The 57,671-nt window shown below is 43.2% G+C and carries 47 protein-coding genes and 10 pseudogenes (1 of these 57 running past the window's edge); 2 read left to right on the top strand and 55 right to left on the bottom strand.

Annotated elements, in window-relative coordinates:
- The coding region (tnpA, locus tag FU659_RS15315; protein ID WP_147948393.1) for an IS200/IS605 family transposase at positions 1-311 on the bottom strand (311 nt) is incomplete at its 3' end.
- A gap of 165 nt (positions 312-476) precedes the next feature.
- Here tnpA and FU659_RS15320 point away from each other — a divergent pair.
- Both FU659_RS15320 and FU659_RS15325 read left to right on the top strand, forming a co-directional pair.
- On the top strand, positions 477-773 hold the full coding sequence (locus FU659_RS15320; protein WP_147948394.1) for an ATP-binding protein: 297 nt from the start codon (positions 477-479) through the stop codon (positions 771-773).
- A gap of 89 nt (positions 774-862) precedes the next feature.
- The gene (locus tag FU659_RS15325; protein WP_147948395.1) at positions 863-1,261 is read left to right on the top strand and encodes a hypothetical protein; all 399 of its coding nucleotides are present in this window, start codon (positions 863-865) and stop codon (positions 1,259-1,261) included.
- A 73-nt stretch (positions 1,262-1,334) separates the two neighbouring features.
- On the opposite strand, the pseudogene FU659_RS15330 reads toward FU659_RS15325, so the two are convergent.
- The 54 genes and pseudogenes from FU659_RS15330 to rseP all read right to left on the bottom strand — a co-directional run.
- Positions 1,335-1,816, bottom strand: a pseudogene (locus tag FU659_RS15330) (low molecular weight protein-tyrosine-phosphatase).
- Complete coding sequence (locus FU659_RS38305; protein WP_315971323.1) at positions 1,813-2,214, bottom strand: ATP-binding cassette domain-containing protein; 402 nt, start codon at positions 2,212-2,214, stop codon at positions 1,813-1,815. Before FU659_RS38305 ends, FU659_RS15330 begins: the two are co-directional and overlap by 4 nt.
- A gap of 32 nt (positions 2,215-2,246) precedes the next feature.
- Complete coding sequence (locus tag FU659_RS38310) at positions 2,247-2,546, bottom strand: ATP-binding cassette domain-containing protein (protein ID WP_315971324.1); 300 nt, start codon at positions 2,544-2,546, stop codon at positions 2,247-2,249.
- A gap of 127 nt (positions 2,547-2,673) precedes the next feature.
- Entirely contained in the window at positions 2,674-3,138 is a 465-nt protein-coding gene (locus FU659_RS15340) for a YlbF/YmcA family competence regulator (RefSeq protein ID WP_147948396.1), read from the bottom strand.
- Between the two features lie 34 nt (positions 3,139-3,172).
- Positions 3,173-4,643 (bottom strand): annotated as a pseudogene (miaB, locus tag FU659_RS15345) (tRNA (N6-isopentenyl adenosine(37)-C2)-methylthiotransferase MiaB).
- 201 nt (positions 4,644-4,844) lie between these two features.
- Positions 4,845-5,414: a phosphate propanoyltransferase gene (pduL, locus tag FU659_RS15350; RefSeq protein WP_147948397.1), complete on the bottom strand. Its 570-nt coding sequence runs from the start codon at positions 5,412-5,414 to the stop codon at positions 4,845-4,847.
- Positions 5,415-5,513: 99 nt separating this feature from the next.
- Positions 5,514-6,379: pseudogene (locus FU659_RS15355) on the bottom strand (2-oxoacid:ferredoxin oxidoreductase subunit beta).
- Positions 6,367-8,115, bottom strand: a complete 1,749-nt coding sequence (locus FU659_RS15360) for a 2-oxoacid:acceptor oxidoreductase subunit alpha (protein ID WP_147948398.1) — start codon at positions 8,113-8,115, stop codon at positions 6,367-6,369. Before FU659_RS15360 ends, FU659_RS15355 begins: the two are co-directional and overlap by 13 nt.
- Positions 8,116-8,320: 205 nt before the next feature.
- On the bottom strand, positions 8,321-9,262 hold the full coding sequence (locus FU659_RS15365; RefSeq protein WP_261807835.1) for a dipeptidase: 942 nt from the start codon (positions 9,260-9,262) through the stop codon (positions 8,321-8,323).
- A 217-nt stretch (positions 9,263-9,479) separates the two neighbouring features.
- Positions 9,480-9,740 (bottom strand): stage V sporulation protein S, encoded by a 261-nt coding sequence (locus tag FU659_RS15370; RefSeq protein ID WP_028558349.1) that lies wholly within the window; start codon positions 9,738-9,740, stop codon positions 9,480-9,482.
- Between the two features lie 85 nt (positions 9,741-9,825).
- Complete coding sequence (locus tag FU659_RS15375) at positions 9,826-10,620, bottom strand: TIGR00282 family metallophosphoesterase (RefSeq protein ID WP_147948400.1); 795 nt, start codon at positions 10,618-10,620, stop codon at positions 9,826-9,828.
- Positions 10,621-10,706: 86 nt separating this feature from the next.
- On the bottom strand, positions 10,707-12,248 hold the full coding sequence (rny, locus tag FU659_RS15380; RefSeq protein WP_147948401.1) for a ribonuclease Y: 1,542 nt from the start codon (positions 12,246-12,248) through the stop codon (positions 10,707-10,709).
- A gap of 382 nt (positions 12,249-12,630) precedes the next feature.
- Positions 12,631-13,320, bottom strand: coding sequence for a regulatory protein RecX (locus FU659_RS15385; RefSeq protein WP_261807836.1), 690 nt, complete (start codon positions 13,318-13,320; stop codon positions 12,631-12,633).
- 76 nt (positions 13,321-13,396) lie between these two features.
- Complete coding sequence (recA, locus tag FU659_RS15390; protein WP_147948402.1) at positions 13,397-14,443, bottom strand: recombinase RecA; 1,047 nt, start codon at positions 14,441-14,443, stop codon at positions 13,397-13,399.
- A 173-nt stretch (positions 14,444-14,616) separates the two neighbouring features.
- Complete coding sequence (locus FU659_RS15395) at positions 14,617-15,867, bottom strand: competence/damage-inducible protein A (protein WP_147948403.1); 1,251 nt, start codon at positions 15,865-15,867, stop codon at positions 14,617-14,619.
- Positions 15,868-15,907: 40 nt separating this feature from the next.
- Positions 15,908-16,495 carry a CDP-diacylglycerol--glycerol-3-phosphate 3-phosphatidyltransferase gene (gene pgsA / locus FU659_RS15400; RefSeq protein WP_147948404.1) on the bottom strand — a complete coding sequence of 196 codons (588 nt, stop codon included), beginning with the start codon at positions 16,493-16,495 and terminating at the stop codon, positions 15,908-15,910.
- Positions 16,492-17,820 (bottom strand): 30S ribosomal protein S12 methylthiotransferase RimO, encoded by a 1,329-nt coding sequence (rimO, locus tag FU659_RS15405; protein ID WP_147948405.1) that lies wholly within the window; start codon positions 17,818-17,820, stop codon positions 16,492-16,494. Before rimO ends, pgsA begins: the two co-directional genes overlap by 4 nt.
- A 127-nt stretch (positions 17,821-17,947) precedes the next feature.
- Positions 17,948-18,439, bottom strand: coding sequence for a YajQ family cyclic di-GMP-binding protein (locus FU659_RS15410; protein WP_147948406.1), 492 nt, complete (start codon positions 18,437-18,439; stop codon positions 17,948-17,950).
- A gap of 144 nt (positions 18,440-18,583) precedes the next feature.
- Complete coding sequence (locus tag FU659_RS15415; RefSeq protein WP_147948407.1) at positions 18,584-19,459, bottom strand: helix-turn-helix domain-containing protein; 876 nt, start codon at positions 19,457-19,459, stop codon at positions 18,584-18,586.
- Between the two features lie 49 nt (positions 19,460-19,508).
- A complete protein-coding gene (locus FU659_RS15420) occupies positions 19,509-20,252 on the bottom strand; it encodes a DUF3388 domain-containing protein (protein ID WP_397355831.1) in 744 nt (247 codons plus the stop codon).
- 125 nt (positions 20,253-20,377) lie between these two features.
- Positions 20,378-20,521 carry a hypothetical protein gene (locus FU659_RS35510; protein ID WP_187274175.1) on the bottom strand — a complete coding sequence of 48 codons (144 nt, stop codon included), beginning with the start codon at positions 20,519-20,521 and terminating at the stop codon, positions 20,378-20,380.
- Positions 20,509-21,222, bottom strand: coding sequence for a hypothetical protein (locus FU659_RS15425; RefSeq protein WP_147948409.1), 714 nt, complete (start codon positions 21,220-21,222; stop codon positions 20,509-20,511). The genes FU659_RS35510 and FU659_RS15425 overlap by 13 nt, the downstream gene beginning before the upstream one ends.
- A gap of 94 nt (positions 21,223-21,316) precedes the next feature.
- The gene (locus FU659_RS15430; protein ID WP_147948410.1) at positions 21,317-21,568 is read right to left on the bottom strand and encodes a DUF3243 domain-containing protein; all 252 of its coding nucleotides are present in this window, start codon (positions 21,566-21,568) and stop codon (positions 21,317-21,319) included.
- A 94-nt stretch (positions 21,569-21,662) separates the two neighbouring features.
- Positions 21,663-22,415 (bottom strand): elongation factor P 5-aminopentanone reductase, encoded by a 753-nt coding sequence (gene ymfI / locus FU659_RS15435; protein WP_147948451.1) that lies wholly within the window; start codon positions 22,413-22,415, stop codon positions 21,663-21,665.
- Positions 22,415-23,703: pseudogene (gene yfmH, locus FU659_RS15440) on the bottom strand (EF-P 5-aminopentanol modification-associated protein YfmH). Before yfmH ends, ymfI begins: the two are co-directional and overlap by 1 nt.
- A gap of 3 nt (positions 23,704-23,706) precedes the next feature.
- Positions 23,707-24,986 (bottom strand): annotated as a pseudogene (gene yfmF, locus FU659_RS15445) (EF-P 5-aminopentanol modification-associated protein YfmF).
- 102 nt (positions 24,987-25,088) lie between these two features.
- A complete protein-coding gene (gene sleB / locus FU659_RS15450; RefSeq protein ID WP_147948411.1) occupies positions 25,089-25,895 on the bottom strand; it encodes a spore cortex-lytic enzyme in 807 nt (268 codons plus the stop codon).
- A gap of 122 nt (positions 25,896-26,017) precedes the next feature.
- Positions 26,018-27,437: pseudogene (locus FU659_RS39325) on the bottom strand (DNA translocase FtsK); the annotation flags it as partial.
- Positions 27,438-27,808: 371 nt separating this feature from the next.
- The gene (locus FU659_RS39330) at positions 27,809-28,555 is read right to left on the bottom strand and encodes a hypothetical protein (RefSeq protein ID WP_261807837.1); all 747 of its coding nucleotides are present in this window, start codon (positions 28,553-28,555) and stop codon (positions 27,809-27,811) included.
- A gap of 65 nt (positions 28,556-28,620) precedes the next feature.
- Positions 28,621-28,860, bottom strand: a complete 240-nt coding sequence (locus tag FU659_RS15460) for a YlzJ-like family protein (protein WP_147948412.1) — start codon at positions 28,858-28,860, stop codon at positions 28,621-28,623.
- Positions 28,857-29,591: a ClpP family protease gene (locus FU659_RS15465; RefSeq protein WP_147948413.1), complete on the bottom strand. Its 735-nt coding sequence runs from the start codon at positions 29,589-29,591 to the stop codon at positions 28,857-28,859. The genes FU659_RS15460 and FU659_RS15465 overlap by 4 nt, the downstream gene beginning before the upstream one ends.
- A gap of 233 nt (positions 29,592-29,824) precedes the next feature.
- Positions 29,825-31,501 carry a ribonuclease J gene (locus FU659_RS15470; protein ID WP_147948414.1) on the bottom strand — a complete coding sequence of 559 codons (1,677 nt, stop codon included), beginning with the start codon at positions 31,499-31,501 and terminating at the stop codon, positions 29,825-29,827.
- A 171-nt stretch (positions 31,502-31,672) separates the two neighbouring features.
- Positions 31,673-32,535: pseudogene (gene dapA, locus FU659_RS15475) on the bottom strand (4-hydroxy-tetrahydrodipicolinate synthase).
- 21 nt (positions 32,536-32,556) lie between these two features.
- Entirely contained in the window at positions 32,557-33,774 is a 1,218-nt protein-coding gene (gene dapG / locus FU659_RS15480; protein WP_147948415.1) for an aspartate kinase, read from the bottom strand.
- 50 nt (positions 33,775-33,824) lie between these two features.
- Positions 33,825-34,859 (bottom strand): annotated as a pseudogene (locus FU659_RS15485) (aspartate-semialdehyde dehydrogenase); the annotation flags it as partial.
- 39 nt (positions 34,860-34,898) lie between these two features.
- On the bottom strand, positions 34,899-35,492 hold the full coding sequence (locus tag FU659_RS15490; RefSeq protein WP_147948416.1) for a dipicolinate synthase subunit B: 594 nt from the start codon (positions 35,490-35,492) through the stop codon (positions 34,899-34,901).
- A complete protein-coding gene (dpsA, locus tag FU659_RS15495) occupies positions 35,489-36,388 on the bottom strand; it encodes a dipicolinate synthase subunit DpsA (protein WP_147948417.1) in 900 nt (299 codons plus the stop codon). The genes FU659_RS15490 and dpsA overlap by 4 nt, the downstream gene beginning before the upstream one ends.
- 137 nt (positions 36,389-36,525) lie before the next feature.
- The gene (gene dut, locus FU659_RS15500; protein WP_261807838.1) at positions 36,526-36,996 is read right to left on the bottom strand and encodes a dUTP diphosphatase; all 471 of its coding nucleotides are present in this window, start codon (positions 36,994-36,996) and stop codon (positions 36,526-36,528) included.
- Positions 36,977-38,239, bottom strand: a complete 1,263-nt coding sequence (locus tag FU659_RS15505; RefSeq protein WP_147948418.1) for a M16 family metallopeptidase — start codon at positions 38,237-38,239, stop codon at positions 36,977-36,979. The genes dut and FU659_RS15505 overlap by 20 nt, the downstream gene beginning before the upstream one ends.
- 105 nt (positions 38,240-38,344) lie before the next feature.
- The gene (locus FU659_RS15510; protein WP_261807839.1) at positions 38,345-39,394 is read right to left on the bottom strand and encodes a polysaccharide deacetylase family protein; all 1,050 of its coding nucleotides are present in this window, start codon (positions 39,392-39,394) and stop codon (positions 38,345-38,347) included.
- 154 nt (positions 39,395-39,548) lie between these two features.
- Complete coding sequence (pnp, locus tag FU659_RS15515; protein ID WP_147948419.1) at positions 39,549-41,651, bottom strand: polyribonucleotide nucleotidyltransferase; 2,103 nt, start codon at positions 41,649-41,651, stop codon at positions 39,549-39,551.
- 269 nt (positions 41,652-41,920) lie between these two features.
- Positions 41,921-42,190, bottom strand: coding sequence for a 30S ribosomal protein S15 (gene rpsO, locus FU659_RS15520; protein ID WP_029195252.1), 270 nt, complete (start codon positions 42,188-42,190; stop codon positions 41,921-41,923).
- Positions 42,191-42,357: 167 nt separating this feature from the next.
- On the bottom strand, positions 42,358-43,293 hold the full coding sequence (locus FU659_RS15525) for a bifunctional riboflavin kinase/FAD synthetase (RefSeq protein ID WP_147948420.1): 936 nt from the start codon (positions 43,291-43,293) through the stop codon (positions 42,358-42,360).
- A gap of 48 nt (positions 43,294-43,341) precedes the next feature.
- The gene (gene truB, locus FU659_RS15530) at positions 43,342-44,253 is read right to left on the bottom strand and encodes a tRNA pseudouridine(55) synthase TruB (RefSeq protein WP_147948421.1); all 912 of its coding nucleotides are present in this window, start codon (positions 44,251-44,253) and stop codon (positions 43,342-43,344) included.
- Positions 44,250-45,251 (bottom strand): DHH family phosphoesterase, encoded by a 1,002-nt coding sequence (locus tag FU659_RS15535; RefSeq protein WP_261807840.1) that lies wholly within the window; start codon positions 45,249-45,251, stop codon positions 44,250-44,252. Before FU659_RS15535 ends, truB begins: the two co-directional genes overlap by 4 nt.
- The gene (gene rbfA / locus FU659_RS15540; protein WP_147948422.1) at positions 45,248-45,607 is read right to left on the bottom strand and encodes a 30S ribosome-binding factor RbfA; all 360 of its coding nucleotides are present in this window, start codon (positions 45,605-45,607) and stop codon (positions 45,248-45,250) included. The genes FU659_RS15535 and rbfA overlap by 4 nt, the downstream gene beginning before the upstream one ends.
- Positions 45,608-45,613: 6 nt before the next feature.
- A pseudogene (gene infB / locus FU659_RS38315) lies at positions 45,614-48,561 on the bottom strand (translation initiation factor IF-2).
- Positions 48,551-48,880 carry a L7Ae/L30e/S12e/Gadd45 family ribosomal protein gene (locus FU659_RS15550; RefSeq protein ID WP_261807841.1) on the bottom strand — a complete coding sequence of 110 codons (330 nt, stop codon included), beginning with the start codon at positions 48,878-48,880 and terminating at the stop codon, positions 48,551-48,553. Before FU659_RS15550 ends, infB begins: the two are co-directional and overlap by 11 nt.
- Positions 48,870-49,184 (bottom strand): RNase P modulator RnpM, encoded by a 315-nt coding sequence (gene rnpM, locus FU659_RS15555; protein ID WP_147948424.1) that lies wholly within the window; start codon positions 49,182-49,184, stop codon positions 48,870-48,872. The genes FU659_RS15550 and rnpM overlap by 11 nt, the downstream gene beginning before the upstream one ends.
- A 29-nt stretch (positions 49,185-49,213) precedes the next feature.
- Positions 49,214-50,311 (bottom strand): transcription termination factor NusA, encoded by a 1,098-nt coding sequence (nusA, locus tag FU659_RS15560; protein WP_147948425.1) that lies wholly within the window; start codon positions 50,309-50,311, stop codon positions 49,214-49,216.
- A gap of 36 nt (positions 50,312-50,347) precedes the next feature.
- On the bottom strand, positions 50,348-50,812 hold the full coding sequence (gene rimP, locus FU659_RS15565) for a ribosome maturation factor RimP (protein WP_261807842.1): 465 nt from the start codon (positions 50,810-50,812) through the stop codon (positions 50,348-50,350).
- A gap of 223 nt (positions 50,813-51,035) precedes the next feature.
- Positions 51,036-55,348 (bottom strand): annotated as a pseudogene (locus FU659_RS15570) (PolC-type DNA polymerase III).
- 68 nt (positions 55,349-55,416) lie between these two features.
- A complete protein-coding gene (gene proS / locus FU659_RS15575) occupies positions 55,417-56,865 on the bottom strand; it encodes a proline--tRNA ligase (protein ID WP_147948426.1) in 1,449 nt (482 codons plus the stop codon).
- Between the two features lie 32 nt (positions 56,866-56,897).
- Positions 56,898-57,671, bottom strand: the 3' portion of a protein-coding gene (gene rseP / locus FU659_RS15580; protein ID WP_147948427.1) for an RIP metalloprotease RseP. The gene runs 474 nt beyond the window's last position; 774 of the gene's 1,248 nt are visible here — the last part of the coding sequence; the start codon falls outside the window, past its right edge — the gene reads right to left on this strand; the stop codon is at positions 56,898-56,900.

Consider the following 57,671-nt stretch of genomic DNA (forward strand, 5'->3'; position numbering starts at 1 on the left):
TTTCCTCCCCACAATTTCTTTTTAATCTTAGGAAACTCTTTAAACAAAAGTCTGGCGGAAACACCTTTTAATGCTTTAATCATACTAGGTATTGAATGCTGTGGTGTACAATCCACTAAGAGATGGATGTGATCGGAGTCGCTTTCAATTTCAGATATAGTGAAGTTGTTATCGGATGCAATCTGAATAAGAATTTCTTTTAGTCTTACGTCTAATTCTTCTACAAGAATCTGGTGTCGGTACTTTACACACCATACGATGTGGTACTGAATGGCATAGACGTAACCACGACCATGCTTAATTTCTGACATAAAATCACCTCTGACTACAGAATAGCATATGTCAGTGTTATTTTCCTATAGAAACCTTGACACTAAAAGGATTGTTGTAATAGTTACCTAAACATGTGTCGGATAGGGTGTGGCATAAGCCACACCCTATCCGAAGTTTTCTAACTCACGACTGAAGGCACGAGATTGCGAAAACTTTTCATCAAAAATGCAATAGAGTCCATGCCGAGCGGTGGAGCCATCATTCTAAACACGCGGAAACTTCCGAATGCCGTGCAAATACTTATTACAAATACTGGAGTCGGCATGACCAAAAAGCAGCTGAATTCGCTGGGCATCCCCTTCTATACGACCAAAGAACAGGGTACTGGGCTCGGGCTCGTCGTCGTGATGAGTATTATCAAGATGATGAACGGGAAAATATCATTCTCCAGCAACTTAAACAAAGGAACCAAATGTTCCATTCTCTTTCAACAAAAATAAGTCTCCAGCAACCTCCATTAACATGTCCGATAATATGTGTTATTCTGTTTAGATACGCACGTTCATGCAGATGTGAAGGAGGTTTCACTATGGATTCGAATTTTATTCAGATGAAATTCCATGAAGGCGACTTGAAAATGTCGCATAAAAAGAAGGATTACGGCTTAACCGTTACGACCAAAGAATTAATTCTTCATAAACCTCACATTAATTATTATTTAAAATTGGAACATATTATCACGATTATTCCTTATAAAAATAAGGGAGTTAACACCATCACGTTCATTAACAAGCGATCAGAAAATCAAGAGCTTACACAATTGTCACTTGGAACAGAACACTTTCGAATCTATGTCCAAGCAGCTACGGTACATAACCGAAGCGGGCTCTTCGAATTAGGACCAACCGATGTCATCATCCCTATTCATCCCAGTATGTTGAGAGCAATTTCCGAATCCATTCAGCCCAACGGCTTAACAATATTTTAAAAAGGAATGTACAAAAAGAAGCGATAGTGAAAAGAGGTTCTTTTCATTATCGCTTCTTTTTGTTTTCGTTTGCCTACAGACCCTTCTCCTGCTTGATAAAAGCGAGTAGTTGTCGGCAGCTTTCCTCTACCATCTCATATACTTCTTGAAAATTCCCCGTATAATAAGGGTCTGGAACTTCTTTATTCGGGCGATTCGGATTAAAGTCTAATAATTTATGTATCGAGGCACGCTCCTCACCCTCAACAGAGACGGGAGCAAACGAAGCAAGATTACGAATATTACTATCGTCATTGCAATGATATAAGTAAATTGTACAAAATCATCCGATTTCACTTGCCTTGCTTGTAGCCCTTGATGTTCGATGCCATGCTGCTTCAGGATATCCCTAGTCCCTTGATGCGGCGGATGACCGATATGCCAATCCCCAGTGCCTGCAGAATCGGTATGGATGATGTGCGCAAGCCCGGCTTGTGCTACTTGATACCGGAACACAGCTTCAGCCATCGGAGAACGGCATATATTACCTAAACAAACGAATAGGACCTGGATCATACTTCACCGAAAACAAGCTGTTTTTCACGCATCGTAAGCGATCTTGCTGGAATATCCAGTACAATTCTTCCCTCAGCCAGTCCCCAAATGCGAGTTGCATAGCGCTCTGCCAGTTCCACTTGATGAAGCGTTGCGATAACGCTCATATTGCGGTCTTTACACAGAGATTTCAAATCTTGAATAATATATTCCGTTGATTTGGGATCAAGTCCAGATACAGGCTCGTCCGCCACAAGAACCTTAGGACCGAGGATCAAAGCTTTAGCAATCGCTACACGCTGCTGTTCTCCACCACTTAACTGGCCAACCTTCTTTTCGCCTTTATCCAGTAACCCAACCTTCTCCAAATAATCCATGCCTACGACATGTTCATCACGAGAAGTTGTTCCAGTCAGCAAGCGCAGAGGTGTCTTGTAGAACCGTCCCATCATTACATTTTGATAGCGCTTTTATTTCGATTCAAAGCAGGTTTCTCCTCTAAAAAAGCGAAATCCTTCCCTAGCTTCCACCGCTCCATAGGCCCTGGCTTGGAAATATCATTTGACTTATATATAAGTTGACCTGTGGTCCACTTCTCTTGGTGACTGATACAACGAAGCAAGGTCGTCTTTCCGCTCCCGCTTCCGCCTATGACGGCAATAAATTCGCCTTCATCGACTTGAAAACTAACTTGAGAAAGCACCTCATTGTCCGGAGGATATACTTTACTTAGATTACGCACTGTAAGCATAACAACGTCTCCTTAAAGTTTTGCTTTTGCAAAACGATCTGTAAGATCTACTTGGAAAAAATCGCCGCTCATGTCAAGCAATAAGCCTGATTAGAGGGCGATTGTTTGTGTGCCATACGAGTGTTTCTTAATCGCAAGAGCTCGGACTTTCAGCTGAGCCTGCTTCTACGTTAATTTTTTCGGAGATCGTATCACGAATGACGGACATGACGAGCTGCAGCAAATAGTTGATATCCTCTTGTGTTTGTTTGAATTCATTAACAATAGGAATCCCATCTAATTCATCTTGAAGCACTTCAATTTCATTCTCAATTTTCTCGACCATTTTAGCATTTTTAAAGGTCTCGAACGCTACGATTTCCTTCTGCTTCTTCTTGATTGCACTGATTAGCGTTTGGATGTCAGCGTTAACCGCGATTTGCTTCTCTGCTTTTTGATAAAACTGAACCTCGTTCGACGTCGTCAACAAATTCGCCAGCTCTTTAGCTTTGAACAAAATATCTTCACGAACGATCATCTCTGTATTTGTAAATTCCTCCACTTGAAAAGCATGAGGATGGCTGTCATTGTGTTCATGATCACATTGGGACATATTCATACACACTCCTATCTATTTCAGCGCTAACTTAAACGGACAATTGCAACGGCTCAGGAACAATTTCGCCTTTCAAAATCCATGTTTGCGCATGCGTTACTTTTACCTGGATCATTTTGCCGATTAAATCCTTGGAGCCTGTAAAATGGATCAATTTATTGGTCCTTGTGCGACCGGAAAGCACGTCCGCATTGTTCTTGCTTTCGCCTTCCACAAGCACTTCAACAGTTTGTCCAAACAATTTATCGTTTGCTCGCTTTACTGTGAGCATTCACAAGCTCATTCAAGCGATACAAGCGCTGCTTCTTGACTTCCATCGGGACGTTATCTTCCATATCGGCTGCTGGCGTGCCTTCGCGTGGCGAATAAATAAACGTAAAGGCGAAATCAAACCCAACTTCCTCATACAGTGACATCGTCTCATCAAACTGTTCATCCGTTTCACCTGGGAAGCCAACAATAATATCTGTCGTGAGAACGACATCAGGAAGCGTCTCCTTAATTTTGCGAGCAAGCTGCAAATAATGATCACGGGAATATTTCCGGCTCATTTTTTTCAACACTTCTGTATTACCTGATTGTACAGGAAGATGGATGTGTTCGACAAGATTTCCGCGTTTTCCCAGCACTTCAATCAAGCTATCATCAAAATCCCGGGGGTGTGAAGTTGTGAATCGAATGCGCGGCACATCAATTTTACGAATATCATCCATTAGATTAGCGAAAGAATAGGTGATATCTTCAAAATCTTTGCCATAAGCATTCACATTTTGTCCAAGCAAAGTGATTTCCTGAAACCCTTGACGGGCCAAATCTCTGACTTCGGCAAGTACATCCTGCGGTCTGCGGCTGCGCTCCTTCCCACGTGTGTAAGGAACGATGCAATACGTACAAAACTTGTCACAACCGAACATGATGTTTACCCAAGCGCGAATGCCTTCGCGTTTCTTCGGCAAATTCTCAACAATATCGCCTTCTTTGGACCACACTTCTACAACCATTTCTTTGTTATAAAAGGCATCCTTTAAAAGTGTAGGCAGTCGATGAATATTGTGTGTTCCGAAAATCAAATCCACAAAAGCATGCTTCTGCATAATGCGGTTTACGACAGCTTCTTCTTGTGACATACATCCGCACACACCAAGAACAAGACCAGGTTTCTGAGCTTTTAACGCTTTCAAATGCCCCAGTTCCCCGAACACCTTATCTTCAGCATTTTCCCTAATCGCGCAAGTGTTCAATAAAATGACGTCAGCCAAATTCTTGTCTTCCGTCGTTTGGTAGCCCATTTGCTCGAGCAGGCCTTTCATCACTTCTGTATCGTGCTCATTCATCTGACAACCATAGGTGCGAATCAAATAAAATTTATCTTTGCCGAACTGCTGCATGTCTTCCGGAATGGTGAAGTCATAATGAACGGCGATCTCTTCTTTTCCGCGTTTCTTGGCATCTGTCAGGGAAGGAGGCTGAAAATATTGGGAATAATCCTTGTCGGATTTCACTTCATTAGCCACTTTCTTTCCTCCTAAGCGTTTTGCTTAAGCAAAACTGTCTTCGTAAGCTTTGGCTTTGTTTTCTTAGAAAACACGAACAGCAAATAGCTCTACGATTTACTTATAAATATGCAGCTTTTATTATAGCATCACAAGCCTATATAGTACAAAAGGAAATTGGCATTTATGTAAAAAACATTCACCATGAACCTAGTCTAGTACTTCTGCGTAATCGCCTGTTTTGACACCCGCGGCGTTTCCTTCGTCCGTATCGATATGCATATCCAGTGCAAACTGCTCAGAAACACGTGCGATGACATCTTCAAAAATCAACGGACGTTCTCCTACTAATTTGACACGAAGCAGCTGCTTATCTTGAATACCCCATTTCTCGGCATCCGATGTATGAAAATGAATATGTCTTGCCGCGACAATGGCTCCACGCTCTAAATCGATTTCCCCTTTAGGGCCAATTACTTTGAGCCCTGGTGTATCAGCAATCTGTCCAGATTCACGGACAGGCGGATTAACACCAAGCGAGAACGCATCGGTACGCGATATTTCAATTTGTGTGTTTGGTCTAGCAGGTCCGAGAATACGTACCTTATCGAACTTTCCTTTAGGTCCAACAATGGCTACAGTCTCTTGCGCAGCATATTGTCCTGGCTGTGTAAGTTCTTTAAAGTTCGTCAATTCGTAACCTTCACCGAATAAAATGTCAATATGAGCTCGTGAAACATGGATATGACGGGCCGAGACCCCAATAGGAACTGTTTTCATCTTCGTTATCCATCCTTTTCTACTTAGCTTACGGTCAGTATATCCGTTGAACAAAAAGGGCATACGGAATTTCTCCATATGCCCTCAAAGCGCTACCTATTATTTGAATTCAGTTAGCATTTTGTTGAAATCTGCTTCTGAAAGCTGAAGGTTTTGTTTAGAAAGTCCTTCTTTTGCAAAGCTTGGAATGGAATCTTCATAGCTCTTTTTAACAGTGTTTTGATAGATGATACCTGTAAGCATGGAATTTGTTTCCATGATTTTAGTCATCGCCATAACACGGTTCGTAGAGTCGTAATCAGGAATCTCATCCAGATCCACAATGTTCTCTTTAAACCAGTCATACGTGTTTACTTTATTAAATGTTACACAAGGACTGAATACGTTGATCAAAGAGAAGCCTTTGTGATTCAAGCCAGCTTCAATAACAGCTGTTAACTGCTTTAGGTTGCTGGAGAACGATTGTGCAACGAAGTTGCACCGGCAGCCATTGCAACTTCCAATGGTGAAATGGCTGATTCAATCGTACCTTGTGGCGTACTTTTCGTTTTGAAACCTTCAGCACTACGTGGAGATGCTTGACCTTTCGTCAAACCGTAGATTTGGTTATCCATAACGATATAAGTAACATCGATATTACGACGAATCGCATGAACCGTATGACCCATACCAATCGCGAAACCGTCTCCGTCTCCGCCTGATGCGATGACTGTCAAATCACGGTTAGCCATTTTTACACCTTGTGCGATTGGCAATGAACGACCGTGAATACCATGGAAACCGTAAGCATTGATGTAGCCTGAGATCCGACCTGAACAACCAATACCCGAAACGATTGCTAAGCCTTCAGGCTCTAAGCCAACATTTGCTGCAGCACGCTGAATTGCAGCTTGCACGGAGAAATCTCCGCATCCAGGACACCAGTTAGGCTTTACATTGTTACGGAAGTCTTTTAATGTTGCCATGCTAAAGTCAACTCCTTGCATTTTTGTTCGATTTCTGCAGGTAAGAATGGATTACCGTTATATTTCAGAACGTTTTTAATTTTATCTGCATGACCTACGTGCAGTTTAATTTGATCTGCCAATTGGCCCGTTGCGTTGTTTTCAACAACGATAACCGTTTTTGCTTTTTCAACAAGAGGTTTCAGTTGTTCTGTTGGGAATGGATGAATCAAACGAACTGTTGCGTGATTCGTCTTAATTCCTTCTTGTTCAACACGGCGTCTTGCTTCATCGATCGTACCACCTGTAGAGCCCATTCCGATAATCAAAAGATCCGGATTCTCATGAGGAGCATCGAATTTAATTGCGTCTGTTACTTGAATGTGTTTCAGCTTCTCTAAACGCTTATCCATCATCCTTTGACGGTTTTCAGTGCTCTCGGAAGGACGACCCGTTTGGTCATGCTCTACCCCTGTAACATGGTGAATACCGTTCTTAACGCCTGGAATTACACGCGGTGATACACCGTTTTCTGTGAACTGATAACGTTTGAACAATTGGTTAGCTTCCTGCTCAGGAGCTTCTGTAACCAATGTTCCACGATCAATCACGATACGATTGTAATCCAGCATTTCTGCAGATTGTTTACCAAGAGAAAGTTGAAGATCCGTCATCAAGATAACAGGAACTTGATATTTCTCAGCAAGGTTGAAAGCTTCAATCGTGTCGTAGAAGCACTCTTCAATCGTGCTCGGGGACAATACAATTTTAGGAATTTCACCGTGCGTACCGTAGACCATAGCGTTTAAATCGGATTGTTCTTGTTTCGTAGGAAGACCTGTACTTGGACCCCCACGTTGCGTATCTACAATAACAACCGGTGTTTCTGTCATACCAGCCAAACCAATTGCTTCCATCATCAAAGACAGACCAGGACCAGCTGATGCTGTTAAAGCACGAGCCCCTGCATAGTTAGCTCCGATAGCCATCGTACATGCAGCGATTTCATCTTCTGTTTGGATAACAGTACCGCCAAATTTAGGAAGCGCTTTGATTAAGTACTCCATAACTTCGGATGCCGGTGTAATCGGGTAGGCAGGCATAAAGCGGCATCCTGCAGCTACGGCTCCAAGAGCAATTGCATCGTTACCGATCATAAACAATTTTTGTTTTCCGTCGGCTGGCTCTAATTGGAAATCAAGAATCGGTCCGCCGGCAAGTTCCAGAACGGATTCTGCCCCTTTGCGAACGGCTTCAATATTTTTTTCAACAACAGCGGCCCCTTTACGGCCAAATTCTTCTTCAACGGCTTTATTAAACACATCAATTGGCAAACCGAGCAGTGCCCAAGAAGCGCCAGATGCGGCCATGTTCTTAAATAGGGAAGTTCCTAGTTCTTCAGCGATTGCAGTGATCGGAACTGGGAATAAGCGAGCTTTAATTCCTTCAGGTAATACTGGATTGAATTTGGCATCTGCTACAATAACTCCGTTGTCACGAAGCTCATGTGCGTTAAAATCAATGCTCTCTTGGTCAAATGCAACCAAAATATCCAAATCATCTGAGATTGCGCGAATCGGTTTGGTGCTGATGCGAATCTTGTTATTTGTATGTCCCCCCTTAATCCGTGAAGAGAAATGACGGTACCCATACAAATAATAACCGAGACGGTTCAATGCAGTAGAGAAAATGCGGTCTGTACTTTCGACCCCTTCACCCTGCTGACCTCCGATTTTCCAAGATAACTGACTAATCACCGTACGTCCACTCCTTTTGATTGTAACTGCATGAAGACATGAATGACCTAATTACATGTAAATGAAGATGAGGCTATAAAAAATTTCTTTCACTTATCAACCAAATTCTATGCCTTTACCGAACAAATTGCAAGGGGTTTGAATGAATCTAAAACATAGAGTTTTTAGATGGAATTCATATCAATATTAGATCATTCCCATTTCTTTAACTCGGAAGGTTCAAAAGCATAAAATTTCGCCAATTTCCATAAAGAAAACCTTCAACTTGAGCTTCTTTATAGTTTTTGCACAAAGCTTCTATTATATTTCCGTATTGCCCAGAGTGCCTTAAGTCTTCCATCCATTGCTCAATGCCATCAAAATCCGATCCAAAGCCGATGTGATGCTCCCCACCCAAGGAACAAATATGATCAATGTGTTTCAACAGATCGGTAATGCGAACAGAAGAAATGGCTTGACTTACAAAGTAGGGAACGAACGTAAGTCCGATCTGTCCCTTTCTCTGAATAATCGCTTTAATTTGTTTGTCTGATAAATTTCTTGGATGGGGACATAGCTGCTCGGCATTCGAGTGAGAAGCAATGAATGGTTTGGCATATTGTTCATACAGTTCCCAAAAACCTCGTACGGATAAATGGGATACATCCACTATTATACCCATAGTATCTAATTCTTTTAACATCCTCATTCCTTTTAAAGTAAATCCGCCTTTTCGCGGCTCCATGACTCCATCCGCTGCCCAATTGGCATAATTCCAAGTCAAGCCTATACATCTTACTCCCAGCCGTTGAAGTGTCCGCACGTGCAGCATATTCCCGTTAATTGCATCTAACCCTTCAAGCGTAAGAATAGCGCCAATCTGATCACTATGTTCAACTTCCCGCCAATCATTTGCATTCTGAATAAATCTCATTCCGGGATGATTTAGTATTTTTCTATGAAAAAGATCGACCATTCGTAAAATGTGCTCAAATGTTGGCTGCTTAATCGTATCCGATAAGTAAATAGCAAAAAATTGTACTTTAACACCTGCATGCTTAAGCCGTATGTAATTGACATCAAGCTCATCTTCGTCCATATGAAAGTCAAGCCTTGGGTTCTTATATAGCTTTGTCAGCGCATCGCAATGCCCATCGACGATCTTCATAGCCAGCCTCCTCTTTTACCCACATCCTGAAAGCAAGGATAAACGACTTCGTCGTCCTTCAGGGACGAGCGAGTTTGTCAAGGTTGATGTTAAGCAAACGTATAGACACTTTCTTTCTTATCTACATACAAAAACTCTTGTCAGAGGCTCCCTAAACACATCGCAAAAAACCTGTCTACTGGGTAAACAGGCTTGGCATTTCGTATATTTCTTGTTGTTAGCGTGGTTCTACGATAAGTTTAATGGCCGTCCGATCTTCCCCATCGATCACGATATCTGTGAAGGCTGGTACACAAATGAGGTCAACTCCACTAGGCGCGACGAATCCTCTGGCGATAGCTACTGCTTTAATGGCCTGGTTTAAGGCACCTGCACCTATAGCTTGGAGCTCAGCTGCTCCTCGCTCACGCAAAACACCTGCCAGTGCACCTGCTACGGAGTTTGGATTGGACTTTGCTGAAACTTTTAACACATCCATGAAAAGTACCTCCTCGGGAATGATGGATAGATTCCATTACCCATCCTATTCCCGAGATTTGGTAAACATGCCAATCCATTTACGACTAGTCCATGAAAACTTGATCCTCATCATAACGAATTAAGTTAATAGACTTTGCTAGCCCTGTTTGATCATGGAGCTCGATGACAACGGCATGGAAATGCCACTTTCCTTCGTCAGTTACGAAACGAACCGGAAGTTGAGTTTTGAATTTCTGGAGAACTGCGTTGCGTTCTACTCCCAGAATACCATCGCGCGGCCCTACCATGCCCACATCGGTTACATAGGCTGTGCCTTGCGGCAACACACGATTATCGTTTGTTTGTACATGCGTATGAGTGCCAACGACAGCAGAAACTTTACCATCCAGGTGCCAACCCATCGCTATTTTCTCCGAGGTGGCCTCTGCATGGAAATCTACAAACACAAATTTATGTTTTTTCTTATCAGTTTCAAGAATCTCATCCACCTTACGGAAAGGACAATCAATCGGCGGCAAGAATGTTCGGCCTTGCAAGTTAATAATAAGCAGTTCCTGATCTTTCACTTTTATTGTTGTATGTCCTCTACCTGGTGTTCCTGGAGGGAAATTAGCAGGTCGTACCATTTTCTCGTCACGATCGATAAAATCAAAAATCTCCTTTTGATCCCACGTATGATTGCCCATTGTAAGCGCCTGAATGCCCATCTCATAGATTTCTTTGGCGATGGCTGCTGTAATCCCTTTACCTGCCGCAGCATTCTCTCCGTTGGCGATAAATACAGCGTGAGGATGAGCTTGCTTCAATCTAGGCATAATATTTTTCAACGCTTTTCTACCAACAGAACCTACAATATCTCCGATAAATACAATTTTCATAACTAGTTAGTGTCTCCCCTATGGTTTCTTGGATGCTTAAAAAAAGGAAAAGTGGCTGTATCAGCCACTTTTCACATTCATTATTATTATTTAGCGTATTCAACAGCTCTGGTTTCACGAATGACCGTTACTTTAATATGCCCTGGATAGTCCAATTCACCCTCGATTTTCTTTGTAATATCGCGGGCTAAGCGGAAAGCCTCGGTATCATCCACTTTCTCAGGTTGAACCATAACGCGTACTTCACGACCTGCTTGAATAGCGTATGATTTCTCAACACCTTCGAAGGATTCCGAAATTTCTTCCAGTTTTTCCAGACGTTTAATATACGTTTCTAATGTCTCTCTACGAGCGCCAGGTCTTGCTGCTGATAATGCATCTGCAGCTCCAACTAACATCGCAATAACAGAAGTTGCTTCCACGTCACCGTGATGTGAAGCTATACTGTTGATAACGACTGGATGCTCCTTGTACTTCTTGCCAATCTCAACACCGATTTCCACATGAGATCCTTCAACCTCATGGTCAAGTGCCTTACCGATGTCATGAAGCAGCCCGGCACGTTTCGCCAAAGTTACGTCTACCCCGAGCTCCCCGGCCATCAGACCAGCCAGATAAGCTACTTCCATGGAATGTTTGAGCACGTTTTGACCATAACTCGTTCTAAATTTCAAACGACCCAAAATTTTGATCAAGTCTGGGTGCAAACCATGTACACCAACCTCGAAAGTCGCTTGTTCTCCGTATTCGCGGATACGCTCATCCACTTCTTTACGTGATTTCTCCACCATTTCTTCAATTCGCGCCGGATGAATACGTCCATCGGCAACGAGTTTCTCTAACGAGGTACGGGCGATTTCACGACGGATTGGATCGAATCCAGATAAAATAACCGCTTCTGGCGTATCATCAATGATGAGATCAATACCCGTCAGTGTTTCCAACGCGCGGATATTTCGTCCTTCACGACCGATGATGCGGCCTTTCATTTCTTCATTTGGCAATGTGACTACTGAAACTGTCGTTTCAGCTACATGATCAGCCGCACAACGTTGAATAGCGAGTGTGATAATCTCACGTGCTTTCTTATCGCCTTCTTCTTTGGCCTGCTGCTCAATTTCTTTAATAAGTTGAGCTGTTTCGTGGCGAACTTCCTGTTCTACATTAGTAAGAATGATACTTTTGGCTTCTTCCATTGTAAGACCAGAGATTCTCTCCAGCTCAGATACCTGGCTTTTATAAAGCTGATCAATTTGTGATTGCGTATCTTCGATCCGCTTCTCTTTGTTGGACACTTGTTCTTCTTTACGCTCTAGAGATTCTAATTTTTTATCCAGCGATTCCTCTTTTTGCAACAATCGTCTTTCTTGTCGTTGAATTTCATTTCGACGTTCACGAATGTCTTTTTCAGCTTCGGATCTCAGTTTATGCACTTCGTCCTTTGCTTCCAGAACCGTTTCTTTTTTCAGTGCTTCCGCTTCCTTCTTTGCAGATTCTCGAATCTGCTCGGCCGCCGTTTCAGCACTGGAAATTTTCGCTTCTGCGAGAGATTTACGGATAAAATAACCAATCCCTAAGCATGCAGCTCCAACAATGAGAATGATCACGATCCAAATGAATGGCATCATCTTGTTCACCTCCTCGTTGGTTTCTCCAAGGTGTTAGCTTGGGATACCTTCGGTTTTTTAATCCGATTTTCAATTGTTTAACTAGTCATACATACCCTCTGAACCCAAAGCGTATGGCTCTTAAATGAATGCGCACAGCGCCTTAAGCACTAGTGCTAATAGTTCATAATCAACAGTGTGTAAAAATTGGCGGTTTCTACGACTGCTTCATCAAAATCAAATAATTGTGAATGATTTTGAATACATTATGAAATTATACATTGTTATTCTATCTTTTGTCGAAGAAGCTTGTCAAGCGATTGTCCAACAGATGGTACTTATGGAATGAAATATATGGTAATAATTGGATCAATTTAATTAATCTCATATATAATTAATGTCATTAATCATTAAAGAAATCTTCTATAGTTTCAAATTCTTCTTCTACAGATTCACTGGAAATTTGCTTTAGCACTTTGTTAACAACAGATCCTGTAAAGCCTCTTCTCATTAAGAAAGCTCCGGTTTTTCTTTTGCGATCCATCGTTTTCCCTGAAGTTTGCTTCCATTTCGTTTGTGCCAGCTTCATTGCTCCTGCAAACTCATCTTCTGGGTCGATCGTCGCCATGGCACTTTGAATAATGTCTTTATTTATGCCTTTTTGTTGGAGCTCTTGACGAACGAGATTACGCCCCTTTTTTTGAGAAATGATGCGATTGTCCGTCCACATCTTTGTAAATTCCTCATCATTCAAATATTTCTGTTCCCCTAATGTCTCACAAACCCAATCAATAATCGGCGCTTCAAAGCCATATTCTTTCAATTTGCGCTTGACTTCGCTAGAAGAATGAGGACGTCTGCCGATCATTCGCAGAGCTCTCATATAGGCATTGTTCCGTTCTTCATCTTGAACAATTTTTTCTAAATCTTGGGGATCTACGGTCTCCCCCTTGATCAATCGATGCTTAATTAGAATATCCTCATGAACCGAAAACGCGTATTCTTCGTTGATAAATATATGATAACGACGCTTGCCCCGCTTTTGTTTTTCTACCATTGTAATCGTGTATACATCTTGATTTTCGTTATCCAAAAACCACCAACTCCTTCTAAAAATAAAAGCACCTTAACACGAGGTTATAGGTGCTTTCATTCTCTATATGTTTTATTTATTCGAAAGCTGCTTCTTCATCGTCTATTTCATCATCATCCGTGTTTGGACCTACTGCTTTAATTAAATTACTATTTTCACGGATTCTCAATTCAATAGTCTCAGAAATCGCTTTGTTCTCTTTCAAAAATTGCTTTGCATTCTCACGACCTTGACCAAGTCTCTCGCCTTCGTACGAATACCATGCTCCGCTTTTGTTAACAATGTCCATCTCTGTACCGATATCAATGATACTGCCTTCACGAGATATACCTTCGCCATACATGATATCTACTTCTGCTTGTTTAAACGGTGGTGCCACTTTATTCTTCACGACTTTAATTCTCGTACGGTTACCGACCATATCATTTCCTTGCTTGATCGTTTCCACACGACGAACATCCAAACGAACCGAAGAATAAAACTTAAGCGCCCGGCCACCTGGCGTTGTCTCTGGGTTGCCGAACATAACGCCAACTTTTTCACGAAGCTGGTTAATGAAAATCGCAATGACTTTCGACTTGTTAATTGCACCAGAGAGCTTACGAAGAGCTTGGGACATCAAACGAGCTTGCAGACCTACGTGTGAATCGCCCATTTCCCCTTCAATCTCCGCTCTAGGAACAAGTGCAGCAACAGAGTCAATAACGATGATATCGACAGCACCGCTGCGAACAAGCGCTTCTGCGATCTCAAGTGCTTGCTCGCCTGTATCTGGTTGGGAAAGTAACAATTCATCTATGTTGATACCGAGCTTGCTTGCATACAAAGGATCCAAAGCATGCTCAGCATCGATAAAAGCGGCTTGTCCGCCATTCTTTTGTACTTCTGCGATAGCGTGTAGAGCAACGGTTGTTTTACCGGAAGATTCAGGTCCGTACACTTCAATAATTCTTCCGCGGGGAAATCCACCTATACCGAGTGCGATATCAAGAGCAAGCGCTCCTGTAGAAATCGTCTCAACTTGCATATGTTTGGACTCTCCAAGCTTCATGATAGAGCCTTTTCCAAACTGTTTCTCGATTTGACGTAGTGCATTATCAAGTGCGGCGCGACGATCTGTCAAAACATTCACTTCCCTTTTATCATTATAGGTATATGATAACTTGTTTTCAGGTGTTTGCCAAGCTATTTTTCGAACATACATTCGTTTTTTTAGCGAACAAACAAAAAACCGCAACAAAGTTATCGCTTTGCTACGGTTCTTCCGTTAACACCTAGCTTGATTATAAGCCAACTCTAGGTATCTTTCAACTGTTTCCATAGTTGATAGAGTGCGTTTTTGGCCGCTCGATGCTTGATTGTTTCTCTGGTGCCGGAAAGCTGCAGACGAAATACTTTTGTCTCAACTTTCTTTTGGGCAAGACCCAAATAGACGAGTCCTACCGGCTTGCCTTCAGACGGGCTTGGACCGGCTATGCCTGTGACCGAGATACCGAAGTCACTTCCGGTCGTTGCAAGCAAATTCTCAGCTAAGAGAGCCGCTGTGTCGCTGCTAACGGCCCCAGGGGAACCCTCACCTTCCAATACATCCATAGGAACACCAAGAAGTTTATGCTTCAGCGCATTTGAATAGCAAATAATTCCACCTAGAAACGACTCCGAACTCCCTGAAACATTAGTAATCATATCGCTAAGTAAGCCTCCTGTGCAGCTTTCGGCTACAGCAAGCTTAAGCTTGGACTTTGCTAGCATTTGCAGAACAACAACTTCAATAGGGACATCGTTTTCTGCATACAGATATTCACCTACTCGGCTTCTGATTTCCTGTTCAGTTGTTTGAATTTTCTGCTCACCCTCAATCGGTGTATTGGCCCGTGTCGTTAGACGAATCGTCACTTCGCCTTCTTTTGCATACGGAGCAATCGTAGGATCTGTTTGCGTTTGAATCAAATCCAGCAGGGTATGCTCCAAATTGGATTCCCCAATACCGGCAAATTTAAGCATCTTGGAATAAAGCGGCACTTCATCGGTCATGACATTACGCAGCCAAGGAATGGCATAGTTCGTGAACATCGGCTTCATTTCTTTGGGTGGACCTGGCAATACGATGTAGTGTGTACCCTCATGGGTGAAAGCAACACCGACGGCTAGTCCTGTTTCATTATGTAAAAAATCACTGCCCGTAAGCATAAGTGCTTGCCTGCGGTTGCTCTCCACCATATGAATGCCGCGTGTTAGGAACATCTCGGTGATCGCCTTCATAGAGGGTTCATGCAAAACAAGCTCACGTCCTACGTAAGCCGCCAATACGTCCTTCGTAAGATCGTCCTGAGTAGGTCCGAGTCCTCCGGTACAAATCACTACATCAGCTCGTGAGGAAGCCAATTTGAACGCTTCCAGCAATCGCTGTTCATTATCCCCGACAACTGTCTGGTAATACATATCAATGCCGTTCGCTGCGCATTCCCGTGAAATAAATTGCGCATTCGTATTCACGATTTGACCAAGCAACAACTCTGTTCCAATAGCTACGATTTCAGCTTTCATCCTTCGAGCCTCCTGAAATAGAAAAAACCAATAGGTCTCCCTATTGTGTCTTCTCTGAAAAGTCTATGACATGCTTATTTTTAACAAAATATTCAATACCTGAGTAAACCGTAATAATGGCTGCTGCCCAACTAGCAATCACATCAAAGGGAAAGTGCACAAACGTAAACGGAAAATTATTGATAAGAAGGGCAATGATAGCCGTAATCTGAGCGGCCGTCTTGGCTTTTCCCCATTTGCTCGCCGCCATTACGGTACCCTCTAATAAAGCGATTTGGCGAAGTCCGGTAACTGCCCACTCTCTACTGATGATCACAATGACGATCCAAGCATCTACCTTACCCATTTCTACTAAAGAAACGAGCACAGCAGTAACAAGCAGCTTATCCGCCAAGGGATCAAGCAGCTTGCCTAAATTGGTTACAAGCTTACGCTTTCGTGCTATGTAACCATCTAAACTATCTGTACTCGCTGCAATAATAAAAATTAAAGCAGCAATAATTTGATTGTACGTAATGCTGAATTCCTCAATTCGAATGTGAGGAAACTTGACCTGAATCAACAAAAAAAACATGATGATCGGGACTAGTAAAATCCTCGCCACAGTGATGCGGTTGGCTAGGTTCATGCAATAACCTCCCCTGACAAGTCAAATTCATAGGAGTGAGTAATACGAACTCTTGCGAGCTCACCAATATTTAGCTTTGCATTCGAAACGAATACTTCCCCATCAATTTCGGGTGCATCGAACTGAGAACGACCGATATAGACATCACTTCTACCATCGTATCTCTCGATCAGAACATCAATTTCTTGCCCGATGCGGCGTCCGCCGCGCAAGTTGGAAATTTCGCGTTGAATTTCCATCAATGTATTCGCACGGAATTCTTTCACATCATCAGGAACTTGATCCGGCAGTCGTGCTGCAGGCGTATCATCTTCCTTCGAATAGGCAAACACACCAAGACGGTCGAATTCTACATCGCGTACGAATTGCTTCAGATTCTCAAAATCTTGCTCCGTTTCTCCTGGGAAACCAACAATTAACGAGGTACGAAGAGCAACATCAGGGATAGATTCGCGAATTTTTCGAACAAGCTCGCGCGTATCCTTCTGACGACCCGGTCTGCGCATCCGTTTAAGAATCGAATCTTCACTATGTTGAAGCGGCATATCGATATACTTGCAAACCTTAGGATTTTCTGCCATCACAGCAATCAGCTCGTCACTAAAGAAGCCAGGATACGCATAATGAAGACGAACCCACTCAATTCCTTCTACTTCGCTGACTTTGTTCAACAACGTAGGAAGCATAAAACTATCATAAAGATCCGTTCCATAGTTCGTAGAATCCTGCGCGATCAGACTAATTTCCTTAACGCCTTGTGCAGCAAGTCCTGTTACTTCTGCGACAACAGATTCCATACTTCTGCTTTTGAAACTGCCCCGCATAATCGGAATACTGCAGAACGTACAAGCATTATCGCAACCCTCTGCAATTTTAACATATGCGGTATAACGCGGAGTTGTGACCAGTCTCGGTAAATCGGCATCATAATTGAAAACCGGATTTCCTACTAGTACAGGCTTCTTCCCACGTAAGGCCTCATCTACAATATGATTGATTTTATCAAAATCGCCTGTCCCCACAATGCCATCGATTTCCGGCATTTCTTCCATCAGCTGCTTTTTATAACGTTGTGTTAAACAGCCGGAGACGATAAGCGCCTTCAAGTTCGCTGTCTGTTTAAGTTCTGCCATATCCAAGATAGTATTCACGGATTCTTCCTTCGCCGCATCAATGAACCCGCAAGTGTTCACGATAATAACTGTGGCATCCTCTTTGTTGTCCACAAGTTGAAAGCCGCGGCCATGAATTAATCCTGACATAATCTCGGAATCGACCATATTCTTTTCGCATCCGAGCGTAACTACTTTAACCTTTTCTGTCATGAAAGAAACAACCTCCAATAGTCCTAAAAACACTCCATACCAGTATAATACAAGCCCTATAGGGTGTCAAAATGTAAAAACCCCCTATATCTAGGGGGAACTGGTCAATAAAACCTTTTATGTAACCTTATTTCAAATTCACGAATTGCAAATCAAGAGAAATATCGGCTTTGCGAAGCAGTGATATGACGGCTTGAAGATCATCTCTGCTTTTGCCTGTCACACGAATTTGATCACCTTGAACTTGCGTCTTCACTTTGAGTTTGGAATCGCGGATTAATATATTTATCTTTTTGGAATTCTCTTGATCGACACCTTGTTTCATGCTAATTTTCTGTCTTACGGTTGAAGAGGCAGCAGGCTCAACTTTACTATACTCCAGATTCTTAACGGAGATACCGCGTTTAGTCATTTTAGCATGCATAATGTCTAAAACGTTCTGCAGCTTAAACTCATCATCCGAGATGACAACCAGTTGATCTTTTTCCAATTTAATGCTGCTTTTACTACCTTTAAAGTCAAAGCGGGTCAAAATCTCTTTCTCGGCCTGCTGAATGGCGTTGGTTAATTCCTGTAAATCTACTTTGGACACAATATCAAACGAACATTCTGAACTCATTTTAGCAAAACATCCTTTCCATCAAAATACAATAGCATTATAGCAAGAAGCTGTAAAAAAAGAAACATCACGTAGCCCACAGCTTAGGCTGGATGTTTCTTCGTATGCATCATTACCCGGGAAAGCGCAGGAAACGTCAAAATGCTAGTTTTTTTGCAAATTAAGTTGGATTCGCTTTGGATTAGGCGTATCGCCCACGGGAATGACGGTACCATTCACATTTAGTTCCAGAGCACTCGCTGCCCCCACATTTAAATAAGCTGAGCTTACTAAATCGAAGGCATCGGTATCTCCAGCATTATAAAGCTTCTGTCTAAGCATGTTTTCTTTAGCGCCATCTGCTGCAAGGGAATCGATGCGTATCCAGCATGCCCCTGTAATCTTCATCTTAATATTTAGATTCGCAGTTCCGGTAATCGTGTAATTGTCTACACCCTTCTCACTATTGCTAAATTTAACCTGAACAGCAGCGGGTGTTTGTGTCGGCACAGGTGTCGGGGTTGGCGTTGGAAGAGGCGCCACTTTACCATCACCGGATGCATTCGACTTAACGCTTGAAGAAGGATTCGTGGAGTTCGTAATCCTTGAAGATTGTGTCTGTGATGGCTTCTGATCTGCTGGCGTTCCTTTATAATTCTTGTAGGTATAGTAGTATACGATACCAAAAATAAGAAGAATGAAGCAAATAAACATGACACTTGAAGCCCAACGACTCAATTTCTCTGTATTACGAACACTCGTTCTATTCGTACGAATGGTCTCCACTACAGGTTTATCTACGATCAGGGAGGGATTTGTCGTTTGGTACATATTCAGTACTTCAGTTGGATCAAGTCCCACCGCTTCTGCATAGCTTTTGATGAATGCACGAACATAAAAACTGCCAGGGAGTACTTTGTAGTTCCCTTCTTCAATCGCTTCCAAATAGCGCTTTCGAATTTTCGTAACTTCCTGAAGATCATCCAGTGATATTTTTCTCTCCAAGCGTGTTTTGCGTAAAATATTTCCTAGATCAGACATATGGTCACCTCCCCGCAAGAGTCGTAGTTATGTATAGACGCTACTAACATTAAAATGGTTCGGATGTGTATGTAAATGAATCGTAATTGATCTCTTCATCCGGGCTGTTTCTCAGCTCAATGATATAATTAAAGTCATTATAAGTGTATTCGGATTCCCGGATAAAGATATCCGGATGCTCAATAACCTTCGTTGATGGCATGGCCATAATGTCTTGCAGAAGGCTGTAATGCTTCTCGTTGGAACGAATCGTCGAAACAATCCCATCAATAATATACACATTATTAGGGGTCATCTCGTCTTCCGAAAGCTGACTGCGAACGGTTTGTCTTAGCAGGGTAGACGAAACGAAAGTCCATCGTTTGTTGGAACACACACTTCCGGCAATAATCGATTCAGTCTTACCTACTCGCGGCATGCCACGAAGCCCAACAACCTGATTGCCCTCGCGCTTGAATATTTCTCCAAGAAAATCAACTAGCAATCCCAGCTCATCCCGTGTGAATCGGAACGTCTTGCGATCATCGGAATCACGTTCAATATAACGACCATGGCGAACAGCCAAAATATCAACAAGTTTAGGGGGTCTCAAAGCTGTGATTGTAATATTATCTACTTTTCTCAGCATTTTACCCATTAAGTCAATTTTTTCTTCATCGTTTGTCTGCAAAAGCATACCTCGGGTACGATCTTCAACCCCATTAATCGTTACAATGTTAATATCGAGCATCCCCATCAGAGAGGCGATATCCCCAAGTAAACCCGGGCGGTTTTTGTGAATCTTATATTCCATGTACCACTCTTTAACGTCCAATCTTTCCACCTCATCGCAATATCTGTAACGATCAACGTTACTACTCAATAATTTCTGCAGTTTTCGTCAAAATCCTTTTTTTTATCCAACTAAAGACACAATTATTATTTTATTTTTAGTTCTTTCAGCTCTTGTTCGTTATAATTTGATTTACCTGCTTGCCAAGTATGATTCATCATGACTGCAAGGCGGTTTTCAAATATTTTTGTCCAATCCAGCTCTGTTGATAAAGAACTCACCATATCCATGACAGACACACCAAGGGTCTTTGCTTTCTGTATGGAAGCCGCATCCGTTGGCGTATAAAAATAATCCAGTTGGCTGCATGATGTCTGGTTTGATAAGCCAATTGTTGAAACCACTGTGGATTATTATCGAGTAAAACAATATGGTCAGCTTCTTCGGAAGGTGCCCACGCGGAAGGAATTGGATGATCACCACTCGTAACCCATTCTACAGCGACATTGCTTGCCAATAAGTCTTTCATCCACTTATTTTTTAGATTTTCTACTTGTAGCGGGTCGATTTGCATGAGGGAAGCAGCGTCAGTAGCTATGCTCCCATTGACATCCAATTGACTTTGTAAAAATGTCCATTTCCCCGGTATACTTCCTTGCTGAATAAGAGTATTTGCAGAGGGAAATAGTTCATTTCCTATCACATATATGTAATCATAAGTTCTTTCCTTCAAACTTATTACTGTTTTTTCATCCAGTAGATTTACATCTTTGATCCAGTCATAGGCAATAAATTGGGCATCCCTCCATTGCTGAAGTGCAGTCCCTACTGATAATTTCGTTGCTTCAGACAAGGTTGGCGATGTTAGCATAAGAACGGAAATCTTCTTATCCAACAGGTCTTGTTTAATGACCGGAATGCCGCGGTTTCCACAACCCGTTACAAGTAAAGAAATAAGCAATAGAACGAACATATAACGTTTTATGTACATGAAATTAAGATTCCTTTCGTTCTTATAAAAGCATGCAAAAGCCTCCGAAAGAGGAGGCTCTCACATATAACCTTATTGAATTGTAAAACGGTTATTAGGCTTTGTCTACTAATTTTACCATGAGGCGAGCAAGCGTGCGTTTCTCTTGCTCATCCCCCGCATCCCATAACTCTTTGAGCACACGTTCCTGCTCATTTTCGGGATCTACCTTATTAGCCAAAAATTCGCCAATTTGAAAAGCAAGTTTTGAGACCGTTTCTTCGTTCATCCCTGCATGTCCAGCTTGACTCACACGTTCTGCCAGAAACTCTTTCCACTTGTCGAATGCTTTAAGTACAGTAGCCATTGTAGGAAGCCTCCTTGAATTGTGAGAAATGGTCATTACGTACTTAATATTCGCTTTTCAAACCGAATTTATGCGTAAGGCGCCGCTCATCCAATTACGTTAACCAACCGCCATTGGGACTAATAATTTGCCCTGTAATATAACCGGATTCCGGTAATGCCAGAAAATAGACAAGAGAAGCAATTTCGTCAGGCAAAGCAAAACGACCTACCGGAATTTCATTCGCAATGGCAGCCTGTTCCTCGGGTTGAAAGCCAGACATCATATCGGTATGTACAGGTCCGGGTGCGACCGCATTCACCGTGACACCGGAAGGGGCAAGCTCCCTCGCCAACGCTTTCGTGAAAGCATTCAGCCCCCCCTTTGCTGTTGAATATACGACTTCACATGAAGCGCCCGAAATACCCCAAATGGAAGACACATTAATAATGCGGCCATACTTTTGCTGGATGAGAGAAGGCATGAACGCTTGTGTACATAGAAAGGCTCCCTTTAGATTAACATCCATAATCAGATCCCAATCCTCTTCACTTACATCAGAGAGCAATCCATAATGGGCAAGACCCGCGTTATTCACAATAATATCGGGAACCATCTCTCTTTGATCTAACTTTTCTTGCATTTTACTAATTTGATCACGATAGCGAATGTCCGCTGAAACGGTCAACACCTTGGTGCCGTGCTTCATACAGGAGCGAGCAACTTCATTAGCCGCTTCATGCGAATCGCGATAATGAATGACGACATTCATCCCAACTGAAGCGAAACGCTCGGCAATAGCAGCACCAATGCCTCTGCTGGCTCCTGTAATTAAAACCGTTTGTTCTTTAAAGGGTTTAACCAACATCACGACGAAACACGACTTTGCACAATGGACACTGCTAGTTTGCTCCAGTCAAAATGCTCGCGGAACCTTACATTAACATCTTCAAGGGTAAGCTGTTCGTAAACAGGCAAAATATCAAATAAGTCAATCCCTTTAAAGCGATATTTTGTAAATTCATTCGCGATTGATTCCGGAGAATTCATCATACGCAGAAAATTGCCGATTTTCTTTTTGCGGCTCCGTTCAAATGTCAACTGATCAAGACCTGACTTTTTACGCTTTTCTACTTCCTCGCGTATACGCGAAACAAGTTGATCCGGGTCTTTGGTATCTCCGCCAATAATCGAGAAGGCATACCCTTCACTAATGTTGTACTCGTGGCCAAAATTATCAGAAATGAGCTGCTCGTCATAAAGCGATTGATACATATCAGAACTAGAACTGAATAAGATATCCAGCATTAATTTTGTCGTTAATTCTTTGACCAGCAGTGCTTTACCATTTATGGAAGGCGCCGCTTCTTTTAGCCCTAATAAACATTTGGGCATGGATACCGGGAGATGAGTTACTTTACGCGATTCTTTTACTTCCAGAGGCTCCTCTGCAAAAATCGTTCAATTTTCCCCTGTGGCGCAAATGTTTTTGCAGCTTGATTTTCCTTAACTGCATGAAGCACCTCTTGTGCATCAACCCCACCAACAACAAACAAACTCATGTTCGATGGGTGATAAAACGTATGATAACATTCATACAAGGTTTCTTTGGAGATTTCAGCAATAGATGCCACCGTACCGGCGATATCGATATGGATTGGATGCTTAGCGTAGAGGGATTCAATGAGTCCATAGTAGCTTCTCCAATCTGAATTATCTTGGTACATTTGGATTTCTTGGCCAATAATCCCCTTTTCCTTCTCCACATTTTCATCTGTAAAATAAGGATTTTGAACAAAATTGATTAATGTAATTAAGTTTTTAATATACTCATTTGTTGAAGAGAATAAGTAAGCCGTACGGTCAAAGCTGGTAAAAGCATTAGCCGAAGCTCCATGCGAAGCGAACGTAGCAAAAATATCGCCTTCCGGTTCTTCAAACATTTTATGCTCCAAGAAATGAGCAATCCCATCTGGAACTTGAACCGCATCTTTGCCTTCTACCTGAAAGAAGTTATCAATGGAACCGAATTGGGTTGTGAAGGTCGCATACGTTTTTTGGAAGCCTTCTTTAGGCAAAATAAACACATGTAGCCCATTATCAAGCTGCTCATGATAAATCGTTTCGTTGAGATGTGGATAAGGTATAGCCTGCATCGTCTATTCTCCCTTCTGATCCCGCAAAAAGTATATCGTATCCAGTTGAACCCGTTTGGCTGCTTCTGCAATGGCAGGAATGGTTACTTGTTCCACAGATTCAATTAAATTCGAAACCGTACGTTCTTTTCCGGACAAAATAGCATTAAAGTCGAAGGATATTAATTCAAAAGCAGAGTCCTGAATTTCACGAAGTTGATTAGCAATCATCGCTCTGGTCTGACTCCATTCAACTTCGCTGATTTGGCCCTGTTCAATGGCAGCAAGTTGTTTCTTTATAATTTCAACGGCTTTCTCGTAGTTTTTCATTTCAATTCCGGATTGGATGGTCAAAATGCCCTTATGTCCGTCAAAACGGGAAGAGGCGTAATAGGCCAAGCTGGCTTTCTCACGTACATTTATAAACAACTTGGAGTGCGGATAACCACCTAAAACTCCATTGTACATAAGTGCAGTCGGATAATCCTCATCTCCATAAGAAATATGTGTTCGTAAACCCATATTCAACTTGCCTTGATTAACGTCCAGACGCTCCACGACCGTTTTCACTTCTCTTGAAGTTTCCTTTTGCATAGAGGTTTCGTAGCCGACATCCTCCTTGCGTTCCATTGTGAACGCTTGTTGGACAATCCTTTCTACTTCCGCAAGCGTAGTGTTGCCTACAACATAAACGTCAACGGGGGCAGTGCCAAGCCACTGTTTATACTGTTCGTAAAGCATCTGCGAATTAATACCGTCAATCGCTTCAATTTTGCCAAGTGGGTGCAGCCGATAGGGATCATCGCTACACATTTCTTCCAAACAACGTTCAGCGGCGTAGCGAATTTTATCGTTAATGACGGCTTCAATGCGTTTACGCAAGGTTTGTTTCTCGGCATCCACATATTTATTGCGAAAATGCTCATCTTCAAGCGCTGGTCGCGTTAAAGTTTCGCCGACAAATTCAAGACCTTTCCGTAAAAGTGATTCTGAAGAGGATACGAATCGGTCATTAATAATATCCATCCGCAATTGAACAATTTGGTAGTCGCCACGTTTATAAATATCAAAACCGAAGCCTGCCCCATATAAATCGTCTAAATACTCGCGGAATTGCTGTGTTTCCGGCTTCGATTCGGTTCCTCTGCGTAATACAAAGGGCGTTAATGCGGTATTCGTCACCGTATCTTCGTCTAAAGGACGGCCTATGTATACGGAATGGCAAATGTCTTAAAACGGTCTGTTGGCAATACATGGATTCGAATGTGATTCCAAGTGCTGCGTTCAAATTGTATATGTGTCAAAGGTCGAGTCTCCCTTCTGTATCCCTAGTATGTAACCATTATATTCCTATACGAAGAGGAGAAGCAACCAAAGTTGGTTCCTTCTCCTTGTCCTTACACAAATTATTTACAAAAAATATGCTTACCAATGTTTTTCACTTGAGGTCGACTCCAAATCCACTTGGAAGTAGCTGTTTCTGGGTTGAAATAATAGATACACCCTCCTGTGGGGTCCCAACCGGTCAGCGCATCCTTGACAGCTTTTTTCGTTGATTCGTCTGGTGTTAACCAAATTTGTCCATCAGCAACTGCTGTGAAAGCACCAGGCTGAAAGATTACGCCTGAAACCGTGTTAGGAAAGCTAGCCGACTTTACACGATTTAAAATAACAGCAGCAACGGCAACCTGTCCAATATAAGGTTCACCCCGAGACTCTCCATGTACGGCATTGGCCATCAAATTAATATCTTGTTCGGATAACCCAAGATTGTTAAAGGGGGTTAAATTAGCGGGTGGTTGGTTGGTATCGCCCGTATTCGTATTTTCATTGGCAGCCCCGCTTGAATTTCCGGCGTTACCAGAACCACTGTTAGGGGCAACGGTTGGTTTCCATTCTTTTGTAGCCTCCCATAATCTCAACTTCGTCTTGGGACCTACAATGCCATCCACCGTCATCCCAAACTCGCCTTGGAATCGTTTGACAGCCAATAACGTCTTATATCCGTAATCACCATCAATACTGCCACTATAGAAGCCAATGAACTTCAACCGGCCTTGTAGTTCATTTACATCTCCTCCTGTCGCTCCATACCGAACCTCATTTTTACTAAAGGTTTCTTCCGTTGGTGGATTGAACTTTCCTTTTAACTGAAAAGCAACAACCAATACAAAAACAATACAAAATGTAAGTACAATTAGTCGTTTATTCATTCCCCTTCTCAACCTCACTTTTCAAATTACAGCCTTTTCTTGCTTATTATGAGAAAGTGGGTTCCTGATTATACAAAAAAACACCCTCACGAGGAGAGTGTTTTTTAATTCAAGGTATGTATCTAAGAACTGATACGGGTTTGGTGATATTGTTCAATCGACATAAGGACTTCACGCGGCTTGCTTCCTTCGTAAGGTCCAACTACGCCTTTAGCTTCCATTGAGTCCACTAGTCTAGCCGCACGGGTATAACCAACTCTCATACGTCGTTGCAGCAAGGAGACAGAAGCTTGCTTTGCCTCGAGTACAATTTGAACAGCCTGATCGTATAGTTCATCCTCAAATTCATTTTGTTGCTCTGGCATTTCTTCAACCTGGGGAACCAATTCTTCTTGGTAAACAGCCTGTTCCTGTGTACGTACGAAGCCTACAACATGTTCTACTTCTTGATCAGATAAAAAGGCGCCTTGTATACGTACGGGCTTTGAAGCGCCTACAGGTAAGTAGAGCATATCGCCACGTCCAAAAGCTTTTCCGCTCCAACCATATCCAAAATCGTCCGGGAGTCGACTTGGGACGAGACACCAAAGGCTATCCGCGAAGGAATATTAGCCTTAATGACGCCTGTAATAACGTCCACAGATGGACGCTGTGTGGCAATAATTAAGTGAATACCCGCTGCACGCGCCATTTGCGCGAGACGACAGATGGAATCTTCAACATCATTGGCTGCGACCATCATCAAATCTGCTAATTCATCAACGATAATAACATAGTAAGGCAGCGGAGCTGCTGTTCCCGTCTCGGTCAGCATGGCATTATATCCTTCAATATTACGCGTTCCGCTCTTCGAAAATAACTCGTACCTCTTCTCCATCTCGACTACTATTTTCTTCAGTGCTAAAGAGGCGCGACGCGGATCAGTCACCACAGGAGCCAAAAGATGTGGAATTCCGTTATACACATTCAATTCAACCATTTTTGGATCGACCATCAGAAACTTCACTTCATTGGGTTTTGCTTTATACAGAATGCTCGTAATAATCCCGTTAATACAAACTGATTTACCAGAACCAGTCGCTCCAGCTACGAGTAAATGAGGCATTCGAGCTAAATTACCCACAATAGGCTGACCGGATATATCGCGGCCCAGCACGACCGATAATCTAGCACTGGATTCCTGGAAGGCACTTGTTTCCATCACTTCACGCATGGTCACGACAGAAACCTCCAGATTCGGAACCTCAATACCAATCGCTGATTTACCCGGAATCGGCGCTTCCATTCGAATATCCTTGGCAGCCAGAGCCAGCGCAATATCATCCGTTAACGAAACGATTCGGCTCACCTTAACACCAACGTCGGGCTGTATTTCATACCGAGTAACGGCAGGACCTCTAACAACTTCCAATACTTCGCGCGTACCCCAAAACTTTCCAAGGTTGCTTCCAGCTTCCTTGCGTTCGCTTTGTAATCCGACATCTCAAAGCCATTTCCCGCAGCAGGCTTGGCCAATAAATCAAGGGATGGTATTTCATAGGGACGAGTTATGATCTGAGGAGTATCCTGTTGAAATTCCAGTGTGATGGAGTCTTCAGACACATCTGTCTCTGCAGCTTTGGAAACGGGTTGTGCAATCGGCTGAGACTGAGCCGCGGGCTGTCTAACCACTTGCTGAGCCTCTTGATAAACCTGTTCTTGAAAATCCCGGATAATCGGTGTAGCGGGTTGATCCAGAGGTTCCAAATCCGCCACAATTGGTTTTTCGTTAGTTTTATAGACAACTTGCTCATTGTCTTCTTCATCCTCTGAGAGCTGCTCCTCTTCGGATTGGGATTTAGCCGCTGTCTTTTTAAAGTTTTCTTTGATTGGTTTGAGAAGTTCCATAATAAGAGGTGTTTTCTTTACTCGTTTCACCGGTTGGAAAACTTCTTCGTCAATTCATCATCTACGGGTACATAAGAAGCCTTCTTTGCCTTCATGGTACTTCCCCCTGCCGCAGCAGGTTGCGGCTGACGGTCTTCCCTGTCTTGCAGCCATTCCTTCATTCTTTCCCTAAAATTATGGCTAACATTACTGAATCGTCCGCGAACAATGTTACCCACATCGACATAAGAAATTCCTGTAGCCAGAATAAAGCCCATCACAAATAATGCATATTGAATTAATCTTGCACCCAAATAATCGAACAAGAAATACAAGATACTGTACATCAAGGCACCAATCATCCCGCCACCGATTCCGTGTTCAAGTGAAGCTCTACCTGCCTCATTATTTTGCAGTCCCAGTAACATAGCTTGCCAGGTTGATGAAATGACTTTTCCAGATGCAAATCCGCCCTCAGGGTAAAGCTGTGCAAATAAGTCAATATGATTCTTGATTAACAATCCAAGAATAAAGAGCAGAATACCTGCTTTCTTAGGTGTAACCAAAGGAGGCCAGGCTCTTTTTATCATCGCATATAGAGCTACGTATATGAAAATCAGCGGTATCAGTGAATACCAGGTTCCGATGAAAAATCGAAAGAGATAGGTCAGCGAATTGCCTACATGCCCTTGCTGAGCCAAAGCAATGACAGAGAAAATCAAGATCAAAATACCGTATAACTCGAATAGCAAACTTGTTTTGATAGCCTTTGCTTTTTTCTTGCGTTTCGCCACGCTTGTCACCCCCAAGACCACATTATACCATAATTGCCTTGAGGGATGATACAAAAGAACCTAGCTTAGATAGGTGAAATCCCCTCAAAAACCGGACTGTACGATATGATCGTTCCAGGTGTGTAATGAGCATTCAAATAGTCCTGCGGATTACAACTATACAACCGCACAATCCGAGCCTGAAAACCATTTATCGGTTCAATTTGCATAAAGACTCCCCCTTGCTCAATCTCCATATATCTCGGTTCAAAGGACTCCATGCCCTCGAAAATAACATCCATCGGGATGACAGAGTAATGGATCATTGCACGATTCCTCCGTTAGAAGTGGCTTTCTTATCCTCTATACGTTGATTCAGTTCTCGAATCGCATCACCAATACCACCGACCTGATTAATCAATCCATATTTGACAGCATCCCCGCCAATAACCGTTGTTCCAATATCCCGCGTTAATTCTCCTGTTTTAAACATCAGTTCTTTGAACTTATCTTCTGTCACATTGGAATGACGTGTGACGAAACGTACCACTCGCTCCTGCATTTTATCCAGATATTCAAACGTCTGCGGAACCCCGATAATCAATCCATTAAGGCGAATCGGATGTATCGTCATCGTTGCCGTTTCAGCAATAATCGAATAGTTTGCTGAGACGGCAATAGGGACACCTATGCTATGTCCACCCCCAAGCACTAACGTAACCGTTGGTTTGGATAAAGTCGCAATCATTTCAGCAATGGCAAGACCTGCCTCTACATCTCCGCCTACTGTGTTTAAAATGACCATAACCCCTTCTATCTTGGGGTTTTGTTCGGCAGCCACTAATTGCGGAATAATGTGTTCATACTTTGTCGTCTTATTCTGCGGAGGAAGAACCATATGCCCCTCCACTTGTCCAATTATGGTGAGACAGAAAATATTAGATTCGGTTGTTGGCGTAGTGGTTTGACCTAACTGTTGAATATTTTCTAAGACTTGGTTTTTCTTACCCTCTTCTGTTTCCGGCTCTTGTTGTTTCGGTTCTGTTGGTGCTGCCAATGAAATTCCTCCTTAGAATCATCTTTCTATAAGAAACTTGCTTAGCAATCATGCACATCGTTTTGTATGAACAAAACAAATCGCATGGGCAAGTGCTATTCATTATCTTCCATAGTATGAATAGTCTTGCTTTGTTTCATGCATCGGCAGCCTCGAAACAACATGAAAAAAGCTCCCTCCAATGACGGAAGAGAGCTTTACTATTTGCATAGGTTCAAGTGACTTGTTCGAGATTAGACCTCCATGATGATTGGTAAGATCATCGGTCTTCTTCTGGTTTGTTCATATAAAAATCGTCCAAGAACATCTTTCACGTTTGTTTTTAAAGATGCCCATTCATTTACATTTTCATTCATTAATTTCGTTAATGTATTCGTTACGATACGATTGGCTTCTTCCAAGAGGCCTTCGGATTCACGTACATAGACGAATCCTCTAGAGATAATATCCGGTCCGGATAAAATTTTGCCATCTTGCTTGCTGAGAGTAACTACGACCACAAGAATCCCGTCCTGAGACAGTAACTTACGGTCACGCAACACGATGTTGCCTACATCCCCAACGCCCAGTCCATCAATCAGAATGTTCCCACTTTGAACTTTTGATCCTTTGCGAGCTACACCATTTTGAATTTCAACTGTGTCACCAATTTCGCACATAAAAATATCTTCTTTAGCGATGCCGACAGATTCGGCTAAAATGGCGTGTTGACGCAGCATGCGATATTCACCATGAATCGGAATAAAATACTTAGGCTTTATAAGATTGAGCATCAATTTCAACTCTTCTTGACTGCCGTGACCAGATACATGAACCCCAGTAACTGAACCTGGACCATAGATCACATTAGCGCCAATACGGAAAAGCTCATCTACGGTACGTCCTACATAACGCTCATTCCCCGGAATCGGAGTTGCCGCGATAATAACTGTATCACCAGGTAAAATATCAATTTTACGGTGTGTGGAACGCGCCATCCTTGTAAGTGCGGACATCGGCTCGCCTTGGCTGCCTGTTGAAAGAATAACAACACGATCAGCAGCAAGCTTATTCACTTCTTCAGGCTCAATCAACATACCATCAGGAATGTGCAAATACCCAAGTTCACTCGCAATCGAGACCACATTAACCATGCTTCGACCGATCACCGTTACTTTACGATTCGTTGCTGCTGCAGCATCAAATACTTGTTGAACACGATGAATGTTCGAGGCGAATGTCGCAATGACTACGCGCTGCTTCGCTTTACGGAATACTTCCTCGATTTCTACGCCTACGCTTCTCTCAGAACCCGTATAACCCGGCCGTTCTGCATTCGTGCTGTCAGAAAGCAAGGCAAGAACGCCTTTCTTTCCGATCTCAGCCATACGGTGCAAGTCCGCATATTGATCATTAACAGGTGTTTGATCAAACTTAAAGTCACCTGTATGAACAACGACGCCTTCTGGTGTATCAAGAGCAACACCCACGGAGTCTGGAATACTGTGATTCGTTTTGAAAAATGTAGCCGTTAAAACGCCTAAAGGAAGAACAGATTCTGAATTAATCACGATCCGGTTCGTCGTTCCAAGCAGATTAGCTTCTTTAAGTTTTGCTTCAATAAGTCCCATTGTCAGCTTAGTTGCATAAAGGGGAACATTCAGATGCTTGAGTACATACGGCAAGCCGCCGATGTGATCCTCATGGCCGTGAGTGATAATAATTCCGCGTACTTTATCCCGATTCTCCGTTAAGTATCCGATATCTGGAATCACGATATCGATTCCCAGCATGTCCTCCTCTGGAAACTTCAAACCGCTATCAATCACAATAATATCGTTTCCATACTGCACGCAGTACATGTTCTTTCCGATTTCGCCCACGCCGCCAAGAGCGAAGATCAAAAGTTTATCAATATTTTTTTTGGACAAGAATATACCTCCTTCTTAGATTGGACGACGAATTTTAGATGATTAAACCGAACCAGTCACTTGCAACCATTATACATGAAGAAAAACAGCAAATACAAGTCGATACATGTTAGCTTTAGTTTTCCCAAAAAAAGAAAACCGATGCCGGAAGCACCGATTCATTAGGCGTTATCATTCAAAAAGTGATTGGATGAATTGTCCTTCTTGCTCGGATACGTGAACTAACGGAAGCCTTACGCCACCTGTTTGAATACCTTTCAGTCCCAAAGCGTGCTTAATTGGAGCAGGACTCGGTACACGGAAAATACCGGTAAACACAGGATGTAGCTTACGATGCAGTTCCGCTGCTTGCTGAATATTGCCTTCTAAATAATACTTTATCATAGATTGCATTTCTTTTCCAATCACATGACTTGCAACGCTTACAATTCCATAACAACCTACAGCTAAAGCAGGCAACGCACTGCTGTCATCGCCGCTATACACGACGAAACCAGGTGCAGCATCCGTAAGTATACGAGTCAATTGATCGGTATTGGCACAATCTTTGGTCGCTATAATATTCGAAATATAGGAAAGACGAATCGTCGTCTCTGCATCCAAATTTACACCCGTGCGTCCAGGCACATTGTAAAGCATGATGCCGACCTGTACAGCTTCAGCAACTGCTTTATAATGCTGGTACAGTCCTTCTTGTGAAGGACGGTTGTAATATGGCGCTACGATGAGTAAAGCATCGACGCAAGCTTTTCAACCGCTTGGGAAAAATGAATCGTATGCGCGGTGTCATTACTGCCGGTTCCTGCAATAATCTTGCAGCGTCCACGGGCATAACGAATGGATAATTCGATGAGCTTCAGTTTCTCTTCATCTGTTAAAGTTGGCGACTCTCCCGTCGTCCCACAAATAACGAGACTATCCGACTGCTGCTCATCGATCAAATAGTTGATCAATGGTTCTACTTGGTCCCAATTCACTTGCAATTGCTCGTCAAATGGCGTGACCATAGCTGTAATAACTCTTCCGAAATCCAACGTATACACCTCCTGAATCCTTTATTTATATAGATTAAACTTATGATGGAGCGCTCTAACTGCTTTAATCATGTCATTCCCTTGAACCAGTACCCAAATGGTTGTATTAGAATCCGCTGACTGAAGAATACCAATATCTTCATCGGTCAAGGCTTCAACAATGTGCGCCATGATGCCTGGGACACCATTCATACCGCCTCCGATGACAGACACCTTCGCACAACCACTCAAAGCCCTAGGCTCATAGCCCTGGCTTTTTAGCAGTTTAACTGCTCGCTCTGCTTCATAATCGAAAACTGTATAACAAACCCCAGAAGGGTTGACATTGATGAAATCAACACTTATTTGATGCTGCGCCATCGTCTTGAATACACGAAGTTGAAGGTCAAAATGCCCTTCAACCGCAGCGACTTGAATTTGCGTTATGTTAGCAAAATGAGCGATTCCTGTTACGAAACGATCTTTGACAGGATTAATCTCGTATTGGATCGCATCGGAAGCCGTAACCAGCGTCCCTTCTTCTTTGGAAAAAGTTGATCGTACACGAATCGGTATATTTGCTTGCATCGCAACTTCAACGGCACGTGGATGAATAACCTTGGCGCCATTATGCGCCATATTGCAAATTTCTGCAAAGCTTACATGAACTAGTGGCTTCGCATCCTCTACAATACGAGGATCTGCTGTTAATATCCCGTTTACATCGGTGAAGATATCCACCATTTCAGCCTTAAGTGCTGCACCTAGAGCAGTAGCGGATGTATCGCTGCCACCACGTCCAAGTGTCGTTAATTCTCCCTGGCTCGTCTTGCCTTGAAAACCAGTTACAATAACAATCTGATCTTGCTCTAACAACTCAATAATTCGACTTGGTTGCATGGCTATAATCTGTGCGTTACCAAATACATCGTTCGTAAGCAAGCCAGCTTGCCCACCTGTTAATACGGTAGAACGCATCCCTCTTGCTTGCAACAAACTGCTTAGATGTACAGCAGAAATTAATTCTCCGCAGCCCATCAGCATATCAAGCTCCCTCGCGGACAACCCCTCCCCGTTCTTACGAACGAGGTCAAGGAGCGTGTCAGTTGCGTAGGGTTCGCCTTTTCTTCCCATCGCGGATACAACAACAACTAATTTATAGACATTCGCTAGTGCATCTTGAATATGACCAATGACATGTTCTCTGGCGTGAGCGGTGGAAAGCGAAGTACCTCCAAATTTCTGTACAAGGATTCGCATGTGTTTCCCCCATATTCAATTACACTGTTGACTTCGCAGCCATGCTGATTTTATTGTTCTATAGCAATATATTCAGCAATTTGAACAGCATTCCAAGCAGCGCCTTTTAACAGATTATCAGAAACAATCCACATATTTAACGCTTTAGGATTACTCAAATCGCGACGAACACGACCTACGAATGTTTCAAGCTTACCAGCAGCATCAGTGGCAAGAGGGTACAACTGCTCTTCCGGGTTATCAAGAAGAACAATCCCTGGTGCATGAGCAAGCAAAGATTTCACTTCTTCAACATCGAAGTCTTCTTTTAACTCGACATAAACCGACTCCGAATGCCCGTAAACGACAGGAATACGTACACAAGTCGCCGTGACTTCGAGGGATTCATCACCCATGATTTTTTTGGTTTCTAGAATCATTTTCATTTCTTCATTCGTAAACCCATTATCAAGAAATTTATCAATCTGCGGAATCGCATTGAAAGCAATTTGGTGTTTAACAGGCAAGGAACCGACAGGCAAAATGTCTGGTTTTACATCGTTACCGTCCAGTACTTCTTTGGACTGTCTCAACATTTCATTGATCGCTTTGGCGCCAGCACCAGATACAGCTTGATACGTTGAAACGATGATTCGGGAAATGCCATAACGGTCATACAATGGTTTAAGCGCAGCAACCATTTGAATGGTCGAGCAATTAGGGTTAGCAATGATGCCTTTATGTTCATTAATTTTCTCAACATTAACTTCTGGTACAACAAGTGGCGTTTCTGGGTCCATACGATAAGCACTGGTGTTATCAATACAAATTGTGCCCGCTTTAACCGCATGCGGGGCGAGAGCTTTAGTGACATCTCCGCCAGCGCTAAATAAAGCAATATCGACGCCCTCAAAGCTCTCAGGTGTAGCTTCTTGAACCGTTACTTCTTGACCTTTGAATACCAACTTAACGCCCGCAGAGCGAGCGGAGGAAAGTAATTTCAGTTCCTTGATGGGGAAATTCCGTTCTTCTAGTAGACGAATAATTTGTTCTCCAACTGCGCCGGTGGCGCCTACAACTGCAACATTAAAAAGTTTCTGGTGCGACCATGTGCTGTCCTCTCCCCTTCAAGATGTGTATATGAATTAGTATTGAAATCTCTCAATAATCATCGGCTGCAACTGCTTACCTTCAAGTGCAGCTTCGCAGGCCTCCATAATCAAGTCCATCCGAGCAACCAACGAATTTGGTTTTGCTCCGGGTGCATCCTGACCATAAGGCACAAAATAAATATTTTTGGTTATTAAAAGCTTGGCGATATTCATCGCATTGAGTCCAAGTCCATCATTGGTCGAAATAGCCAAAACTAGTGGGCGAAGATTTCTCATTTGAGCTTTTGCCGCCATTAGTACCGGACTTTCCGTCAATGCATTTGCTAGCTTGCTAGTCGTGTTACCTGTACATGGTGCAATAACCATCACATCAAGCAGTTTGGATGGACCTAATGGTTCCGCATCAACAATCGTAGATATAATCTCATTGCCCGTAATATCTTTCAACTGCTGCTGCCAATCTGCCGACTTGCCAAAACGTGTGTCTGTCGTTAAGATTGTGTTCGACACAATCGGAATAACGCGTGCACCCGCCTCTACAAATCTCTTAATTTGAGGCATGACTTCTTCCAACGTGCAGTGAGAGCCAGTTAATGCATAACCGACCGTTTTCCCTTGCCAATTCATTCCACAACGCTCCTGTCTTTGAAGTCTTCCTCAATCAGCTGACTCAAAATGTTAGCCATGATGCGACCAGCTGTTTTAGGTGCGACGATGCCAGGTAAACCAGGCGCCAGCATCGCTTTAATGCCTCTTTTCTCGGCAAATCGGAAGTCCGTTCCACCGGGTTTAGAGGCCAAATCGATGATGAGCGCGCGATGTGGGATATTGGTAATAACTTGCGCTGTGACTATCATAGTCGGAATTGTGTTAAAAAGCAAGTCAATATTCCCCACTTCCGGGTACAAGTCCTTCGTATAAAAAGGCAGAAAACCCATCTCCCACGCCCGCGCATAATGCTCCGGCTTCCTTACGCCAATCTTAACGGTTGCACCTAATCCTTGCAGTGTTTTGGCCATTGTAAAACCTGTACGACCAAATCCGAGAACCATACATACGGAGCCGTGGATCGTGATATCCGTGTTCTGGATCGCCATCATTAGCGCTCCTTCAGCTGTAGGGATGGAATTGTAAATGGCTACATCATCCCGGTCAAACAATTCCACAACCTCTATCCCATGTGCAGAGCAAAGCTTTTTCAGGTAGTTCTTCGCCATTCCTGTATACACTTTGGCATGCTTGGGCAGCGAACTGATATGATCATCCGTCAGTTTCAACTCTTCGCTGGAAAAGATAGATTCCACTTGTCCTGAATCATCCGTACCTACGGCTGGTAATATAAGTACATCAATGGATTGCAGCAAGGCTGGGTCCATTTTAGCATTCGTAACTCCGCTAAACTGCCTGCCGAGATTGTCAAAGCCGATCAACGTCACTGTTGCATCAAGTTCGGTAAATTTCTGAATTACTTCAAGTTGCCGGGCGTCTCCACCCATGAAAGCAACCGAAATCCCAGTAAGCATTCTCGCTTACACCCCTTTCTCGGTCCGTTTCGATACGTTATAGTATGCGTACGCCTAAGGATGGGTGACTTCTTGACATACAGTTCCTAGGAATCAAAAAAGAACTCCTTCCAAAGAAGGAGTTCTGGGTTATTTACCTAAGACAGAAGCCAATTATCGACTGTGTGACCAAAACCTCCGGCACCGCGCACCGTCTCAGTCAATTCGTCAACTTCAGTGAGCTGAATCTGTGGTACGAGTTGAAATACCATTTGGGCGATGCGTTCATTTCGCTGAATGGTAAACGGTTCTTGCCCATGGTTAATCAACAACACTTTCACTTCGCCGCGGTAATCCGCATCGATCGTACCTGGCGAATTCAGCGTTGTAATCCCATGTTTATAAGCTAGCCCGCTCCGCGGACGAATTTGCGCTTCAAGCTCGGGCGGCATACTGAGCGCGAAGCCCGTAGGGATAAGCTGACGCTCTCCCGGGTTCAGTACGATCGGCTCACTGACCGCAGCATGAAGATCGAATCCGCTGGCAGCGGCAGACATTTTCTGTGGAAGAAGAATATCTTCTTGCCCGGATACCCTTTTTAGCTGTACATCATAGGGTAGAAGTGACAAGTTGATCCCTCCTAAAACTTGTAATGACATCATCCGAATTACCAACCATCGAGAGTGCAAACGGCGTAGAGAACAACGTTTTCGTCAGCTCCCGAATATGTTCCATTTGTACGCTTTCAATGCGTTCTATCATCTCATCAAGACTGTAATGCTTGCCTGTCATCAATTCATTTTTCCCAAAACGATTCATTCGGCTGCTTGTACTCTCAAGACTAAGAATTAAACTGCCCTTTAGCTGCTCTTTGCCTTTTTTCAGTTCGGAATCCGTCAAACCTTTGGCAGAAATATCATTTAATAGCTCCAAAGTTACTTTAAGCACTTCTTCCGTCTGTTTAGGGGCTGTTCCCGTATAAATGGTAAACATACCACTGTCGATGTGAGAAGAGTGATAGGAGTAAACCGAATAGGCAAGACCACGTTTCTCCCGAATTTCCTGAAACAGTCTCGAACTCATCCCGCCACCAATGGCATTGTTCAGTAAGACCATCGGGTACAAATTGTCTTCTTGCAGGGAAAGCCCGGGTAAAGAAAGACAAATATGATTTTGTTCCGTTTTCTTTGCATGGAAAATAAGATCACCTAGGAAGTCCGGAGCATCGTAACTCGTTTCTACGCCCGTTTGAGCAAATTGTCCGAAATGCTTCTCAATTAATTCACGCACACTGTCATCGATGTTACCGGCGATACTAAGGACTGTATTCTCGATATTGTAATGCTGTTTCATGTACGTTCGCAGATCATCGGACTTCATTTTGTCCAAATTTTCCTGAGTGCCTAATATCGTGTAACCTAAAGGATGAGATCCATATGAGGCTTTGGCCAACAAATCATGAACCAGATCATCCGGCGTATCTTCATACATGGATATCTCTTCATAAATCACATTTTTTTCTTTCTCCAACTCATGCTCATCAAAAGTTGATTGAAAAAACATGTCCGAAAGAACATCCATCGCAAGCGGTAAATGTTCATCGAGTACTTTTGCATAATAACAGGTATATTCCTTCGAAGTGAAGGCGTTCACATTCCCTCCGATGCCATCGAATATTTCTGCGATATCTTTGGCCGAATGCCGTTCGGTACCTTTGAACAGCATATGTTCAATAAAATGCGAAATGCCGTTATTTTCCTGTGATTCATTGCGTGAGCCTGTTTTTACCCAAATCCCGAACGTCACCGAACGAAAAGTAGGAATTTGTTCCATGACGACTCTCAAGCCATTATGTAAGCGGTATTTGATCACCAAGGTTCCTCCTCGAAATATAGCACCTAAAATCCTATTCCCCAATTATACTTACTTAGTCTAACAAAAATGTGTCCTCTACTCAACTTTGTATGTTTTCCCGCATTAATTTACGAACGAATGAGGATCTGAAACACGGTCGGAAGAAAGCAACTCCGTTACTGTACCGATTGTAAGACCTTTATTCTTAATCATACGAATCATCCCGTTTAACGCTTCACTCGAAGAGGATGTAGGATGCATTAGGATAAGGGAACCTGGTTCTACGCTTGTAGAAAGGCGCTGAAGGATACGTCCTGCCCCTGGATTTTTCCAATCGATGGTATCGAATGTCCATAAGACTGTCTTCAATTTGTGCTCAGCAGCTACTTGTATCGTTTCTTGATTAAAATAGCCCGAAGGTGGCGCAAATAATGTGTTAGTGACACCTAATTGTTGTTTCAATAAGTCTTCCGTTTTAGAAATTTCTTCTACCGCTTTACCACGATTTATTGTTCTCATGTCTTTATGTGAATACGCATGGTTGGACAACTCGTGGCCTTCGTCTTGGATCTTCTTGGCCATTTCAATATTTTTCTTCAACCATGAACCATCAAAGAAAAAAGTAGCATGCACATTTTCTTTCCGGAGTGTTTCTAATATACTGGGCAAATATTCATTTCCCCAAGCCACATTGATCATAAAGGAAACCATTGGCTTCATAGGATTCCCTTTATAGATAGGATTCGGACCCAGATCATCCAATTGAATACTTGGTTTTACTTCTTTCATCACAAAGGTAATCTTGCCAGGTGTCAAATGATGTTCCGCTAACCTTAACGTCTCATCAACATCCACCTCTAAACCATTATACCCAGGGATTGCCTTCCAGACTGGATCCACCTTTGCATTGATAGGTGCAATCTTACGTTTAGAAGCTTCAGCCTGAATGAGTTCTAGCAAATTAGTCCGATTCTGTTTAGTTACTTCCGCGCGAGTGTTTACAGCTGCTGATGCTGGAAGAGCTTCTTCCTCTTCCCAACTGCTCATTGCCGTATTAGCATAATACCCCAATTTGACCATATTTATATAAGTCCCTATGCTAGGGATTGCATCCAACGTAAGTATAACCATAGCAAAAAAACTTCCGAAAAGCAGCCATTTTTTGTTGAACATACGCATGTCCCCCTTATCCTTATTTCCTGATCTTATGCAGAAATGGACAAGAGTAGAACGAGCCATGTTTTCGTTGGTAGAAAAACAAAAAAGAGACAGATAGATCTGACTCTTTATCCGAACATATTCAAAATACGCTCACAAGTCACTCGGCTTAAGATTGGGCCGGGACTTGTGAAGTCAATGTTGCTTTACGGGAAAGATTAACTCTACCTTGTTGGTCGATCTCCGTTACTTTTACTGTGATTTGATCGCCGATATTCACGACATCTTCCACTTTTGCTACACGCTCTGTGGAAATTTGGGAAATGTGCACCAAGCCTTCTTTGCCAGGTAAAATTTCAACAAAGGCTCCGAATTTTTCAACACGTTTAACAGTACCCAGGTAGGTTTCACCTACGATAACCTCACGAACGATACCTTCAATGATCGAACGCGCTTTTTCATTCATCTCTTGATTAGAAGAAGCAATGAAAACACGGCCATCTTGCTCGATATCAATTTTCACGCCGGTTTCTTCAATAATTTTATTGATGATTTTACCGCCTGCGCCAATCACATCGCGAATTTTATCCGGGTTAATTTGCATCGTAAGAATTTTCGGTGCATATTTAGACAACGTTTGTTTAGGCGTATCAATACGTGATAACATTTTCCCCAAAATATGCAGACGGCCTTCTTTTGCTTGCTGCAACGATTGTTGTAAAATGCTACGATCAATTCCGTCAATTTTGATGTCCATTTGCAGGGCAGTTATACCTGCTGCCGTACCGGCAACTTTAAAGTCCATATCTCCAAGGTGATCTTCCATCCCTTGAATATCAGATAGGATAGAGAAATGATCTCCGTCTTTGATCAAACCCATTGCTATCCCGGCTACTGGAGCTTTAATCGGTACCCCTGCGTCCATAAGAGCAAGTGTACTTGCGCAAATACTTGCTTGGGAAGTGGAGCCATTGGATTCCAACACTTCGGAAACCAAACGAATTGTGTAAGGGAAATCTACTTCATTAGGAATGATTGGTTCTAAAGCTCTTTCACCTAATGCGCCATGTCCAATTTCACGTCGACCCGGTGGACGTAGAGGTCTTGCTTCACCTACTGAAAATGGAGGGAAATTGTAATGATGCATGAAACGTTTCGTTTCCGTCAAATCCAACCCATCGAGGATCTGAACATCACCTAGTGCGCCTAGTGTACAAATGCTTAATGCTTGTGTTTGACCACGTGTGAACAAACCTGAGCCATGTGTACGCGGCAACAAATCAATATCACAATCAATCGCGCGAATTTCTTCCGGTTTCCGTCCATCAGGTCTCACTTTATCGTGTGTGATCAAGCGACGAACTTCTTCTTTGACGATATCATATAAAGTTTCTTTCACATCACCAAGCAAACCAGGTGTTTCTGCATAAACAGCTGTAAAATGTTCCACAGCCTCTGCATTAACAACATCGATTGCTTCTTGACGAGCATGTTTTTCTGGAATTTTAATAGCATCAACCAGTCTTGCTTGTGCGAAATCACGAACAGCTTGATTAACTTCTGCATCGACGGTGTGAAGCTTAACTTCCATTTTCGGTTTGCCGGCTTGTCCAACAAGCTCTTCGATAACGGCAACAATCTTACGGATTTCATCATGTCCGAACATAATGGCTTCGAGTACAACTTCCTCGGAAACCTCATTGGCGCCAGCTTCTACCATCATAATTGCGTCTTTCGTACCGGCAACAGTCAAATGAATATCACTTTTCTCAGCGATTTCACCCGTCGGATTAATGACGAATTGACCATCCACACGTCCAACGATGACGCCGCCAACTGGACCGTTGAAAGGGACATCAGAAATCGCCAAAGCTGCGGAAGTACCAATCATAGCCGCGATTTCCGGCGGACACTCTTGATCCACGCTCATTACGATCGAAACGATTTGGACATCGTTACGGAAGCCTTCCGGAAACAACGGACGAATCGGACGGTCTGTTAAACGGCTGGATAGAATGGCCTTTTCACTGGGACGTCCTTCCCGTTTAATGAAACCTCCGGGAATTTTACCAACGGAATACAATCTTTCTTCGTAATTAACGGTTAACGGGAAGAAATCTAAATCTTTCGGTCCGCTTGATGCGGTAACTGTACTAAGTACGACCGTATCCCCATAACGTACGGTAACAGCCGCATTAGCTTGTTTGGCAAGTCTGCCCGTTTCAAGAATAAACGGTTTGCCGCCAAGCTCCATTTGTACCCTTTTCTCCATAAAATCCTCCTAAGAAACTTTAATTTCATTTCATATGTGTGTGATAAACATTCACAGTGAGGAAAGTCCATTTGCCCTCATCTTATCATGCTGCGTATGTATCCAAATGCTGCCTATAGATGGAGTAATCCTCTAATTCTGCGTTATGTCTAGTATTTCCTTCTTTTTACCTATTTAAAATACAAGAAAAAGCAACCTTGTTGACCACTCTCCACCCAGCTCTTATCAAGCCCAGCAAAGGAGCAACAGGTTGCTTCTCATTGTCGGTTTTATCGACGCAAGCCAAGCTTTTCAATCAAAGCACTGTAACGGCTCACATCTTTGTTCTTCACATATGCTAGCAGCTTACGGCGTTGTCCAACCATTTTGAGCAAACCACGGCGGGAGTGATGATCTTTCTTGTGAGTCCGCAGATGATTTGTCAGGTTGACAATGTTTTCCGTAAGGATAGCTACCTGTACCTCTGGAGAACCAGTATCGGTATCATGTACTTTGTGAGTTTGGATCAATTGCGTTTTACGCTCTTGAGTTAATGCCATCCTTGTTCACCTCCTAAATTCGTTAGTATCCCCACAGCCTAGAAAACGCCGGTGATAGCGTGAGTCCAAGCTAAGGTTCATGCCTAGAATGAATACTTCCATTTGGCAACGTTATTCAGTATATCACATTCGTCTAGTAGAAGTAAATGCTTGTTTGCATCTGCTTCCTACAGTATTTCTTTTGCCTTGTTGACGTCTAGCTTAATTTGAGCAACAAGTTCATCAATTGAAGTAAATTTACGCTCTTTGCGAAGAAACGAAATAAATTCAACGGTCATGCGCTCTCCATAAATTTGTTCAGAGAAATCAAATAAATGAGCTTCATAGGATGGTTTCAACTCGCCGGTTGTGAAAGTCGGCTTAACGCCGATATTCATAACCCCATTGTAGCTTTCGCCATTAACTTGCGCTCTTATCGCATAAACGCCATTAGTCGGAACTACATAGTCATCGACTAATTGAAGATTTGCTGTTGGAAAGCCGATTGTGCGTCCACGCTTCTCTCCATCGATCACTATACCGCTCACACTGTAAGGGCGGCCTAACAATTGCGTCACTGTGTCAATATTCCCCTGTTGTAAGGCTTCACGAATGAAAGTACTGCTCACTTTTTCACCATCCATATGAAAGGGTCTCACCACTTCTACAGAAAATTTGCCGTGACTCAGCTCACAGAGCGAATCCGGTGTACCTTTACCTTGAAAACCAAACGTAAAATCAAATCCGCAAATGACGCTGTTCACACCAAGAAGATGAAGAACCTGATCAACGAACTGCTCCGGAGATAACCGCATTAAAGAAGCGTCAAATGTGACGATATACACGTGGCTCACACCGAGAGAAGCGAAAAGCTCCATCTTTTTATCCATCGGCGTCAATAGCTCGATATATTTATCTTGACCCATTACAGCTCTCGGGTGAGGATGAAAGGTCATTATGGCCGATGGTAAACCAAGATTCTTGGCCGTACGCAGAGCGCGCCCGATTACTTCCTGATGACCTCTGTGCACACCGTCAAAATCACCAATCGCCACTACTTGTTCTCCCACAAATAGGTTCGATGCATCCAAATCAATGGGATATGATATCGGTATTATTTTCATATAAGTTCAATTCACCTACCCATTTCAACCCATCCCATAGAGTTAAATTTAAAGAAAGACTTTGGCTGGGACCAGGATTTGGCTTGCACTTTTCCATTCAAAGAGACCAAGAAAACGATCATCCGGCGCATAGGCACGGAATATTGTTTGTGAGGAATCCGCATGAATCCGATCCGCAGACATAGCTATTCTCTTACCTTGCACCACATGCACTGATTCCATTTCATTAAGTGTAATGGAAGGTATGTGGGCAATCGCCTGATCCATTGGGATCATATGCTCTTGCAGCGAACCCTGGGAATTATAATGCTTGATCTGATCAAAGGACAAGCACTGCTCCTGACGAAGACTGCCTGTTGAAGTTCGTATCAAACTTTTCATTACCGCGGGATAGCCAAGCGCCTTACCGATATCTACACATAAGGTCCTTATATAGGTCCCCTTCGAGCAGGTAACACGAAATTGAATTTCAGGATGCTGCTGCTCCAGATCGAGATGCATAATTTCCATGTCGTGTATCGTCACTTTACGCGACTTCCGCTCCACTTCTTTACCCTCTCTGGCTAATTCATAGAGCCGCTTCCCATCTACTTTAACGGCAGAAAACATAGGTGGCACCTGTTCAATTTCACCAACGAAAGACAGCAGAACATCCATCACACGTTTTTCGTCGAGAACGACTTGATCAACTTCTTCCAAAACTTTTCCAGTCATATCTTCCGTATCTGTAGAAAGACCAATACGAAGTACGGCTTCATATTGTTTAGGAAGCTCTTGAATGTATTCAACCATTCGGGTTGCGCGACCAATGCATAAAGGTAGAACCCCTGTTACTTGAGGGTCAAGCGTTCCCGTATGTCCAATTCGTTTGATTCCTAAAATGCCTCTTACTTTGGCTACAACATCGTGAGAGGTAAAGCCTTCCGGTTTCCAAACAGGCAATATGCCTTCTAGCGTCATATCAGTTCTTTCCCTACTTCCTCAACCATTCTGACTATTGCGTCTTCCAGCGTTCCCTTTAAAGTACATCCAGCTGCGCGAACATGTCCGCCGCCGCCCAAAGACTGAGCAATGGCAGCCACATCGACGCCTCCTGACGAACGAAGACTTACTTTAATAACGCCAGATGCTTTCTCTTTGAATAGCATACCCACTTCAACGCCTTCGACATTGCGTGGATAATTGACCAATCCATCCAAATCATCGCTTGAAGCACCCGTCTGATCGAGATCCGCCAAAGAAACGGCAAGCCAAGCTATTTTGCGATTTGAAGCAAAGGAAAGCGTGGATAAAGCCCTTTGAAGGAGTACAATTTGCGAATATGTAACCCTCTCCAGTACTTGCTCGGCAATTTCAGCCCCTTGAACACCTAGTGCCAGCAGCGTTGCGCCCATCTGCAACACTTCAGGCGAAGTGTTTGAATACCGAAAGCCACCCGTATCCGTAAGCAATCCTGTATAAATGCAATTTCCAAAAGCCAAACTTGGCGTTAATTTTAGATGGATAGCCAGATCATACAAAATTTGGACCGTAGCAGCAGCATCCGGCTTAATCAAATGACATGAACCAAATCTATCATTCGTTGGATGGTGATCTATATTGAGCAACGCTATTTGGTCGTCAAAAAGAGTGCTGATCTTGCCCATTCTGGAAAAATCAGCACAATCCACACTTATTATAGTTTGATAACGTCTATTCGAAGACTCTTTATTAAAATCGATAACCTGATCGCTTTCTGGTAAATAAGAAAACTTTGAGGGCATAGAGCCCTCATTAATCATGGTGTACGACTTCCCGAGCTGTTTTAGAATCCAACCCGTTGCATACGTAGAACTGGCGGCATCTCCATCCGGTTGGATGTGAGACACCACCAGGAAATCATCATGCTGCTCGATAAACTTAGCAGCTGTTTCCAGCTGCTGACTGTACTCGCGGGCATGGCTCATTCCACTGCTCATACGTTTGTGTTTCCTTCCTGATTAAGCTTATGCAGCAAGTTATCAATGTGGCTTCCATAATCAATGGAAGCATCAAACTTGAATTGCAGTTCAGGAACTTTACGTAAACGAATTCGTTTACCCAGTTCAGATCGAATAAAACCCGTACCTACAGAAAGGGCTTTAAGTGTCGCCGCTTTCTGTTCATCCGTTCCCAAAACACTTAGAAAAACACGTGCCAAGGATAAATCGTTCGTCACTTCCACGCCTGTAACTGTTAAGAATCCAACTCGCGGATCTTTCAACTCAGACTGAACGATTTGGCTTAATTCTTTCTTAATTTGCTCGCCAACTCGACCTACACGAACTCTAGCCATTTGTTATCACCTCTCAACGGATTCCATGATGAAGGCCTCAATAATGTCTCCTTCTTTAATATCATGATAACGCTCCAGAGATATACCACATTCATAGCCTTGTGCCACTTCTTTTTGATCATCCTTAAATCGTTTCAAGGAATCAATTTTACCTTCATGAACAACGATGCCGCTACGGATCAAACGCGTTTGTGCATTACGAGCAATTTTACCCGAAATAATCATACAACCCGCGATCGTACCGGAGCCTGTAATTTTAAAGACATTACGTACTTCCGCTTGACCCAGTACCGTTTCTTTGAAGATTGGATCCAACATGCCTTTCATCGCTTGTTCAATCTCTTCAATTACGTTGTAAATGATGTTATGGAGTCTGATGTCCACTTTTTCTTGATCTGCTGTCGCTTTAGCGGCAGATTCAGGTCGAACGTTAAATCCAATAATAATCGCATTGGAAGCAGATGCCAAAATGATATCGGACTCGGTAATCGTACCTACACCGTTATGAAGTATTTTGACGCGCACGCCTTCGACTTCGATCTTTTCAAGTGAACTTTTCAATGCTTCAACAGAGCCTTGAACGTCACCTTTAATGATTACATTCAAATCTTTGACTTCGCCATCTTTGATATGTTTAAAGAGATCATCCAAGGTTACGCGAGTGTTAGCTCCCATCTCGGATTGGCGCAATGCGATCGAACGACGATCAGCAATGTCTCTTGCTTTGCGCTCATCTTCATAAGCAAGGAATGGATCTCCGGCTTGTGGAACCTCAGTTAAACCTGTAATTTCGATTGGTGTTGAAGGACCAGCTTCTTTCAGACGCTTCCCTTTGTCGTTGACCATCGATCTGACACGGCCAAAACACACACCGGCTACGAAACTGTCGCCAACTTTCAAAGTACCGTGTTGAATCAAGATACGGGCAACTGGACCTCTGCCTTTATCAAGCTCAGCTTCAATAACGGTTGCTCTTGCACGTTTGTTCGGGTTAGCTTTGTACTCTTGTACTTCAGCTACAAGCAAGATCATCTCTAAGAGATTCTCAAGTCCAATACGTTGTTTTGCGGAAATTTCGCAGAAAATCGTATCGCCGCCCCACTCTTCCGGAACTAATTCATAAGCCGTTAAGGCTTGTTTAATTTGATCTGGATTTGCGCCTTCTTTATCAATCTTATTTACGGCAACAATGATGGGAACACCGGCAGCTTGGCATGGTTAATAGCTTCGACTGTTTGTGGCATAACACCGTCATCTGCTGCAACAACGATAATCGTAATATCCGTTACTTGAGCACCGCGGGCACGCATAGTTGTGAACGCTTCGTGACCAGGAGTATCCAGGAACGTAATTTTCTTATGGTTAACTTCAACTTGATAAGCACCAATATGTTGTGTGATCCCGCCAGCTTCGCCTTCGGTAACACTCGTTTTACGAATCGCATCCAGCAAAGTAGTTTTACCATGATCGACGTGACCCATAATGGTTACAACCGGTGGACGTTCCAATAGATCAGCTTCGTCATCGATCTCTTCAAAAGTCTCGAAGTTATCTTCTTCCACTTTAATCTTGATTTCGACTTCGACGCCAAACTCAGAAGCAATCAATTGGATAGCTTCAAGATCAAGCTCTTGATTAATTGTGGCCATTGTTCCTAAGAATAATAGTTTTTTGATAACCTCAGAAGCATCTTTATGAAGCAGCTTTGCCGTTTCACCAACAGTCATTGTGCCACGCACAATAATTTTCTTAGGTGTATTATCCACTTTTTCTTTCTTAACTGTATCTTGCTGGTATCTGCCTCTGTTGTTTCCGCGTTGGTTGCCTCTGTTTTGCCCACCAGGACCACGGTTACCGCCAGAACGATTATCATCGAAACGTTTAGGTGTAGGTTTGGATTTCTTGGTTGTAATTACACCTGCTTTAGCTGCAGCATCGTCCAATTCTGCTGCCGTTGCTCCAACATGGAATTGTGGTTTTGCTTCTTGAACGACGGGTCTTCCGCTTTGATTGTTGTTTCGGTTATCAAACGGCTTGGTCGGACGACCCGGGCCTGCATTGCGACTAGGACCTGCACCTTGTGGACGGCCGCTGTTCGCGCTTTGACCGTTACCAGCCCCTTGACCCCCGCTGCCCGTATTTGGACGTGAGCCTGCATAATTGCTGCTAGGACGATTGCCGCTGCCTTGACCTGAACCCTGGCTGCCTGGGCGCTGGCTATTATAGCCTGTACCGCCACTTGAGCTGCCTGGACGCTGGTCATTGGAGCGGAAAGGAGGTCTGTCGCCTGAGCGTTGTCCTTGACCTTGACTTGTTCCTTGACTACTTGGACGTTGTCCGCCTTGACCTTGATAACCCGGGCGTTGTCCTTGACCTTGGCTTGATCCTTGGCCCGCTGGACGTTGTCCACCTTGACCTTGATAACCCGTACGTTGTCCGCCTTGGCTTGATCCTTGGCTGCTTGGACGTTGTCCGCTTTGCCCTTGACCACTTGGTCTTTGATCACGTTGTGGCTGAGCAGGGCGACTTGCTACATATTGATCATCTGCACGCTTAGGAGCTTGCCCTTGCGTTGTTGTTGCGTCGGACTGTTGTGACACAACACCTGATTGGGTTGTGCTGGTTGATTGTTCTGAGGCAACAGGCGTAGTAGCCGATGTTGCAGCACCTTTATTCTCTTGTGCTGGAGCCTGCGAAGCAGGTTTCTGATTCGTCGTAGATGAACTCACATTTCCTCCGTCCGTAGCTGCTCGTTTGGCAGCCGCATTGGCTTTAATATCACGAAAAAACTTTTCTACACTGCTTACCGCGTCATTTTCCATCACACTCATATGATTGTTGACAGGTATGTTTAATCTCTTGAGAATTGTAATAATCTCTTTGCTGCTCATATTGAGTTGTTTGGCGTATTCGTAAACACGGGTTTTATCTTTATTATCTTGTTTATTGGTCAATATGTTCCACCTCCGCAGGATTTACTTGACTCTTCTGCAGCATCTGCGCGAAGCCTCCGTCCAATACACCTATGGTGACACGCATCTCTTTTCCAATGCTGCGACCCAATTCATACTTCGTGCCTATTTCCATGAGTCTTACCCCATAAAACTGACACTTATCTTGAAATTTCTTACGCGTATTGGCCGAAGCATCCTCCGCCATAATGACAAGTTTGGCTTCCCCAGAGCGAATCGCTTTAAACACGCCTTCGTCACCGGTAACAAGCTTACCAGCCCGCATCGCCAACCCTAATTGGGATAAAAATTTAGGATTCATCTTCGGATTCCTCCTCTTTGGAAGAGAGGAACTCATCTTCTACACGAATGAAATCTTGTTCCAGTTGGTCGTAGATGTCTGCGCCTACGGCATGTTTAAGCGCCCGGTCAAGGGCTTTGCTCTTTTTGGCCAATTTAAAACAAGAAACCTTACCGCACAGGTAGGCACCGCGCCCGGATTTCTTCCCTTTGAGATCAATGAGAATGTCATCCTCAGGCGTTTTGACGATGCGGATCAATTCCCTCTTCGGCATCATTTCCTGGCAGGCCACGCATTTTCTCAGAGGGATTTTTCTCTGCTTCATTCCGATCACCCCTTGCTCCAAACAAAAACTTAATCGATACTGACAGAATCCTGGTGCATTTCTTCCGCGTAAGTTTTCACTCTGCCATATTCTTGTTCCGCTTGCGTCTCACTTTTAATGTCAATTTTCCACCCAGTTAACTTGGCAGCTAAACGAGCATTTTGACCTTTGATACCGATAGCGAGAGAAAGCTGATAATCCGGTACGATGACGCGTGCCATCTTCTCGTTTTCATGAATTTGCACTTCAAGCACTTTAGATGGACTAAGGGCATTCGCCACATATTCCTCTACGCTTTCCATCCAACGCACAATGTCTATTTTCTCGCCGCGAAGCTCGCTAACAATCGTCTGAACGCGCAAACCTTTAGGTCCTACACAGGAGCCTACCGGATCTACTTCAGCATTGCGTGAATGAACAGCGATCTTGGAACGGAAACCAGCCTCACGCGCAACAGAGCGAATCTCGACAACGCCATCAAATATTTCAGGAACTTCCAGTTCGAAAAGCCGCTTTAACAGCCCTGGGTGCGTTCTGGATAAAATAATTTGTGGTCCCTTTGTCGTATTCTCAACCTTCGTAATATACGCTTTAATCCGGTCACCCTGCTTGAATTTATCGGTAGGCATTAGTTCAGTCAAAGGAAGTACGGCCTCGACTTTACCCAAATCCACATAAATATTACGCTGATCTTGACGCTGAAGAATACCGGTTACAATATCCTCTTCTTTGTCGATAAAAGCGTTATAAATCAAACCACGCTCGGCTTCACGAATACGTTGTGTCACGACTTGCTTCGCTGTTTGAGCAGCAATGCGGCCGAAATCACGCGGTGTTACTTCAATTTCAACGATATCATCCAATTGGTAATTCGGGTTAATTTCACGGGAAGCATGCAGTGAAATTTCCAATCTTGGATCCAATACGTCCTCAGTTACAGCTTTACGAGCATATACCTTAATGAGACCAGTATGACGATTGATATCGACTCGCACATTTTGTGCGGTGTTGAAATTGCGTTTATAACTTGAAATCATCGCTGCCTCAATTGCGTCGATCAGCAGCTCCTTAGAGATACCTTTCTCGCGTTCAATCTCTGACAGTGCATCGATAAAATCCGTGTTCATTTGAACCGAGTCCCCCCTTTCAATAGATAACGATGACTAAAAAACAATGGCTAGTCGAGCACTTGCCACTTTAGTGATCGGAATGGTTTTGTTCTTTTTGCCAATTTCAATAACGAGCTCTTCGTCATCAAAAGAAAGCAGCAAACCTTCAAATTCCTTAGAACCATCGATTGGCTCGTAGGTGGTAACAAATACATGACTATTCACAGCCTTGTGATAATCCTGTGGTTTCTTAAGCGGACGCTCTGCGCCAGGGGAAGAAACTTCCAAGAAATAAGCTTCAACAATAGGATCTTTTTCATCCAGTTGCGTACTTAAGTACTCACTGATGCGGCTGCAATCATCTATATCAATTCCGCCTTCTTTGTCTGCATAGACGCGAAGGAACCAATTGCTGCCTTCTTTGACATATTCAATATCCACGAGTTCAAATCCATTTTGTTCAATGAAATCTTTCAGCATGTCCTCAATGACGGATTTGATTTGCGCTTGTGTAGCCACAGATAAATGTACCCTCCTAAATTGACTTTCCCTTGATTCACAACGAAAAAGTCCTATATCAAAATGTAAAGAGTGGGTTTCCCCACTCTTTAATCACAAGATGATATCCTCATTATTGCCAATAAAAATTATACCATAACCATTCTTTGCATTACAATAGCAAACTTGTTAATCATTTTCACTTGACAGCCTAACTATTAACAAAGAAATTAACGTTGAAAACTTAGAATAAAGACAGTTGATTCGATTCCGGCATCCCTCGGAAGCAGCCCATAGAAGAAAGCAGCTCAATAACAGTCTTCGACGCTTTGGAACGATTTTGGAAATCTTCGACGGATAAAAAATCGCCTTCTTCTTTGGCAGCAGCGATATTTTTAGCTGCACTCTCGCCAATCCCGGACATCGCAGCAAAAGGAGGAATGAGCGCAGTCCCATCAATCACAAACTTTGTTGCATCAGATCGATAAATATCAATAGGCTTGAAACTGAAGCCGCGAGAAGTCATCTCTAGTGACATTTCCAAAATGGAAACCATCGCTTTTTCTTTAGGCAGTGCTTGAAAGCCCTTATCTTCAATTTCGATCAGACGCTTAAGAATGGCATCATACCCTTGACAAAGCAATTCGAGATCAAAATCAGCTGCACGCACGCTAAAGTAAGTCGCATAGTAAGCAATCGGATGATACACCTTAAAGTAAGCTGTACGCACAGCTGAGATAACATAAGCCGCGGCATGCGCTTTAGGAAACATGTACTCGATGCGTTCGCATGATTCAATATACCAAGCAGGTACGTTGCAGCGTTTCATTTCATCTTTCCATTCATCGGTCAGTCCTTTACCTTTACGCACACTTTCCGTAATTTTAAAGGCCAGACCTGCATCCATACCGGCTTTATAAATCAAATAAAGCATGATATCATCCCGACAGCCGATTACGGTTTTGATATTACAAATCCCTTTTTTAATCAGCTCTTGTGCATTCCCGAGCCAAACACCTGTTCCATGAGACAAACCAGAAATTTGGAGTAAATCTGCAAAAGAGCTTGGTTGTGTTTCCTGCAGCATCTGCCTTACGAACTTAGTTCCCATCTCAGGTACGCCATAAGTAGCAACCGGAGAGCGGATTTGATCCGGTCTGACATTAAGGGCATCTGTCGAATTGAATATACTCATGGCTTTGGCATCATTCATCGGGATCGTTGTAGGATCAATTCCCGTTAAATCCTGCAGCATTCTCATCATTGTCGGATCGTCGTGACCCAGAATATCAAGCTTAAGTAAATTCGCATCGAAAGCATGATAATCGAAGTGAGTTGTCATCCATTCGGAATTTTTATCATCCGCTGGAAATTGCACAGGTGTGATATCATCGACTTCCATATAATCAGGAACAACGACGATACCCCCAGGATGCTGTCCTGTACTTCGTTTGACTCCGGTACAACCTGAAGCCAATCGATTGATTTCCGCGCCGCGCCACTTCTGTCCCTGCTCTTCCTCATACTTTTTCACATAGCCAAATGCCGTCTTCTCGGCTACTGTACCGATGGTCCCTGCACGGAACACACTTTTTTCACCGAATAGTACTTTGGTATAATTATGCGCTACAGGCTGATATTCACCCGAGAAGTTCAAATCGATATCGGGAACCTTATCTCCTTTGAACCCAAGAAACGTTTCGAAAGGAATATCGTGACCGTCCCCTTTCAAGTTGCCACCGCAATTCGGGCATACTTTGTTAGGAAGATCAAAGCCGCTGGGCACGCTGCCATCCAAAAACCATTCGCTATGTTGACAAGAGGCACATAAATAATGCGGCGGCAACGGATTAACTTCCGATATGCCAAGCATCATCGCTACAACCGAAGAGCCTACGGACCCCCGAGAACCTACCAGATAGCCATCTTCGTTGGACTTCTTAACAAGTCGCTCAGAAATCAAATAGTTGGCAGAGAAACCGAACTTAATGATAGGTACGAGTTCTTTTTCAAGACGTGCGATAATAACTTCCGGCAATTCGTCTCCATACATTTTCTTTGCTGTCTCATAGCAGGTGTTGCGAATCTCTTCATCCGCACCCTCAATAATAGGAGTAAACAGTTTATCAGGAAACAGCTCAATTTCTTCAAAGCGGTCAGCAAGATCATTCGTGCTGCGAATAACAACCTCATAGGCTTTTTCTTCACCCAGAAACTTAAATTGTTCCAGCATCTCTTTGGTCGTCCGGAAATGGGCATCCGGCTTTTTCATGGATTTAAGCGGACTAAATCCTGTAATGCCATTAATCGTAATATCGCGGCATACTTTTTCCCTTGGATGTAGATAGTGAACATTCCCCGTTGCAATGACCGGTTTTCCTGATTTATAGCCAATTTCACAAACACGGCGAACGGCATTTTCAAGATCCTCTTCACTGCCTACAAGTCCTTTCTCTACTAAATGCATATTATAGCTGACAGGCTGGATTTCGAGAATATCATAGAATTCAGCTACTTGCTCGGCTTCTTCTAATGATTTATTCAAAACAGCCTCGAAAAACTCGCCTTTTTCACAGCCGGAGGTAATCAGAAGTCCTTCTCTCAACTCCACAAGAACACTTTTCGGAATACTGGCTGTTCGTTGTAAATAAGTCGTATGGGATAAGGAAATAAGCTTAAACAGGTTTTTCTTGCCGATAGCGTTTTGCGCATAAATGCAGCAATGGAATGGACGTTGATTCGACAAATCTTTCCCGACATAATCGTTCAACTTCACCAAATTCGTAATTTGTCGATCATTCGCTTCATTGATTAAGTGATACAAAACATATCCCAGCGCGATGGAATCGTCGATCGCACGGTGATGGTTGTCTAAACTGACTTTAAACTTATCTGATAAGGTATTAAGCCGATGGTTTTTCATTGACGGAAAAAGGAATCTGGCTAATTCCAGTGTATCTAGCACCGAATTCGTAACTTCTGGCAAACCCATGCGCCGCAAATTCGCTTGAAGAAAACCCATGTCAAATCGCGCGTTGTGTGCCACGAGCACAGCATCCTCAATAAACTCAACAAACTTGGGAAGCTCTTGTTCGATATCAGGCGCGTCTTTAACCATATCATCATCAATATTCGTAAGCTGTTGAATATTGTAAGGTATTTTCGTATGCGGGTTAATAAATGTAGCAAAACGGCCAATTTCTTTCCCATCCTGCATTTTCACACCGGCAAGCTCTATAATTCTATTATTTGTTACCGATAATCCAGTGGTCTCTACGTCAAAAATCACATAAGTACCAAGCTTCAAGTCCATATCCCGTGAATTCATCACAATAGGTACGGAGTCATTGACCACATTGGCTTCCAATCCAAAAATGACTTTGACGCCGTGCTTTTTAGCCGCTTTCCCTGCATCCGGGTAACACTGAATATTGCTGTGATCGGTAATGGCTATCGCTTTATGTCCCCATTTCGCAGCCGTCTTCACATATTGATCAACGGAGGTGAGCGCGTCCATCGTACTCATATTGGTATGCAAGTGAAACTCCACGCGTTTCTCTTTCGCATCATCCATGCGATCTTTGGGCCCCATAACTTCATTAAGATCGTTCGGAATCATGACCAGCTCAGGGATTTGCATAAAACGATCATATTCCACTTTACCGCGTGCGCGAATCCATGTTCCATTAGCCAGAAGGCTGAGAATTTTTACGTCATCCTTCGTTTTGCCAAACACCTTCATCGCCATAGAATCCGTAAAGTCTGTTAAGTTAAACGTAAATAACGTACTTCCGTTCCGCAGTTCCTTTACTTCTAAACCGAACACGGTGCCTTGTACGGTAATTTTCTTCTCTTCTTCTTGGATATCTTTGAGCGGAGTTGGCACTTCTTTAATGTCATACCCAATCATTAGCTTAAGATCCGTATCCGGCAATGAAGAATCTTCTTCTTCCTGATCAATAGACATCATGATCTCTTGGGTGATCGTTTTCTCGCCTTGCTCCCGCTGTTTAGCAAACTTCTCATACTCTGCTTCAATTTCTGTAGAGTCGCTAATTGCATATTTGACGGAAAGCTCGGTTTGAAAATAATTATGAAAAAAAATTACGAATATACATAATCGATATTTTTTTTCTTAGCCAGCTCAAGTCCTATTTGATCGAGCATAATAAGAGTGAGCGTATCTCCCTGTACTTCGAACTTCGCTTTCATCATCCAACCATTAATAGAAGCGACTTCCCTTTGAAGCCATTCCATGAAAAGAATCCAATATTCATCTACGAGAGCAGCCTTGTCCACTTCTTGAAACTTCCAAATAAACCGAATCTTCGCTATTTGAGCAAACTTTTCTTGAATCATTTTACAAAAAGTACGGTAAATGTGATGAGGAACCAAATCATTTTTCACCAAATAAAAGGTCCAGTCGCGATTTTTCCGACTTATTTCTACTTGATCGATGTACCCTTCCGCAAAAAATGAACGCACGGTATCGGCTGGAATCTCGGCCTGCTGCATCAAAAGCTCGAAGCGATTCCGTTTATCAGCCAAATTACTCATGAATATCCTCCCCACAAAAATACGAAGGGCAAAGGAAATGTTGCATTCCATTTGCCCTTTGAATGTAATTAATAACTACGGCCGAAAACGACCATGTGTTTAGCTGGATCACCACAAACCAAACAAGTTGATTTCGTTACAGATGGTTCGAAAGGAATGTTACGGCTAGTTGCGCCCGTCTCTTCCTTCACTTGTGTTTCACAAGCAGCAGAGCCGCACCAACCTGCCAACGCAAAACCACGTTTGGTTTCCAGGAAAGTTTTGAATTCATCAATGGAGTCCACAGCTATATAATGATCATCACGGAACTGCTTTGCTTTATCATACATCTGCTGATGAATCTCAGCAAGCAAATTTTGCACTTCCTGAACGAAGTCCGCCTGCTGCACGACTTTCTTCTCACCGCTCACGCGTGATACAAGAACAACTTGTCCATTCTCCATGTCACGTGGTCCTAATTCTACGCGAATCGGCACTCCGCGCATTTCATATTCATTGAATTTCCAGCCTGGGCTTTGATCAGCGCGATCGTCTACTTTAACGCGAACACCCGCTTTTTTAAGCTCTGCAAAAAGCTCATCCACTCGACCAATCACCTGATCTCGCGTTTTTGGCGGCCCAATTGGAATCATAATGACTTGTGTTGGCGCTACTTTAGGAGGCAGTACAAGTCCACGATCATCTCCATGAACCATAATTAAAGCTCCTATTAGACGAGTGCTCACACCCCAAGAAGTGGTGTGCGCAAATTGATGCTGATTTTCTCTATCTAAGAACTTAATATCAAACGCAACGGCGAAATTCGTTCCAAGGTAATGGGAAGTACCTGCTTGAACGGCTTTCCCATCCTTCATCATCGCTTCGATGGAGAAGGTGTCCAGGGCTCCGGCGAATTTCTCCGATGGCGTTTTTTGACCGACGATAACCGGAATCGCTAAGAAGTCCTCTGCAAATTTACGATAAACCTCCAGCATTTGCATCGTTTCACGGCGAGCATCCTGCTCGTCTTCATGAGCGGTATGCCCTTCTTGCCACAAAAACTCAGTTGTGCGAAGAAAAGGCAGCGTGCGTTTCTCCCAACGCACAACGTTCGCCCACTGGTTGATCAGCAAAGGAAGATCACGGTAGGAATTAATCCATTCCGCATACATGTGCCCGATCATCGTCTCTGATGTCGGACGAATGGCTAAACGTTCTTCCAGCTTCTCACCGCCAGCTTCCGTTACCCATGGTAATTCCGGATTAAACCCTTCCACATGCTCTTTTTCCTTTTGGAAAAAACTTTCCGGAATAAACAAGGGGAAATAGGCATTACGATGGCCTGTTTCTTTAAATTTGCTATCCAGCTCACGTTGAATATTTTCCCAGATTTCATAGCCATCCGGTTTGAAAACGATGCAGCCACGAACAGGTGAGTAACTCATTAAATCTGCTTTCTTAATGACATCTATGTACCAACGGGAGAAATCTTCTCCCTGTGGTGTAATCTCTTTAACAAACTGTTTATCGTTTGACATAAACCCTCCCACATTTAAGGACTAACCCTTAATCAATCGCAAATATCATTATACGTTACAGCTACCATTAATAGCATCAACAAGGCAAATCCTACGAAATGAACCATACTTTCCCGATTCGGATCTATCGGTTTGCCGCGCAATGCTTCCAGACCCATGAAAAGAAGACGACTTCCATCCAAAGCAGGGATCGGGAGCAAATTGAAAATCCCTAGATATAAACTCAGCGTAGCTGTCCAAGAAATCAACGAAGCCATTCCGAGTTTTGCAAACTCAGCAGATACTTGTGCCGTTCGAACAGGCCCGCCCAAATCATCCAGCTTAAATTGGAGGAAAACAAGCTTCTGCAAGCCAGTCACAATGCCAATTGTAGTACCTACAACTTGATCATAAGTTCCCGTCAGCACTTCTTTAAAACTTGCCGTTCTCCGATCCCCAGAGATGACAACACCCAGTTTACCAGCACCTGATTCCATCTCAGGCGTAACTTGCAGCGTAACTGGGTTGCCAGCTCGATTCACCACCCAAGTCATTGGTTTGCCAGCCGATGATTGAATGGAAGTCACCAACTTCTCACGGTCGTCACCAATCGGTTGATTATCAATCGACATGATAATGTCACCCTTAAGCAAACCCGCTTTTTCTCCTGCTTTGCCAGCAAGCACGGAATCTAACTTAACGTTAGTGAAAACACCCGACATGATCACCACAATCAGAAATAACACGATCGCAAGCAAGAAATTCATCACAGGTCCCATTACGATAGCGATGGCTCTCTTACCGACTGTTTTCGAGCCAAATTGACG

This window comes from Paenibacillus sp. N3.4 (assembly GCF_008017805.1).
Taxonomy (GTDB): Bacteria; Bacillota; Bacilli; order Paenibacillales; family NBRC-103111; genus Paenibacillus_E.

What these genes read in the sequence shown, in the direction of transcription:
- nusA (WP_147948425.1), bottom strand. Translation starts at nt 50,311, where the DNA reads ATGAACACGGATTTTATCGATGCACTGTCAGAGATTGAACGCGAGAAA.
- FU659_RS15325 (WP_147948395.1), top strand. Translation starts at nt 863, where the DNA reads ATGGATTCGAATTTTATTCAGATGAAATTCCATGAAGGCGACTTGAAA.
- FU659_RS15415 (WP_147948407.1), bottom strand. Translation starts at nt 19,459, where the DNA reads ATGTCTGATCTAGGAAATATTTTACGCAAAACACGCTTGGAGAGAAAA.
- FU659_RS38310 (WP_315971324.1), bottom strand. Translation starts at nt 2,546, where the DNA reads ATGCTTACAGTGCGTAATCTAAGTAAAGTATATCCTCCGGACAATGAG.
- FU659_RS15510 (WP_261807839.1), bottom strand. Translation starts at nt 39,394, where the DNA reads ATGTTCAACAAAAAATGGCTGCTTTTCGGAAGTTTTTTTGCTATGGTT.
- FU659_RS15535 (WP_261807840.1), bottom strand. Translation starts at nt 45,251, where the DNA reads ATGAGCAGTGGAATGAGCCATGCCCGCGAGTACAGTCAGCAGCTGGAA.
- FU659_RS15395 (WP_147948403.1), bottom strand. Translation starts at nt 15,867, where the DNA reads ATGAAAGCTGAAATCGTAGCTATTGGAACAGAGTTGTTGCTTGGTCAA.
- FU659_RS15425 (WP_147948409.1), bottom strand. Translation starts at nt 21,222, where the DNA reads ATGTACATAAAACGTTATATGTTCGTTCTATTGCTTATTTCTTTACTT.
- FU659_RS15370 (WP_028558349.1), bottom strand. Translation starts at nt 9,740, where the DNA reads ATGGATGTGTTAAAAGTTTCAGCAAAGTCCAATCCAAACTCCGTAGCA.
- FU659_RS35510 (WP_187274175.1), bottom strand. Translation starts at nt 20,521, where the DNA reads ATGGATATGGTGAGTTCTTTATCAACAGAGCTGGATTGGACAAAAATA.
- pduL (WP_147948397.1), bottom strand. Translation starts at nt 5,414, where the DNA reads ATGAAAACAGTTCCTATTGGGGTCTCGGCCCGTCATATCCATGTTTCA.
- proS (WP_147948426.1), bottom strand. Translation starts at nt 56,865, where the DNA reads ATGTCAAACGATAAACAGTTTGTTAAAGAGATTACACCACAGGGAGAA.
- rnpM (WP_147948424.1), bottom strand. Translation starts at nt 49,184, where the DNA reads ATGAAGCAGAGAAAAATCCCTCTGAGAAAATGCGTGGCCTGCCAGGAA.
- FU659_RS15490 (WP_147948416.1), bottom strand. Translation starts at nt 35,492, where the DNA reads ATGAATTGGCAAGGGAAAACGGTCGGTTATGCATTAACTGGCTCTCAC.
- pgsA (WP_147948404.1), bottom strand. Translation starts at nt 16,495, where the DNA reads ATGAACCTAGCCAACCGCATCACTGTGGCGAGGATTTTACTAGTCCCG.
- FU659_RS15375 (WP_147948400.1), bottom strand. Translation starts at nt 10,620, where the DNA reads ATGAAAATTGTATTTATCGGAGATATTGTAGGTTCTGTTGGTAGAAAA.
- rimO (WP_147948405.1), bottom strand. Translation starts at nt 17,820, where the DNA reads ATGACAGAAAAGGTTAAAGTAGTTACGCTCGGATGCGAAAAGAATATG.
- truB (WP_147948421.1), bottom strand. Translation starts at nt 44,253, where the DNA reads ATGACGCTAGAAGGCATATTGCCTGTTTGGAAACCGGAAGGCTTTACC.
- FU659_RS15340 (WP_147948396.1), bottom strand. Translation starts at nt 3,138, where the DNA reads ATGTCCCAATGTGATCATGAACACAATGACAGCCATCCTCATGCTTTT.
- FU659_RS15430 (WP_147948410.1), bottom strand. Translation starts at nt 21,568, where the DNA reads ATGGCTACTGTACTTAAAGCATTCGACAAGTGGAAAGAGTTTCTGGCA.
- FU659_RS15525 (WP_147948420.1), bottom strand. Translation starts at nt 43,293, where the DNA reads ATGAAAATAATACCGATATCATATCCCATTGATTTGGATGCATCGAAC.
- dapG (WP_147948415.1), bottom strand. Translation starts at nt 33,774, where the DNA reads ATGCGAATCCTTGTACAGAAATTTGGAGGTACTTCGCTTTCCACCGCT.
- FU659_RS15550 (WP_261807841.1), bottom strand. Translation starts at nt 48,880, where the DNA reads ATGAATCCTAAATTTTTATCCCAATTAGGGTTGGCGATGCGGGCTGGT.
- FU659_RS15420 (WP_397355831.1), bottom strand. Translation starts at nt 20,252, where the DNA reads ATGGAATATAAGATTCACAAAAACCGCCCGGGTTTACTTGGGGATATC.
- sleB (WP_147948411.1), bottom strand. Translation starts at nt 25,895, where the DNA reads ATGAATAAACGACTAATTGTACTTACATTTTGTATTGTTTTTGTATTG.
- ymfI (WP_147948451.1), bottom strand. Translation starts at nt 22,415, where the DNA reads ATGTTGGTTAAACCCTTTAAAGAACAAACGGTTTTAATTACAGGAGCC.
- FU659_RS15410 (WP_147948406.1), bottom strand. Translation starts at nt 18,439, where the DNA reads ATGAGTTCAGAATGTTCGTTTGATATTGTGTCCAAAGTAGATTTACAG.
- dpsA (WP_147948417.1), bottom strand. Translation starts at nt 36,388, where the DNA reads ATGCTTACTGGGATTTCGGTTGCTTTCATGGGTGGAGACGCCCGGCAA.
- FU659_RS15365 (WP_261807835.1), bottom strand. Translation starts at nt 9,262, where the DNA reads ATGAAGATCGTCGATGGGCATTGCGATGCGCTGACAAAGCTATATAAG.
- FU659_RS15460 (WP_147948412.1), bottom strand. Translation starts at nt 28,860, where the DNA reads ATGATCCATTACTCTGTCATCCCGATGGATGTTATTTTCGAGGGCATG.
- rpsO (WP_029195252.1), bottom strand. Translation starts at nt 42,190, where the DNA reads ATGGCATTAACTCAAGAGCGTAAAACGCAATTGATCCAAACTCACAAA.
- rbfA (WP_147948422.1), bottom strand. Translation starts at nt 45,607, where the DNA reads ATGGCTAGAGTTCGTGTAGGTCGAGTTGGCGAGCAAATTAAGAAAGAA.
- rny (WP_147948401.1), bottom strand. Translation starts at nt 12,248, where the DNA reads ATGATGCCATTCATTTGGATCGTGATCATTCTCATTGTTGGAGCTGCA.
- pnp (WP_147948419.1), bottom strand. Translation starts at nt 41,651, where the DNA reads ATGGAGAAAAGGGTACAAATGGAGCTTGGCGGCAAACCGTTTATTCTT.